The sequence below is a fragment of the Komagataeibacter oboediens genome, assembly GCF_018491655.1.
Taxonomy (GTDB): domain Bacteria; phylum Pseudomonadota; class Alphaproteobacteria; order Acetobacterales; family Acetobacteraceae; genus Komagataeibacter; species Komagataeibacter oboediens.
Genome location: NZ_JABLUU010000002.1, coordinates 114501 through 171331 on the forward strand (window position 1 = coordinate 114501; position 56831 = coordinate 171331).

Annotated in this window: 57 protein-coding genes (2 of these 57 cut by a window edge); 23 read left to right on the forward strand and 34 right to left on the reverse strand. The window is 63.0% G+C overall.

Translation table 11 applies throughout. The annotated features are described in order from the left end of the window. The 4 genes from HNO79_RS02440 to HNO79_RS02455 form a co-directional block, all read left to right on the forward strand. Positions 1-236: the 3' portion of a carboxymuconolactone decarboxylase family protein gene (locus tag HNO79_RS02440; protein ID WP_010514774.1), read on the forward strand. Its footprint begins 103 nt before the window's first position; only the last 236 of its 339 coding nucleotides appear in the window; the start codon falls outside the window, past its left edge; its stop codon occupies positions 234-236. Between the two features lie 78 nt (positions 237-314). Further along, a complete protein-coding gene (locus HNO79_RS02445) occupies positions 315-959 on the forward strand; it encodes a 2OG-Fe(II) oxygenase (protein ID WP_214164711.1) in 645 nt (214 codons plus the stop codon). An 87-nt stretch (positions 960-1046) separates the two neighbouring features. Next, entirely contained in the window at positions 1047-1391 is a 345-nt protein-coding gene (locus HNO79_RS02450; protein WP_048857290.1) for a hypothetical protein, read from the forward strand. A 60-nt stretch (positions 1392-1451) separates the two neighbouring features. Further along, the gene (locus HNO79_RS02455; RefSeq protein WP_200410246.1) at positions 1452-1985 is read left to right on the forward strand and encodes a Spy/CpxP family protein refolding chaperone; all 534 of its coding nucleotides are present in this window, start codon (positions 1452-1454) and stop codon (positions 1983-1985) included. A gap of 219 nt (positions 1986-2204) precedes the next feature. Here HNO79_RS02455 and zwf read toward each other — a convergent pair whose 3' ends face one another. Further along, positions 2205-3728, reverse strand: coding sequence for a glucose-6-phosphate dehydrogenase (gene zwf / locus HNO79_RS02460; RefSeq protein ID WP_214164630.1), 1524 nt, complete (start codon positions 3726-3728; stop codon positions 2205-2207). 281 nt (positions 3729-4009) lie between these two features. Between zwf and HNO79_RS02465 the strand changes: the two genes are divergently transcribed. The 6 genes from HNO79_RS02465 (at position 4010) to HNO79_RS02490 (ending at position 9586) form a co-directional block, all read left to right on the forward strand. Then, positions 4010-5029 (forward strand): aspartate-semialdehyde dehydrogenase, encoded by a 1020-nt coding sequence (locus tag HNO79_RS02465; RefSeq protein ID WP_010514768.1) that lies wholly within the window; start codon positions 4010-4012, stop codon positions 5027-5029. 253 nt (positions 5030-5282) lie between these two features. Further along, positions 5283-5675: a succinate dehydrogenase, cytochrome b556 subunit gene (gene sdhC / locus HNO79_RS02470; protein WP_010514767.1), complete on the forward strand. Its 393-nt coding sequence runs from the start codon at positions 5283-5285 to the stop codon at positions 5673-5675. A gap of 2 nt (positions 5676-5677) precedes the next feature. Beyond that, positions 5678-6109 carry a succinate dehydrogenase, hydrophobic membrane anchor protein gene (sdhD, locus tag HNO79_RS02475; RefSeq protein WP_010514766.1) on the forward strand — a complete coding sequence of 144 codons (432 nt, stop codon included), beginning with the start codon at positions 5678-5680 and terminating at the stop codon, positions 6107-6109. A 97-nt stretch (positions 6110-6206) separates the two neighbouring features. Then, a complete protein-coding gene (sdhA, locus tag HNO79_RS02480) occupies positions 6207-8018 on the forward strand; it encodes a succinate dehydrogenase flavoprotein subunit (protein ID WP_010514765.1) in 1812 nt (603 codons plus the stop codon). Positions 8019-8044: 26 nt separating this feature from the next. Then, positions 8045-8827 carry a succinate dehydrogenase iron-sulfur subunit gene (locus HNO79_RS02485; RefSeq protein ID WP_010509197.1) on the forward strand — a complete coding sequence of 261 codons (783 nt, stop codon included), beginning with the start codon at positions 8045-8047 and terminating at the stop codon, positions 8825-8827. A 96-nt stretch (positions 8828-8923) separates the two neighbouring features. After that, positions 8924-9586, forward strand: coding sequence for a tyrosine-protein phosphatase (locus HNO79_RS02490; protein WP_214164631.1), 663 nt, complete (start codon positions 8924-8926; stop codon positions 9584-9586). 8 nt (positions 9587-9594) lie between these two features. Here HNO79_RS02490 and HNO79_RS02495 read toward each other — a convergent pair whose 3' ends face one another. From HNO79_RS02495 to HNO79_RS02515, 5 genes are all read right to left on the reverse strand, one after another. Next, positions 9595-10047: a helix-turn-helix domain-containing protein gene (locus HNO79_RS02495; protein ID WP_214164632.1), complete on the reverse strand. Its 453-nt coding sequence runs from the start codon at positions 10045-10047 to the stop codon at positions 9595-9597. Between the two features lie 266 nt (positions 10048-10313). Then, positions 10314-11864, reverse strand: a complete 1551-nt coding sequence (gene lnt / locus HNO79_RS02500; RefSeq protein WP_214164633.1) for an apolipoprotein N-acyltransferase — start codon at positions 11862-11864, stop codon at positions 10314-10316. 36 nt (positions 11865-11900) lie between these two features. Then, the gene (locus HNO79_RS02505) at positions 11901-12746 is read right to left on the reverse strand and encodes a GNAT family N-acetyltransferase (protein WP_010514761.1); all 846 of its coding nucleotides are present in this window, start codon (positions 12744-12746) and stop codon (positions 11901-11903) included. Then, entirely contained in the window at positions 12743-13234 is a 492-nt protein-coding gene (locus HNO79_RS02510; protein ID WP_200410242.1) for a Fur family transcriptional regulator, read from the reverse strand. The genes HNO79_RS02505 and HNO79_RS02510 overlap by 4 nt, the downstream gene beginning before the upstream one ends. A 58-nt stretch (positions 13235-13292) precedes the next feature. Next, on the reverse strand, positions 13293-13697 hold the full coding sequence (locus HNO79_RS02515; RefSeq protein ID WP_010514757.1) for a MucR family transcriptional regulator: 405 nt from the start codon (positions 13695-13697) through the stop codon (positions 13293-13295). A 93-nt stretch (positions 13698-13790) separates the two neighbouring features. On the opposite strand from HNO79_RS02515, the gene HNO79_RS02520 reads away from it, so the two are divergent. Beyond that, positions 13791-14039 carry a sulfurtransferase TusA family protein gene (locus tag HNO79_RS02520; protein WP_214164634.1) on the forward strand — a complete coding sequence of 83 codons (249 nt, stop codon included), beginning with the start codon at positions 13791-13793 and terminating at the stop codon, positions 14037-14039. Here HNO79_RS02520 and rimI read toward each other — a convergent pair. The 13 genes from rimI to hrcA form a co-directional block, all read right to left on the reverse strand. Then, entirely contained in the window at positions 14020-14454 is a 435-nt protein-coding gene (rimI, locus tag HNO79_RS02525) for a ribosomal protein S18-alanine N-acetyltransferase (RefSeq protein WP_214164635.1), read from the reverse strand. The genes HNO79_RS02520 and rimI overlap by 20 nt on opposite strands. Continuing rightward, a complete protein-coding gene (tsaB, locus tag HNO79_RS02530; protein ID WP_214164636.1) occupies positions 14451-15164 on the reverse strand; it encodes a tRNA (adenosine(37)-N6)-threonylcarbamoyltransferase complex dimerization subunit type 1 TsaB in 714 nt (237 codons plus the stop codon). The genes rimI and tsaB overlap by 4 nt, the downstream gene beginning before the upstream one ends. 3 nt (positions 15165-15167) lie before the next feature. Continuing rightward, positions 15168-15752 (reverse strand): malonic semialdehyde reductase, encoded by a 585-nt coding sequence (locus HNO79_RS02535; protein ID WP_010514752.1) that lies wholly within the window; start codon positions 15750-15752, stop codon positions 15168-15170. Between the two features lie 33 nt (positions 15753-15785). Then, on the reverse strand, positions 15786-16349 hold the full coding sequence (locus HNO79_RS02540; protein ID WP_010514751.1) for a NifU family protein: 564 nt from the start codon (positions 16347-16349) through the stop codon (positions 15786-15788). 116 nt (positions 16350-16465) lie between these two features. Continuing rightward, on the reverse strand, positions 16466-17755 hold the full coding sequence (locus HNO79_RS02545) for an ATP-binding protein (protein ID WP_232275730.1): 1290 nt from the start codon (positions 17753-17755) through the stop codon (positions 16466-16468). Between the two features lie 105 nt (positions 17756-17860). Beyond that, complete coding sequence (locus tag HNO79_RS02550) at positions 17861-18634, reverse strand: response regulator transcription factor (RefSeq protein WP_048857283.1); 774 nt, start codon at positions 18632-18634, stop codon at positions 17861-17863. 200 nt (positions 18635-18834) lie between these two features. Next, complete coding sequence (locus tag HNO79_RS02555; RefSeq protein ID WP_244987409.1) at positions 18835-20142, reverse strand: tetratricopeptide repeat protein; 1308 nt, start codon at positions 20140-20142, stop codon at positions 18835-18837. A 120-nt stretch (positions 20143-20262) separates the two neighbouring features. Next, complete coding sequence (locus HNO79_RS02560) at positions 20263-21033, reverse strand: MotA/TolQ/ExbB proton channel family protein (protein ID WP_010514747.1); 771 nt, start codon at positions 21031-21033, stop codon at positions 20263-20265. 88 nt (positions 21034-21121) lie between these two features. Further along, positions 21122-21472, reverse strand: a complete 351-nt coding sequence (locus HNO79_RS02565; protein ID WP_010514746.1) for a hypothetical protein — start codon at positions 21470-21472, stop codon at positions 21122-21124. Between the two features lie 220 nt (positions 21473-21692). After that, positions 21693-22824, reverse strand: a protein-coding gene (gene prfB / locus HNO79_RS02570; protein ID WP_110507082.1) for a peptide chain release factor 2 whose coding sequence is annotated in 2 segments (ribosomal slippage) — positions 21693-22754 and positions 22756-22824 — 1131 coding nt in all. Because the reading frame shifts where the segments join, the coding sequence is not laid out codon by codon here. Between the two features lie 62 nt (positions 22825-22886). Further along, positions 22887-25451 (reverse strand): penicillin-binding protein 1A, encoded by a 2565-nt coding sequence (locus HNO79_RS02575; protein WP_200410238.1) that lies wholly within the window; start codon positions 25449-25451, stop codon positions 22887-22889. A gap of 111 nt (positions 25452-25562) precedes the next feature. Further along, on the reverse strand, positions 25563-26450 hold the full coding sequence (locus tag HNO79_RS02580; RefSeq protein ID WP_048856826.1) for an aldo/keto reductase: 888 nt from the start codon (positions 26448-26450) through the stop codon (positions 25563-25565). Between the two features lie 116 nt (positions 26451-26566). Continuing rightward, on the reverse strand, positions 26567-27646 hold the full coding sequence (gene hrcA, locus HNO79_RS02585; RefSeq protein WP_082071215.1) for a heat-inducible transcriptional repressor HrcA: 1080 nt from the start codon (positions 27644-27646) through the stop codon (positions 26567-26569). 147 nt (positions 27647-27793) lie between these two features. Between hrcA and rph the strand changes: the two genes are divergently transcribed. Together rph and rdgB are read left to right on the forward strand one after the other, a co-directional pair. Next, positions 27794-28522, forward strand: coding sequence for a ribonuclease PH (rph, locus tag HNO79_RS02590; RefSeq protein ID WP_010514740.1), 729 nt, complete (start codon positions 27794-27796; stop codon positions 28520-28522). After that, positions 28519-29136 carry an RdgB/HAM1 family non-canonical purine NTP pyrophosphatase gene (gene rdgB, locus HNO79_RS02595; protein WP_214164637.1) on the forward strand — a complete coding sequence of 206 codons (618 nt, stop codon included), beginning with the start codon at positions 28519-28521 and terminating at the stop codon, positions 29134-29136. The genes rph and rdgB overlap by 4 nt, the downstream gene beginning before the upstream one ends. A gap of 155 nt (positions 29137-29291) precedes the next feature. Here the strand turns inward: rdgB and HNO79_RS02600 are convergent, their stop codons facing one another. The 4 genes from HNO79_RS02600 to truB form a co-directional block, all read right to left on the reverse strand. Then, entirely contained in the window at positions 29292-30710 is a 1419-nt protein-coding gene (locus HNO79_RS02600) for an NAD(P)H-dependent flavin oxidoreductase (RefSeq protein WP_214164638.1), read from the reverse strand. A 94-nt stretch (positions 30711-30804) separates the two neighbouring features. Further along, a complete protein-coding gene (gene pnp / locus HNO79_RS02605) occupies positions 30805-32940 on the reverse strand; it encodes a polyribonucleotide nucleotidyltransferase (RefSeq protein WP_010514734.1) in 2136 nt (711 codons plus the stop codon). Between the two features lie 300 nt (positions 32941-33240). Further along, positions 33241-33510 carry a 30S ribosomal protein S15 gene (rpsO, locus tag HNO79_RS02610; protein ID WP_010514733.1) on the reverse strand — a complete coding sequence of 90 codons (270 nt, stop codon included), beginning with the start codon at positions 33508-33510 and terminating at the stop codon, positions 33241-33243. A 28-nt stretch (positions 33511-33538) separates the two neighbouring features. Next, positions 33539-34459 (reverse strand): tRNA pseudouridine(55) synthase TruB, encoded by a 921-nt coding sequence (gene truB / locus HNO79_RS02615; protein ID WP_214164639.1) that lies wholly within the window; start codon positions 34457-34459, stop codon positions 33539-33541. Positions 34460-34712: 253 nt separating this feature from the next. On the opposite strand from truB, the gene HNO79_RS02620 reads away from it, so the two are divergent. Then, positions 34713-35684, forward strand: a complete 972-nt coding sequence (locus tag HNO79_RS02620) for an MlaD family protein (protein WP_214164640.1) — start codon at positions 34713-34715, stop codon at positions 35682-35684. Positions 35685-35779: 95 nt separating this feature from the next. On the opposite strand, the gene rbfA is transcribed toward HNO79_RS02620, so the two are convergent. Genes rbfA through rimP form a run of 5 tightly spaced genes read right to left on the reverse strand, consistent with a single transcriptional unit; the run spans position 35780 to position 41756 of the window. Then, complete coding sequence (rbfA, locus tag HNO79_RS02625; protein WP_214164713.1) at positions 35780-36196, reverse strand: 30S ribosome-binding factor RbfA; 417 nt, start codon at positions 36194-36196, stop codon at positions 35780-35782. A 23-nt stretch (positions 36197-36219) separates the two neighbouring features. Further along, entirely contained in the window at positions 36220-38916 is a 2697-nt protein-coding gene (gene infB, locus HNO79_RS02630) for a translation initiation factor IF-2 (protein ID WP_214164641.1), read from the reverse strand. Then, positions 38913-39608, reverse strand: coding sequence for an RNA-binding protein (locus HNO79_RS02635; protein ID WP_408887040.1), 696 nt, complete (start codon positions 39606-39608; stop codon positions 38913-38915). The genes infB and HNO79_RS02635 overlap by 4 nt, the downstream gene beginning before the upstream one ends. After that, entirely contained in the window at positions 39580-41115 is a 1536-nt protein-coding gene (nusA, locus tag HNO79_RS02640) for a transcription termination factor NusA (RefSeq protein ID WP_214164643.1), read from the reverse strand. Before nusA ends, HNO79_RS02635 begins: the two co-directional genes overlap by 29 nt. Positions 41116-41135: 20 nt before the next feature. Next, on the reverse strand, positions 41136-41756 hold the full coding sequence (gene rimP / locus HNO79_RS02645; RefSeq protein ID WP_039736653.1) for a ribosome maturation factor RimP: 621 nt from the start codon (positions 41754-41756) through the stop codon (positions 41136-41138). A 183-nt stretch (positions 41757-41939) separates the two neighbouring features. Between rimP and HNO79_RS02650 the strand changes: the two genes are divergently transcribed. The 3 genes from HNO79_RS02650 to HNO79_RS02660 all read left to right on the forward strand — a co-directional run bounded on the left by HNO79_RS02650 (position 41940) and on the right by HNO79_RS02660 (position 44893). After that, positions 41940-42569 (forward strand): hypothetical protein, encoded by a 630-nt coding sequence (locus tag HNO79_RS02650; protein WP_048856822.1) that lies wholly within the window; start codon positions 41940-41942, stop codon positions 42567-42569. After that, positions 42566-43840 (forward strand): AAA family ATPase, encoded by a 1275-nt coding sequence (locus HNO79_RS02655; protein WP_010514722.1) that lies wholly within the window; start codon positions 42566-42568, stop codon positions 43838-43840. Before HNO79_RS02650 ends, HNO79_RS02655 begins: the two co-directional genes overlap by 4 nt. A 111-nt stretch (positions 43841-43951) precedes the next feature. Further along, positions 43952-44893, forward strand: coding sequence for a hypothetical protein (locus HNO79_RS02660; protein ID WP_010514719.1), 942 nt, complete (start codon positions 43952-43954; stop codon positions 44891-44893). A gap of 141 nt (positions 44894-45034) precedes the next feature. Here HNO79_RS02660 and HNO79_RS02665 read toward each other — a convergent pair whose 3' ends face one another. After that, on the reverse strand, positions 45035-45931 hold the full coding sequence (locus tag HNO79_RS02665; protein WP_214164644.1) for a LysR family transcriptional regulator: 897 nt from the start codon (positions 45929-45931) through the stop codon (positions 45035-45037). A gap of 232 nt (positions 45932-46163) precedes the next feature. Further along, the gene (gene acnA, locus HNO79_RS02670; protein ID WP_200410235.1) at positions 46164-48857 is read right to left on the reverse strand and encodes an aconitate hydratase AcnA; all 2694 of its coding nucleotides are present in this window, start codon (positions 48855-48857) and stop codon (positions 46164-46166) included. A 279-nt stretch (positions 48858-49136) separates the two neighbouring features. Here acnA and ccmA point away from each other — a divergent pair, with 279 nt between their 5' ends. Together ccmA and ccmB are read left to right on the forward strand one after the other, a co-directional pair. Then, the gene (gene ccmA, locus HNO79_RS02675; protein ID WP_010514714.1) at positions 49137-49781 is read left to right on the forward strand and encodes a heme ABC exporter ATP-binding protein CcmA; all 645 of its coding nucleotides are present in this window, start codon (positions 49137-49139) and stop codon (positions 49779-49781) included. 23 nt (positions 49782-49804) lie between these two features. Then, a complete protein-coding gene (gene ccmB, locus HNO79_RS02680) occupies positions 49805-50458 on the forward strand; it encodes a heme exporter protein CcmB (protein WP_039734178.1) in 654 nt (217 codons plus the stop codon). Positions 50459-50578: 120 nt separating this feature from the next. On the opposite strand, the gene HNO79_RS02685 is transcribed toward ccmB, so the two are convergent. Together HNO79_RS02685 and HNO79_RS02690 are read right to left on the reverse strand one after the other, a co-directional pair. Further along, positions 50579-50971, reverse strand: coding sequence for a copper resistance CopC family protein (locus HNO79_RS02685; protein ID WP_042658879.1), 393 nt, complete (start codon positions 50969-50971; stop codon positions 50579-50581). A 119-nt stretch (positions 50972-51090) separates the two neighbouring features. After that, a complete protein-coding gene (locus HNO79_RS02690) occupies positions 51091-52221 on the reverse strand; it encodes a type III PLP-dependent enzyme (RefSeq protein ID WP_048856820.1) in 1131 nt (376 codons plus the stop codon). 382 nt (positions 52222-52603) lie between these two features. Between HNO79_RS02690 and HNO79_RS02695 the strand changes: the two genes are divergently transcribed. Then, positions 52604-53545 (forward strand): YihY/virulence factor BrkB family protein, encoded by a 942-nt coding sequence (locus tag HNO79_RS02695; RefSeq protein WP_048856830.1) that lies wholly within the window; start codon positions 52604-52606, stop codon positions 53543-53545. A gap of 16 nt (positions 53546-53561) precedes the next feature. Here the strand turns inward: HNO79_RS02695 and HNO79_RS02700 are convergent, their stop codons facing one another. Continuing rightward, entirely contained in the window at positions 53562-54104 is a 543-nt protein-coding gene (locus HNO79_RS02700) for a septal ring lytic transglycosylase RlpA family protein (protein WP_029329509.1), read from the reverse strand. Positions 54105-54255: 151 nt separating this feature from the next. On the opposite strand from HNO79_RS02700, the gene aroQ reads away from it, so the two are divergent. Genes aroQ through accC form a run of 3 tightly spaced genes read left to right on the forward strand, consistent with a single transcriptional unit; the run spans position 54256 to position 56524 of the window. Beyond that, positions 54256-54711: a type II 3-dehydroquinate dehydratase gene (gene aroQ / locus HNO79_RS02705; RefSeq protein ID WP_010514708.1), complete on the forward strand. Its 456-nt coding sequence runs from the start codon at positions 54256-54258 to the stop codon at positions 54709-54711. Then, entirely contained in the window at positions 54708-55172 is a 465-nt protein-coding gene (gene accB / locus HNO79_RS02710; protein WP_010514707.1) for an acetyl-CoA carboxylase biotin carboxyl carrier protein, read from the forward strand. Before aroQ ends, accB begins: the two co-directional genes overlap by 4 nt. Continuing rightward, complete coding sequence (accC, locus tag HNO79_RS02715; protein WP_214164646.1) at positions 55172-56524, forward strand: acetyl-CoA carboxylase biotin carboxylase subunit; 1353 nt, start codon at positions 55172-55174, stop codon at positions 56522-56524. Before accB ends, accC begins: the two co-directional genes overlap by 1 nt. 142 nt (positions 56525-56666) lie before the next feature. Here accC and HNO79_RS02720 read toward each other — a convergent pair whose 3' ends face one another. Next, positions 56667-56831, reverse strand: partial view of an FUSC family protein gene (locus HNO79_RS02720; RefSeq protein WP_214164647.1) — the final stretch only. 2070 nt of this gene lie beyond the right edge of the window; the window shows 165 of its 2235 coding nt (coding positions 2071-2235); its start codon lies off the right edge, out of view; it ends in the stop codon at positions 56667-56669.

Sequence of the window (56831 nt, forward strand, 5' to 3'; positions counted from 1 at the left end):
CTGCCGCGCGCACCGGAAAGCTGGATGCCAAGACACGTGAACTGATCGCGCTGGCGGTTGCCGTGACCACACGGTGCGACGGCTGCATATCCGTCCATTCCACCGCCGCGGTGAAGGCCGGGGCCACGAAAGAGGAAATTGCCGAAGCACTGGGCGTTGCCGTGGCGCTGAATGCGGGGGCGGCCACGGTCTATTCCAGCCGGGTGCTGGACGCGGTGGACACGGTCACGGCCTGATCCCCGTACGCATGCTTGCGGGGGGGGCGTGTCCGGGCCTAATCTGGAAGCCGCTTAGTGACCAGCTTGCAGGATGGCATGATCCAACCCGTCACCCCCGACTATGCGGCGCTGGAGGCAGCGCCCGTGTCCACCGCACCATTTGCGCATGTGGTGGTCCCGCATTTCATCAGGTCCGATGACCTGCATGCCCTTGCCGCAAGCCTGCCTGACATCCGCTCCGGCGGGTCCTTCCCGCCAGGGGCGCTGACGCTTTCGCCGCTTATGGCGCGGCTGGTGACGGAACTGGAAGGACCACGGCTGCGAACCCTGATCGCGCGGAAATTCGCGCTGGATCTGGATACGGCCCCCACCATGCTGACCCTGCGTGGACGCACGCGGGCCAAGGACGGACGCATCCACCGCGATTCCGCCAGCAAGCGCGTGACCGTCCTGCTGTATCTGAACGCCGGGGACGACACGGCATGGGCACGGCATGAAGGCTGCCTGCGACTGCTGCGCAACGACCATGACCTGGAGGATTTCACGGTCGAGGTTCCGCCCGTCAACGGCACGCTGCTGGTCTTCCCCAACGGGCCGGAAACATGGCATGGCCACCGGCAGTACGTCGGTCCCCGCCACACCATACAGCTGAATTACATGACCAATGATGCCAGGGCGCGCAACGAATTGCGTCGCCACCGGTTATCCGCCCTGACAAAGCGATTGCCCTGGGTGGCCTGACACGGACCCGGCCATTGTTTCGACACGGACATTGGTCATAATGATCCTGTTATCCGCCTTCACGATATGTCGAGGTTCTCAAACTCCATGCATCTGCGCAAACTTACTGCTTCCCTCCTGTCAGCCAGCCTTGCGCTGGGCATACTGGCAACGGCCGTGCCGGCTGCGCAGGCCCAGCCGTGGCATGGCGGTCCCCGTGGTGGACGTGGCGGACCGCCCCCGCCGCCGCGTGGCGGTTATTATGGCGGCCACCGTGGTGGCGGCGGCGCGGGTCTGGCCGTGGGCAGTGGCCTGGCCGGTCTTGCAGTGGGCGCCATGCTGGGCAGCACGCTGGCCGAACGCGGCGCTGCGGCACCGCCACCGGCCTACTATCCCACCCCCGCGCCGGCCCCGCCGCCGCCGGCCTATTACCCCTATGGCGGCGGTTACTGATAACCGCAGCCTTGACACATCCCACGCATATCGACACCCCTGCGAAGGAAAATATACAACATGATGTTCCGCCGGTTCCTACCCGCCGCTGCCCTGCTGATGCTGCCCGCCATGGCCATGGCCGCCGACCCGCAGCCCACCACGGGTACCCAGACAGAAGCAGGCAAGCCCAACCCGACCGCGCCACTGGCCCACACCCCGCGCGATCCCGCGCCGGAACAGGTGGAAGCCCATATCAAGGCGCTGCATGACCAGCTGGGCATTACCAAGAAGCAGGAAGCCCTGTGGGCCCCCTTTGCACAGGACATGCGCGACAACGCGCAGCGCCTGCATGATGCGATCGAGGACCGCCGGTCCAAGCTGCCCACCCTGAACGCGGTGGAAAACATGCAGTCCTATGCCGATCTGGTGATCGAGCGCGCGCGTGACATGCAGACGCTGAACACGGCGTTCGCATCGCTGTATGACAGCCTGTCCAAGAAGCAGCGCAAGCATGCCGACACCCTGTTCCGTGAGGGCGACAGCGAACACACCGCCGCACAGCAGGCCAAGGCTGCCGATGCGCAGGGAACGACCGCCGCCCCCGCGCAGTAAACGCGTCCCGCCCCGCCCACAGCATGTTGCGAGCGGGGCCAGGCCATATCCGGCTTACCTGACAGTCCCGGGCGATCCGCAACAGCCAGACGGAGCCGGTCGCAAGAAAGTTTCTGGTGAAGCTTTTTTCAGAAAGCTTCTAAGGAACGCCGCCTTTCTGAAGAAAGGCGGCAGCCGGAAACTTTTATCCTTATGAACAGGTCGTTTTCAAAAAATCTTTCAGGCGCGATCAAGCGGGTACCACGACCGTCCGTCACGATGCAGCAGGTCGTCCGCCCCGCTGGGACCTGATGTCCCGGCTTCGTATAGTTCCGGCCCCGCCGTATCCTTTGCCCATGCCTGCAGGACAGGATCGACGGCCTTCCACGCGGCCTCGATATTATCGGCACGCTGGAACAGGGTCTCGTCCCCCATCAGGCAGTCATACAGCAGGGTTTCGTACCCGACATTGGGCGATTTGGCGAACACGTCCTCGTAACGGAAACGGGCCTGCACATCGGTCAGGTCCATTTCCGGCCCCGGCTTTTTCGCACCCAGTTCCACCGTCAGCCCCTGGGCTGGCTGGATGTTGAGGATAATGCGGTTGGGGGGCAGTTCCTCCGTTTCGGTTTCACGGAACATGAGCATTGGCGGCTTGCGGAACTGCACCACAACTTCGGTCCGCCGTCCCCCCAGCGCCTTGCCGGTGCGCAGGTAGAACGGCACCCCGGCCCAGCGCCAGTTATCCACATGCAGCTTCAGCGCCACATAGGTTTCGGTATTGCTGTGCGGGGCCACGCCGGGGCTTTCGCGGTAGCCGACCATGGGTCTGCCCTCCACCGTGCCGGTTGCATACTGGCCGCGCACGGCATCCGCCGGGTCGATGGGGGTCACGGCCTCGAACAGCTGTTCCTTGGCGTTGCGCACGCTTTCGGCGTCGAAGGTATTGGGGGGCTCCATCGCCACCATGGCGAAAAGCTGGAACAGGTGGTTGGGTACCATGTCCCGCAGCGCGCCCGTGGGCTCGTAAAACGCGCCGCGCTGTTCCACGCCAATGGTCTCGGCAGCAGTGATCTCGACATGATCGACATATTCATTGCGCCACAGCGGTTCGAATATCAGATTGCCGAATCGCATGGCGAGGATGTTCTGCACCGTTTCCTTGCCAAGGAAGTGGTCGATGCGGAAGACCTGCGACTCGTCCAGTACCGACAGCACCCGGCGGTTGAGTTCCTTTGCCGAAGCCAGGTCCGAACCAAACGGCTTTTCAATCACCACGCGGCGGAAAACGCCCTCCTTCTGCGCCACCACACCGGCCTTGCCCAGTGTTTCGACCACCGTGGCGAAAAACCGCGACGGGATGGCCAGGTAGAAGATGGCGTTGCCCGGCAGCTTCGTGCCCAGCTGGCGCAGGGCGTCCGCATCACTGAAATCGGCCTGTACATACTCCAGCCGCTGCGCCAGCCAGTCCCACTGCTGTGCATTGATGCTGGCAGGATGGAATTCGGCGTTCGGGTCATGGGTGAAGGACTGCATCATGGCGGCAAGGCCGTCGCGCCATTGCGCGGTGGTGCTGTCCACGCGGTCCACGCCAATGACGCGGAAGCCGTCATCCAGCAGCCCGTTACCCACCAGATTGTACAGCGCGGGCATGAGCAGCCGCTTGGTCAGGTCCCCATGCGCCCCGAAAATGACCAGGGTGCACGCGGGGGCCCGATGGGCGCCGGGGGGCATGGTTGCGGAAATATCAGATGATAGGGCCATGATCTCTCTAACCGTTCTTGCCTGCGCCCTGTACCGGGACGGATGGCGGCGTGCCTGCCCGGTATGGCGCGATGGGCCAAGCGTGCACCCGGCACGCCGATACGGACAAGGCCTATCACCGCATGGGACGTGTCACCTTGACCTTACCCCCGATTCGGTTAGCGGTTTTGCGCGGTCCGTCCTGCTTGCGCCTTTGCTGCGCAGGCTCTAGGTGTCGGTACAGTTACGGCAATGGGTCCGTCCGCCCGGATGGACCGGCATGACAGGACAGGAAGAAGATTATGGGTTACCGCGTTGCGGTGGTGGGCGCCACCGGCGCTGTGGGGCGCGAGATCCTCAAGACTCTGGCCGAGCGCCAGTTCCCTGTGGATGAGATCGTGGCCCTGGCGTCCGCCCGTTCGGCGGGCAAGGAAGTCTCCTTTGGCGATAAGAAGGTACTGAAGGTCCAGAACCTCGAGACCTTTGACTTTACCGGCTGGGATGTCGCCCTTTTCTCCCCCGGCGGGGCGGTTTCGGCCGTGCATGCGCCGCGGGCTGCGAAAGCGGGCTGCATCGTGATCGACAACACGTCCCACTTCCGCATGGAACCGGACGTGCCGCTGGTCGTGCCCGAGGTCAATCCCAACGATGTGAAGAAGGCCAGGCGCGGCATCATTGCCAATCCCAACTGCTCCACCATCCAGATGGTGGTTGCACTCAAACCGCTGCATGACCTGTTCACAATCAAGCGCGTTGTGGTCGCCACCTACCAGGCCGTGGCCGGTGCGGGCAAAAGCGGCATGGACGAACTGTTCAACCAGTCACGCGGCAGCCTGGTGGGCGACCCGCTGAAGGCCGAACAGTTCACAAAGCAGATCGCGTTCAACTGCATTCCCCACATCGACCGGTTCATGGATGACGGCGCGACCAAGGAAGAGTGGAAGATGACGGTCGAGACCCGCAAGATCCTTGACCCCGACATTGCCGTTTTCGCCACCTGCGTGCGTGTTCCCGTGTTCATTGGCCATGCCGAGGCCATTAGCGTAGAATTTGAGGAACCCGTTGATATCAAACGCGCCCGCGAAGCCCTGCGTGAAGCGCCGGGCGTGGTGCTGCATGACAAGCGCGAGGACGGCGGATATGCGACACCGCTTGAGATCGTGGGCGAGGACGCAACCTATGTCTCGCGCCTGCGCATTGACCCGACGGTGCCCAATGGACTCGGCTTCTGGTGCGTTGCCGACAACCTGCGCAAGGGGGCTGCGCTGAACGCGGTCCAGATCGCGGAGACGATGGTCGCCCTCGACCTGCTCGGACACTGACGGGCTGCCTGCGGGGTCCCCATGGATGGCGGTGCAGCGGGGCTGTACCGCCATGTAGCCGGGGGAAGGTCTCTCAACCTCGTGTTCCGGGCGTGCGTTGACCCGGCCTTCCGTGCGGCGTAGGACCGAATTCAGACAAGGCAACGGAACAAACCGAAGCCATAACAGGGAAATTGACGAGACGACCATGCAGGATGTCCGTGATGCGCTCTATGTAGGGCAGCGAAGCGACGGAACTCTGACCAGGCGGCCTATGTCCCCACACCTCCAGGTCTACCGCTTCCGTCTTTCCATGTTCCTTTCAATCGCGAACCGCGCCGCCGGTGTCGCCGCCGCAGGCGGTTCGGCACTTGGCCTGTGCTGGATCAGCGCGGCGGCAAAGGGACCCAAATCTTTCAGCAAGGTCCAGAAGGTGACCGGCAACCCGCTGGGGCAGATGCTGCTCGCGGGGTGGGCACTGGCGCTGGTCTATCACTTCGTGGCGGGGATACGCCACCTTGTGTGGGATAGCGGCTATCGCTTTTCCAAAAAGGAAATCAACGAGGATGGCCCCGTGGCCGTGGGCGTGACGGTGGGAACCACGCTGGCGCTGGTGGCCGGTATCCTTGGTGTCGCGATCTGTCGTTCCCGCAAGAAGGCGTCCTGATCATGAGCAATCCGAAGAAACCGCATATCACGGTCATGCGCTCCCAGCTTTCGCGCGCGCGCGGACTGGGCTCGGGTCAGGCCGGTGTCGGCCACTGGTGGGCGGAACGTGCATCGGCGGTGGCCCTTGTGCCGCTGTCGGGCTGGTTCGTGATCCAGGTCTTCCGCCTTGCTGGCGCATCACAGCCGGAAGTGGCGAAGTGGGGCGCACGCCCGCTCAACACCACCATGATGCTGTCGCTGGTGATCCTGACCTTCTACCACACCCAGCTTGGGCTGCAGGTCATCATTGATGACTACGTGCACGGCAAGGCGCACCTGCCTGCGGGCCTGCTGATGAAGGGGATCGTCTTCCTTCTGGGTCTGTTCGGCACGGTTTCCGTACTGAAGCTGGCGCTGGCCGGCAGCAGCCGGGGCAGGATTGCAGCGGGCTGAAGCCCGCGCGATCGCCTGAGCAGAACATGACATTCGCGGACCGGCGGGCCGCAATACTGGCCGGCCGTCCGAACGAGCATCGGGACACGTCCAAGAAATGAACGCGACCACTTCACCACTCACCGGCTCCTACAGGATCGTTGACCACGCATATGACGTGGTTGTCGTAGGCGCTGGTGGCTCCGGCCTCCGGGCCACGCTGGGCATGGGGGCCGCTGGCCTCAAGACTGCCTGCGTGACCAAGGTTTTCCCCACACGCAGCCATACCGTCGCAGCACAGGGCGGCATTGGCGCATCGCTTGGCAACATGGCCGAGGATAACTGGCGCTGGCACATGTACGATACCGTCAAGGGATCGGACTGGCTGGGTGACCAGGACGCCATCGAATACATGTGCCGCGAGGCGGTGCCCGCCGTGCAGGAACTGGAACACATGGGTGTGCCCTTTTCCCGCACGGAAGATGGCAAGATCTACCAGCGCCCCTTTGGCGGGCACATGCGCAACTATGGCGAGGCCCCGGTGCCCCGCGCCTGCGCCGCCGCCGACCGGACGGGCCATGCCATCCTGCACACGCTGTACCAGCAGTGCCTGAAGCATAACGTCGAATTCTTTGTCGAATACTTCGCCATCGACCTGATCATGGATGACGACGGTGCCTGCCGTGGTGTCATGGCATGGTGCCTGGAAGACGGCACACTGCACCGCTTCCGCGCGCAGAAAGTCGTGCTGGCGACCGGCGGCTATGGCCGTGCGTACCATTCATGCACCTCCGCCCATACCTGCACGGGTGATGGTGGCGGCATGGCGATCCGCGCCGGTATCCCGATGCAGGACATGGAATTCGTGCAGTTCCACCCCACCGGCATCTTCCCCGCGGGCTGCCTGCTGACGGAAGGCTGCCGTGGCGAAGGCGGCTACCTGACCAATTCCGAAGGCGAGCGCTTCATGGAACGCTACGCGCCGACCGCCAAGGATCTGGCTTCGCGTGACGTGGTCTCGCGCGCCATGACCATCGAAATCAACGAAGGTCGCGGCTGTGGTCCGGAAAAGAACTACATCATGCTGCACCTCGAGCATCTTGGTCCCGAGATCCTGCATGAACGCCTGCCCGGCATTTCGGAAACGGCGCGCATCTTTGCCGGGATCGACGTGACCAAGGAACCCGTGCCGGTGCTGCCGACAGTGCATTACAACATGGGCGGCATCCCCACCAACTACCATGGCGAGGTCATCCGCCCCACGGCTGATGATGTCGATGCGGTGGTGCCCGGCCTTATGGCGGTGGGTGAAGCGGCGTGCGTGTCCGTGCATGGCGCGAACCGCCTTGGCACCAACTCGCTGCTTGACCTTGTGGTGTTTGGCCGTGCCGCCGCCCAGCGCGCCGCCGCTACCATCAAGAGCGAGGAAGTCATCCCGCCACTGCCCGAAGGGGCCGGTGATGCCGCAATCGCGCGCTTCGACCGCCTGCGCTACGCCAAGGGCAAGACCCATGTGGCCGACATGCGCAGCAAGCTGCAGCGCACCATGCAGAAGCATGCCGCCGTGTTCCGTAACACCGAAAGCCTTGCGCAGGGTGTGGAGAAGATCAAGGAAATCTGGTCGGAAATTCCCGATATCTCGATCAACGACCGTTCGCTGATCTGGAACAGCGACCTTATGGAAGCGCTGGAGTTCGAGAACCTGCTGGCCAACGCCACCGTCACCATGGCGGGTGCCGACGCACGTCACGAAAGCCGTGGCGCGCAGGCGCATGACGACTATCCCGACCGTGACGACAAGAACTGGATGAAGCACACCGTCGCCCACATGACCGACAAGGGCGATGTCACGCTAAGCTACCGCCCCGTGCACATGAAAACGCTGACCAACGATGTGCAGGTCTTCCCCCCCAAGAAGCGCGTCTACTGACGTAACGGCGGAAAAGGAACGAGACGATGGTCGAATTCAGGCTGCCAAAGAACAGCACGGTGGGCAAGGGCCGCATTTTCACCGCCGCCCCCGGCGCCACCAATGTCAAGAACTTCCGGATCTATCGCTGGAGCCCGGACGATGACAAGAACCCCGTGGTCGATACCTACGAAATTGATCTGGACAAGATCGGGCCGATGGTGCTCGACGCGCTTATCCATATCAAGAACGATGTCGACTCCACCCTGACCTTCCGGCGTTCATGCCGTGAAGGGATCTGCGGGTCATGCGCGATGAACATCGCTGGCGAGAACACGCTGGCGTGCCTCAAGCCCATCCGGGATATCGAGGGTGACATCGCGATCTATCCGCTGCCGCACATGCCGGTCATCAAGGATCTGGTGCCCGACCTGGATGGTGCGTATGCCCAGCTGCGCTCGATTGATCCGTGGCTGAAATCCGACACGCTGCCGCCACCGGATTCCGAACGCCGCCAGAGCATCGAGGAACGTGCCGAGCTGGATGGCATGTGGGAGTGCATCCTGTGCTTCTGCTGCTCCACGTCGTGTCCGTCCTACTGGTGGAATGGCGACCGCTACCTTGGTCCGGCAACGCTGCTGGCGGCCTATCGCTGGATTGCCGACAGCCGGGACGAACATGCGGGCGACCGTCTGGATGCACTGGAAGATCCGCTGAAGCTGTATGCCTGCCGCACGATCATGAACTGCACCCAGACCTGCCCCAAGGGCCTGAACCCCGCCAAGGCGATTGGCCGGATCAAGGAACTGCAGCTGGAACGCAAGGCGTAACAGCCGGTCACTTTCATTCGTGATTGACGCAGAAGGCGCTGGATGTGAAAAATCCAGCGCCTTTTTCGTCTCCACCCGTTTGAAAGGACAAGGCTGGTGTTTGAGGGAAACCTGTCCACCCCCGCCGGCCGAAGCCGTGCCTGGATCGACAGCCTGTTCGTTGACCATGCAATCCTGCGGCAGACATGGACCAACTTCCGCGTGGTCATTCCCGGCCATGTCTATCGCTGCAACCATCCCACGCCGTGGCGGCTGCGGCTGGCCACCCGTCGCTACGGGCTGAAAACGCTGGTCAACCTGCGCGGGCACCGTCAGTGCGGGTCCGATGCCCTGTCACGCGAAGCCGCCCACAAGATCGGGCTGACCCATATCGACATGGCGTTCGAAAGCCGCAATGCCCCCCACAGGGACCGCATTGAACGGTTTGAGCGGATTTACCGCGACATCCGCTTTCCCATGCTCATGCACTGCAAGTCGGGTGCCGACCGCACGGGACTGGCCGCGGGGCTTGTCATCCTGTTCGAAGGGGGGACGGCGCAACAGGCGCTGCGCCAGCTTTCATGGAAGAACGGACATTTCAACAGTTCACGCACTGGCGTGCTTGATGCCTTCTTCCTGCGTTACGCGGCCGAGGCGGAAGGCCGCCTCCCCTTCATGGACTGGGTGCGCACGGAATATGACGAAGACCGCCTGCGCGCGGATTTCCGCGCCGGGAAAATCGCATCATTCATGACCGATCAGGTACTCAGGCGGGAATAGCCCGCCCGCTACGACGATGCCCCCATGGAGCGGACAAGGTCCAGCACGCGGCGACGGGTGCCACTGTCCTCGATCCCGTAATATGCGCGCACCAGTTCAATGGTTTCACGACGCGAAAGCAGGGCAAGGTCATCCTGCGCCACCGTGGGCAGCGCGGATGACAGTGTAGGGGCCTCGGGCTCGGCCATGCCATCGACAGTGTCTGTTACGGGCCGGTCCGTCGTATCGACATGCGCAGGCAGGCCCGCGAAAAAAAATCCGACCGGTACATCCAGCACGCACGACAGATCATACAGACGCGACGCACCCACGCGGTTACGCCCGCGTTCGTAGTTCTGCACCTGCTGGAATGTCAGACCCAAGGCATTCCCCAACCGTTCCTGTGACATACCCAGCAGTGTACGACGCAGGCGGATACGGTTCCCGACATGGACATCTACCGGATTGGACGTAGCGGACATTTTCCCCGTCACAATAATGGTCTTACCTTCCCTACCTGCTATCTCCAGACCGGCTGGAAATTAAAATACGCCAGCCATTCACGGTGGGCGTTAAGATTTTTTAAATCAACTACAGCTACAATAAATCCGTTATTGACCCGAATTTCCAGAGTACCGGACCAAAGCATTACATAAATAACCTGTCCCCGCACGGCGAGCAGGGAATTAGGAAAATATTCATGCATTTTAAATGCATTAAATAAGATCAAAAAAATGGCGGAAAACCGTTATGACAAAACGGCTTTACCCTGTCGACCTGCGTACCACACGCCGCACAGCCCCAGTAAAACAGCCAGCAGCAACGGCACCAGACGCCCGTACCGCCCGAAAACGGTCAGCGGCAGGGCATCGGGCACGGCATGCACCAGCACACCCTGACGGTCCCAGCCCAGCCGCGCCAGTTCATGTCCCCGCCCGTCAAACACGGCCGAGATGCCGGTATTGGCGGCACGGGTAACCGGCAGCCCTTCCTCCACCGCACGGATACGCACGGCGGCCAGATGCTGGCGGGGCCCGGCGCTGTTGCCATACCAGGCGTCGTTGGTGCTGTTCATAAGCCAGTCGGGCCGGTCATGCGGGGCTGTCACCTGACCTGAAAAAATCACTTCGTAACAGATCAGCGGTCCCACCGGCGCAATACCGGGCAGATGCCACGTCCGCACACCGGGGCCTGGGGTCATGCCCTCACCCGGCACAACATGGAAGGGCAGGAAGGCGGGTTGGTACTCTCCAAAGGGAACCAGATGCGCCTTGTCATACACCATGGACCCCGCGCCGTCGGGCGGCATCAGGGCCACCATGCTGTTGCGCCAGTGGTGATCATCCTCCAGCCAGCGCACGCTACCAATAATGCCGGCTGCAGCCCCCTGCCCTGCCCGCATGATCATGGGGCGCGCAATATCATCCTCCAGCAGCAGGCCCGGAAATGCCGATTCCGGCCATGCGAACACAACGGGGCGCGTACCCGCCGCCTGCTGCAGGCCCTGCACCACCCCCTGATGGGTCAGGGCAAGGTAACGACGGAAAATCGCCACGTCCGAATTGCCCGCGATCTTGTCCGTCTCGGGCACGTTACCCTGCACCAGCACGACTTCGGGATTATGGAGATAGGTGTCATGGATGCTGCTGAAGCGTGCCACGCCACAGCCAATCCACACCACCATCAGCGCGAGACAGGCCCGGCGGCCAGCACGACCATATAGCGGGGCCAGCGCCACGATACAGGTCAGCAGGGTCAGTCCGTCCACCCCGATCCATGCGGCAGGCTGGATCATGATATCGCCGGCAAGACCGGGGAATTCCCATACGCTGCCCGGCGGGTTCCATGGAAAACCGCTGAACACGTACACCCGTGCCATATCCGTCACCGTCCACAGGGCGGACAGGACCAGCAGACGGCCCGTGCCACGCGGCACAAGGCGGCTCAACCCGGCGGAGAGCGCACTGAGCGGGGCAAGGATCACCGCGCAGCCGGGCGATGCCAGCGGCACCAGCCACCAGAAATCATCCGCGCGCAGCAGGATGGCATACATGAGCCAGTACAGGCCGATGGTATGAAACCCCATCGCGAACATGAAGCCACGCCGCGCGGCCCCACGCCAGTCGGCCGCGTGATCGATCGCCAGCGCCAGCAGGCAGAAGGCGACCGGCAGGACCACCACCGCATGCAACGGCGGAAACGCAAGGGCATACACCCCACCCGCCAGCAGCATGGCCAGATCGGCCCGCCACCCGTGCAGGCGCGCAAGCTTCATATACAGCGTGTACAGGAACATCATGGAGCGTCGCGACCCGCCCCCCTGTGGATTGCGGGGTCAGTCCAGCGCGTCACGCAGGCGACGTTCGTAATGGCGGTAATACTTATCAGCCAGCAGTTCGCTCTTGACCAGTACCGCGACATCGGTGGTGTTGAACTGTTCATCAATCACGGCACCATCGCCCACATACCCACCCAGCCGCAGGTAGCCCTTTATCAGGGGCGGCAGGCGCGCCAGCGACCGCCGGTGGTCCAGCAACTGCGGGTCCGCACGCAGCATTTCCACCCTGCGTTCAGGCAGGGCGCGCACCCGCAGCGCGGGCGGGGCAAGGTGATTGTGGTACAGGTAGGTCAGTTCATCCGACAGCGCATCGGGATCGGTGCCCGGCAGGCTGGCGCAACCGAACAGCACATCAATCCGGTGCAGGAAAATGTAGGACGCAATGCCACGCCACAACAGCTGCATGGCCGCGCGACCGCGATAGTTCATATCCACGCACGACCGGCCCACTTCCAGAAGGCGACCGGGAAATTCGGTCAGGGGCGAAATGTCGTATTCGCTGGAGGTATAGAATTTGCCCAGCTTCCGGGCAGCATCCCCCTGCATCAGCCGGTAGGTACCGACCACGCCCCTGGCACCCGATGAAATGGCATGATCGATCACCAGAAGGTGATCGGCATATTCATCGAATTCATCAATATCCCGCTTCAGGCGCTCGGTACGGGAATCGGGTCTGGCCCCCATTTCCTCATAGAACACCCGGTACCGCAGCGCCTGGGCGGCGTCGCGTTCCTCGTCCGTCGTGGCGATCCGGACGCCAAGGTTTCCCCCCCGCAATTCAGGAAAACCGTTGCGTTCCAGGTCCAGGGTAGAAAGGGACTGTATGGTTTTCTCGATACTCAAGGCCGTGACCTGCCTTTCCGCTGCGTTTGCGCCATCTGGCCCGTCTGTTCTTCTGCCACGTCGGGCAGCTTGCGCGCAAACAGTTCCAGTCGGTGCGAGACCAGTTCGAACCCGAGTTCGGCCGTAATCCTGCGCAACAGCTCGGCATGGTCGGCATGGGTGAATTCCACCACCTGTCCGCTTTCCACATCGATGAGGTGGTAGTGGTCGCCTTCTTCCGTCGCTTCGTAACGGGCCCGGCCACCGCCAAAGTCACGACGTTCGAGAATGCCGTTTTCTTCCAGCAGGCGCACGGTGCGATACACCGTGGCAACCGAAATACGCCCGTCCAGCTGGGAGGCGCGACGATATAGCTCTTCCACATCCGGGTGGTCATGGGCTTCGGACAGGACACGCGCGATCACCCGTCGCTGGCCTGTCATTTTCAGGCCGCGTTCGGTGCACATGCGTTCAATGCGGGTCTGTAGTCCGTTACTGTCTGGTGCCATGTTTACGGGCGTAGCCGATCATGCAGATACCTGTCCACACTACCACACTCCGTGTGGCTCAGTCCTCACGTTTGGTGCCAAGGCCGATCTTGCGTGCAAGCGACGACCGATGGCTGGCATAGTTGGGCGCCACCATGGGGTAATCATGGGGCAGACCCCAGCGTTCACGGTATTCATCAGGCGTCATGTTATAAGCAGTCTTGAGGTGACGCTTGAGCATCTTGAGCTTCTTTCCGTCCTCAAGGCAGACGATGTAATCGGGGAAAACCGATTTCTTGAGGGGGACAGCGGGCACCGGCTTCTCAGGCACGGGTTCCGCACGCCCGAGGGAGGCCACGGCTTCATAAACCCGGTGAATCAGATCGGGAAGGGTATCCGCGTCAAGTTCATTGCGGGATACGTATGCCGAAACGATTTCGGCGGCCAGTTCCCGTACTTCCACTTCTGCCGCTGCATCGGCCATTAATCTGATCCTGTCGCTCTGGAATAATGATGTACCCTATATAAATAATTCCAGACGGATCGCAACAGGTAACAACAAAGGTTTCGTGGTAATATGTCTGATATTGATATGGCAGAAATAGATATCACCCATGAAGTATGCCCGATGACTTTCGTGCGTACCAGGTTGGCACTTGACAGACTTCCTGCCGGGGGAAAACTGCTTGTCCGACTGCGCGGCACCACCCCGCTGGACAATGTTTTACGCAGCCTGAAGCTGCTTGGTCATGTTGTAGAAGAAATACAGACAGAAACAGATGGCATGACACACCGGCTGACCGTCCTCAAATCTCCCGCTGCATGACGCAGGCATCCATCCCATCGGGGTAATAATTGCGCCGTACACCCGCCTGCACGAATCCACTCGTGCGGTACAGTGCCATGGCGGGAGCATTATCGCGCGCCACTTCCAGAAACAGGGTCCGCGCGCCTGCCTGGCCCGCCTGCCGCATACAGCGCGCCAGCAAATCGCGCCCGATACCGCGCCGCTGCCATGCCGGGTCCACGGCAAAGGTCAGGATCTCGGCTTCATCAAACACGGTGCGGACCATGATGAAGGCAGGAGTGTCCCCTTCCGCCATCACGACAGAAACACCCGGCATGTCCAGCAGGGCCTGCATGGCCTGCGCATCCCACCGGTGAGTAGGGGGGAACGCCCGCGCATGGATATGGGCCAGCAACGTGGCCCGCGCGCTGGCGGGCCGGGGGGACAGGGTCATGGCGTATCGGTGGGGGCGGGCCGCAGGCCAGCCGCAGGCAGTTTGGCCTCCGGCGCATCGACATAAAGCGGCTGGGCCGCACGGGGCGGCAGATGGCCACGGAAACGACGCAGGGCTACCGTAGCAATGCCCACGGGGTCAGGCTGCATCAGGTTGCATGTCCGCACATCCATGCGCCATGACAATGCCTGCGCCACATCTTCCGCCGCATTTCCCGCCAGCAGCAAGGGACCGGGCGGCAGTTCAAGCATATCGAGCATATGGGCGGACACGTTTCCCGCCCCATCCCCATCCGCCAGCATTTCGACAAAGACCCGTCCCCGTCGTGCAACGGTGCAGCACACCGGACGCGCCGCCTGTTGCCGGGCCAGATGACGCAGGGCGTCGGCCATGGCTTCCCCCCCGGTCATGCCCATGACGGCACAGCCACTGCCCGCAGCAAGCCCATGGGCAAAGGCCAGCGAGGCCCGCAGTCCCGTGAACGATCCCGGTCCGACGACCACGCCAACCAGTTCGGGCATGACATGGGTCCAGCCGCACTGCGCGAACAGTTCGGTCGCCAGCAGGGGAAACTGTTCCGCCGCGCCACGTCCGGTTGCCTCACGCGTCGCAAGGACAGACAGGACACCATCATCACCCAGCACAAGGCAGGCAATCACGGCACGCGCCTGCGTCCCGGTGGCGCTGCCGTCCATCACCAGAATCCGCATGACCTATACAATCACACAGGCATCATCGAAATCCGGGCGCGGGGCACGGGGCGTGGGTGGCGGTCCATCCGTATAACCCAGACAGACAAGGAAATTGGCCTGCCAGCCCTTCTGCGCCAGAAAGCTGTCTTCCACCATCGCGCCATCGAACCCCGACAGCGGCAGCACCGACAGGCCAAGCGCCCGCGCGGCCATGATCAGGTACGCGCCCTGCAACGTGCCATTGCGAAAGGCCGTTTCTTCCGCCAGTCCCACATCGGCTGCAAACCACTGCCGCACATCCGGGGCGGAATTAAGCGTATCCATGCGGTCAAAGAACAGTGGGTCATGCGCCACGATCACGGTGACCGGGGCGGTCATCACGCGCTGCACGTTTCCCGCCGACAGCGCGGGACGCAGGCGTTCGCGGCAGCTTTCGGTCGTAATGAACACGAAACGCCCGGGGCAGCAGTTACCCGATGTCGGGCCAAGGCGGACCAGATCGTACAGCTGCCGCAGCGTATCCTGCCCCACGGGTCGGTCATTCCACGCCACCGGCGTGCGTGCGGTACGAAACAGAAGATCAAGCCCAGCGTCATCAAGCGCCATGAAACATTCCCAGACTACGCGCAGGCCTGCCGATCAGGCCTCTACCTGCTCTACCGATACCACTTCCGGCACATAATGGCGCAGCATGTTCTCCACCCCGTGCTTGAGCGTCGCACGCGACGACGGGCACCCCGAACACGCACCCTGCATGGTCAGCCGCACCACCCCGTCACGATACCCCCGGAATACAATGTCACCGCCATCACCCGCAACGGCGGGGCGCACGCGGGTATCAAGCAGTTCCTTGATCTGCTGCACGATTTCCTCATCCCCCGGCGCGATCAGATCCTCGACCACCTGCGCGTCGCTTTCGACCACGGCCTGCCCTGTGGCCAGGTAATCAGCCAGCACGGACAGCACCTGCGGACGCAGGTCATCCCACTGTGTTGCATCGCTACGGGTCACGGCAACGAAGTCATTTCCGAAAAAGACGCGGGCCACGCCGTCAAGGTCGAACAGAATTTCCGCAAGGCGCGACCGCCCGGCCACGGAATCGGGGCTGATGAAGTCAGCCGTAGCCCCGTTGGCCATGATCTCGCGCCCCGGCAGGAACTTCAGCGTTGCGGGATTGGGGGTATCTTCTGTTTCGATGAACATTGCTCGGTCTTCCAGACATGACGGGAAAGCGGGACATGCAAACGTACTTCCCAAGTCCTGTTATATGATCGACGCGCGCGTAAATCCAACCCCACACGACAGGGCCCGGCCCGCTTTTAGCTGCCGGGACGTATCACAGCATTGCGTGGCAGGACAATTTCCGCGCACAGCCCCCCCTGCGGGCGGTTGTACAGGTGGAAGCGCCCCCCGTCGCGCGCCACTTCGCGACTGACGATCGCAAGCCCCAGGCCCAGCCCGCCGGTACTGCGAGAACGCGACCCTTCCACACGGTAGAAGGGTGTCGTCACGCGCCCGATTTCGGCATCGGGCAGGCCGGGGCCGTTATCCTCCACCCGGATGCACAGGGCGTCCGCCGTCACCGTCAGGCTGACATGGGCGTTGCCACCATAATTCACCGCATTGTCGATCAGGTTGCCCAGCACGCGCTTGAGCGCAAGCGGACGCACCACGGCCTGCGCCTGATCCGGCCCGTCATAGGTCACGTCGCGCCCCTGATCGGCATCATCATCCACCCGTGTCGCCAGGATCGAGGCCACGTTGGCCGACCGCGCGGGTTCGGGGTCCTTTTCCCCCGACAGATAGGCCAGAACGCCTGCAATCATGGCCTCCATTTCCGTAACGTCGGCCTCGATTTCCTTCTGGGCGTTCGCGTCTTCCAGAAAGCCCGCGCGCAGACGCAGGCGGGCCAGTGGCGTGCGCAGGTCGTGGGACACGGCGGCCAGTGCCTCGGTCCGGTCGGCAATCAGGCGGTTGATGCGTTCCTGCATGTCATTGATGGCCCGGGCCAGATAACGGACTTCACGCGGGCCCTTGTTTTCCAGCGGCACCCACTGGCCTGACCCGACCGTATCCGCCACATCCGCCAGCGCACGCAGCGGCATGCTGAGCGCACGCACGAGCATGCCCGCCGCCAGCAGCACCGCCCCCGCCAGAATCGCCGCCGAGACAATGCCGCGCTGCATATGGTGCGGCTGCAGGATGGCGGGGGCAAGGAACCCCATGTAACTGCCATCGGGCAGGCGTAACGTGCCGCGCACATCCGCCGTGGCCGCGATCGTGCCCGACAGGTTCAGCGCATCGCCCCGCAATGCCGCAAGCGACCCCGCCATCCGGTCATGCAGCATGCGCAGCGATGGGGGTTCCACCTTCATCACCCCCTGCTGCGCCGGGGTGCGCCAGTCAACCGTCAGGTCATTGGTGGACAGCATGGCGGCCAGCACCATGCGCTGCGATGTGGGGGTGGCGGCCAGCACGCGGGCATCAATCACCAGCCGCTCCCCCACCTGTTCCAGCTGGGCGTCGTCTATGGTGTAGGTCTCGGCTTCTTCATAAAAGACGGAACTGCCGACAAAGACCAGCGCCACGGCGGCCAGCAGCACGAACATGACGCGCCCCACCAAGCCACGCGGCCATAGCGTAATGCGCCTGGCCACGGGTTCCGGTGCGCGGGGGGGCTGTGGAGGGCGGGTCGCGGTCACGGCCTGATCCCGTCAGATCCGCTCCACCTCCGACGTGAAGATATAGCCCATGCCGCGCACGGTACGGATCAGCCCATCCGAATCCGGCCCCAGCTTGCGCCGCAGGCGGCTGACCAGCACATCCACGCTGCGATCCGACACGTCCCCCAGCCTGGTACGCGACAGTTCCAGCAGCCGGTCACGGCCGATGACACGCTGCGGATTGTCAAGGAAGCTGGTCAGCAGGTCATGCTCCGCCCCCGAAATCTCGACCGCCGTACCGGACGGGTCCGTCAGTTCACGACGGCGCAGGTCCAGCGTCCAGCCGGCGAAGCGGACGGTTTCCCTGCGCTGGCGGCCCGCACTTGGGGTCGTGACCCCGCCGCCCCTGCGGCGCAGTACCGCGCGCACGCGGGCAAGCAGTTCCTTCTGGCCAAATGGCTTGGGCACGTAGTCATCCGCGCCCAGTTCCAGCCCCTGCACGCGGTCAAGCTCCTCACCGCGCGCCGAAACGATAATGACCGGCACTTCCGTCAGCGGCGCCTCCCCCGGCACCACCGGTTCGGACTGGGCACGCAGCCCGCGACACAGGTCCAGCCCGTTGGTGCCCGGCAGCATGACATCAAGGATGATCAGGTCAGCAGCCTGCGCACGCAGCGCGTCCCACATTTCGGGACCGTCCTGCACACCACGCACGCGGTAGCCATCACCCTGCAGGGCGCGGACGATCAGGGTGCGCATGCCAGGGTCATCTTCCACCACAAGGATACGGGCGGGCAGATCATCAGTGGCAGGTATCTGTGTCATTCTCTCGGCCATGTTTCGGTTCAGGGACAGTCATGATGCCATTCATGCGACGGCCTCCAGCATATCCAACGCACCGGGTCGGGATAAGACCATCGTTCATATCATAAAATGTCAGTCATGCCGGGATGCGAAACGCAGGCGGGGCGCCGGATCGAAACCCGGCGCCCCGCTGGTCATCAGTCCCGCTATTTCGAAGGAGCTCAGTGCGCGGCGGCAGCCGAGTTGAGCTTCAGCACCCAGAACTGGGCGATGTCACGCGCGCCATTGGTGCCTTCCACGCTGTTGAACGTGGCAATGGCCGCATCCTTCTGCCCTGCCGCGGCCTGCGCCAGGCCAAGGTGCAGGCGGGCGATGTTCACATCCGACGGGCCCTTTGCAATGCCCTGCTTCATCAGCGCGATACCCTTGTCGCCCTGACCGGACAGCACATAGTTGTAGCCCGCCGTCAGCATGGCGTTGCCGGTGGTCGCCTGTGTGGCGGTGGCGTCAAGATGCGCCTTGGTGTCGGCAACGCCCTGCGTTACCAGCGCCTTAAGCTTTTCCTCACGCGGGGCGCTGGCGTCATGCCCCAGCACGCCGGAGCTGTAGCCCTGGTTGATGATATCCAGCGCAAGCTGCGGCAGCCCTGCCTGCATGGCCAGTTCGGTAATGTCCATGTATTCGGCCGGGGTCTTGACCAGACCGGCCTCCAGACGCACGCGGTCGATATCCAGACGCAGCCCCGGGGCCATGTTCGGGGTGCTCAGGACAGAATGCACGACCTGCGCCCAGTAATCGGGCTTGGGGTAATAGGTGGCCAGCAGCACGTAGGTCTTGGTCAGTGCCACATTATCCTTCAGCTGCGCCTGACAGGCGGCCAGAAGCTGAAGCTGGTTTTCCGTGGGTTTGCCACCCGCCTTGATGGCGGCATCGACCTGCGCCTGCTGCACGCGGGCGGCGTTGGCGTAATCATGCTGCAGGTAATAGGACTGAATCAGGATCGTCAGCATCTGCGGGTTCTTGCCACCCGCCTTGATGTATTTTTCCGTGACCGTAATGGCCGTAGGATAATCCTTGGCGGTGAAGGCCATGCTGCCTTCGGCCAGCGCCATCTGTTCCTTGGTCGCGGCAGGGGTGCGGGGCGATGCGATCAGCTTGTCATACGCTGAAATCGCGGCCGGAACATTGCCCGACTGGGCCGCGACGGCGGCACGCATCTGCGCAATGGTATAGGTCTCGAAATCGGACTTGCCGGTCACGGCATCCGCCGCGTCCACATCGGCCATGGCCTGCGGGTATTTCTTGGCGGCAAGTTCAGTCTGCGCCTTCTGCAGCGCCGTGCCGACCTTTTCCCCCAGCTGGTCCGCCGCATGCGCGCCGTGCAGGGGCAGTACTCCCGCCACCGGCAGCGCCATCATGACCCCGGCCAGCAGACGCCCGCGCAACTGGAACAGAGATTTGGATGTGATGTTTTTCAACTGGATATCCTTCCATGAACGGGTCATGGCCCGATTGATCGGCCAGGGCATAACGATGGACCCACGCAGCCCATCATTCAATCCGCCCCCCGCCGATGGCAGCACGGCAGCCCACACGACATTCCTGCCGTATGACCTGCCGTGAAATCAGATCATGCGTGGATTGCAGGTTTATTCAGCAGGCTCGTGCGTTTCATGGCGATAGCCGCCCATCAGGATCGACTGAACGTCAGCGGCGAAGTTGCGGACTTCATCCAGCGCGCCCTTGTTGCGACGGACCAGCATGTTGTAGCCCAGAACCGCAGGCACGGCGGTGCCCAGACCGATGGCGGTCATGATCAGCGATTCACCAACCGGACCGGCAACCTTGTCGATCGAGGCCTGACCCGCGATGCCAATGGCCGTCAGCGCGTGATAGATGCCCCACACGGTCCCGAACAGACCCACGAACGGGGAAGTCGACCCCACGGTGCCAAGGAAGGCCAGGCCACCCTGCAGGCGGTTCTGGATGAAATCCACCGAACGCTGGATGGACATGGTGGTCCAGGAATGCAGATCGATGGATTCCTGCATCGTGCCTTCGTGGTGTTCGGCGGCCTTGATGCCGGTATCAGCGATGTAGCGGAAGGGCGATGCGGTATCGAGCAGGGCCGCGCCTTCCTTGATGTCATGGGCAGGCCAGAACTTCGCCTTCACTTCCTTGGCGTCCTTGAACATGCGTGCCTGTTCAAGGAATTTCGTGATCATGATGTACCAGGTCCCGACAGACATCACGACCATGATGATCAGCACGGTACGGGCAATGAAGTCACCGTTCGACCACAGCGCACCCAGGCCATAGGGATTGGAGTCGGCAGCAGCCGCGGGCGTGGCGTAGGCAAGGGCCGGCAATGCGGTCAGCAGCGCGGCCGCGATGACTTGATTACGATGCTGTCGGGTCATTTACCTGAAATCCTCTGACAAATAGGGCCATGGGTCTGGCCTGCAACACATTTCATGACTGTTATCTGACCAGTCCGGAAACTGAAAATCAATCCGCCTGTATCGTTTTCGGAACAATTTCCGGCATATGGACCCTTCTGTCGCGACCAATGACAGGCGCGGGGACAGGGAAAACCTCCGGCTGGAGCATGACCGGGCGGACAGGGGGTGGTGCCGGGGGAACGGGTGGCATCGGTTCGGGAATGATCCGCAGCGTCACCGGCGGCAATGGGCGGTAGGGTTCGGGAAACATGGGCTTGGCCTTTGGCCGCAACCCATAGGCCAGCACCGACAGGACAATGACATGGACCGCGATGATCACGCCCACCACGCGCAGGTACGGCGTCCGCCGTCGCTGCCGGGCGGCATAATCCAATCCCATGACTTCGTCAGACCACATGCCATTCCTGTCCAGACGCCGCCAGCAGGGATCCCTGCCCGGCCTGCGCGCCATTAAGTGCCAGGGTCTGATTGGGCGTGGTCGGGGCGTATGTGTCAAGCATGATATGCAACAGGTACGGAACAATTTTTCCGTTTCGGAACAAGGCGTCCCGTCCCGACATGAAAAAACCCCGCGGCCGGAAACCGCGGGGTATCACATACGGACGGGCCGTAGCGGATTACTGCGCCTGCGCGCTGGCTTCCGACCGGGTCGCCCCCACGCGGGCCGCAAGGGCTGCAGCCATGAAATCATCCAGGTCACCATCAAGGATGGCGTCCGGATTGGTCTTTTCCACGTTGGTGCGCAGATCCTTGACCAGCTGGTAAGGGGCCAGCACGTAGGACCGGATCTGGTGGCCCCAGCCGATGTCGGTCTTGTTCGCCTCGGTCTGGGCGGCGGCGGCTTCGCGCTTCTGCAGTTCCTGCTCGTACATGCGCGCCTTCAGCATGGTCATGGCCGTGGCGCGGTTACGGTGCTGGGAACGGTCGGTCTGGCACGCCACCACGATCCCGGTGGGGATGTGCGTGATGCGGATGGCCGATTCCGTCTTGTTGACGTGCTGACCGCCAGCACCCGACGCCCGGAACGTATCCACCCGCAGGTCGGCTTCGTTGATCTCGATCTCGATCGAATCATCAACGACGGGATAGACCCACACGGATGCAAACGATGTCTGCCGCCGTGCCGCCGCGTCAAAGGGCGAAATCCGGACGAGGCGATGCACCCCGGCCTCGGTCTTGAGCCAGCCATAGGCATTCGGGCCGCTGACCTGAATGGTGGCGGACTTGATCCCGGCCTGCTCCCCTTCCGAACTTTCCAGCATGGTCACCTTGTAACCATGCTGTTCGGCCCAGCGGGTGTACATGCGCAGCAGCATTTCGGCCCAGTCCTGCGCCTCCGTCCCGCCTGCGCCGGCGTTGACTTCCAGGTAGCAGTCATTGCTGTCCGCCTCGCCCGACAGCAGGCTTTCCGTCTCGCGCCGCTTGGCTTCCTCCGCCAGGGCGCGCAGGCTGGCCAGCGCTTCGGCCACGACAGCCGAATCGCCTTCCATTTCCGCCAGTTCCACCAGTTCGAGCGTATCATTCACATCGGCTTCAAGCCGCTGCACGCCCTCGATCTGGCTGGCCAGCAGCGTACGCTCGCGCATGAGCTTCTGGGCGGCTTCGGAATCATTCCACAAATCGGGATCTTCGGCCCGGTTGTTCAGCTCCGCAAGGCGGTCGATTGCGACATCCCAGTCAAAGATGCCTCCTCAGCAGTGCCACCGACTGCTTGATCTGGTCGTTCAGGGCCTCTGTCTCGGCAGACATGGGCTTGCTCCTCGCTCAACGGTAAACAATGCGGGCACGCGCGCGGCCCGGCATACGGGGCGTCAATACAGGCCGCCCATGCCAATGTCACCCCCGGAAGGCTGGGACGGGGCCGCGCCGGACGGCGCTGCGGGGTGACCTGCGGATGTCGTGCCATCACTGGCCGCTGCCGGACTGCCCGGCATGGTGCCCATGTCATTTTCAGAATCAGGCATGTTTTCAGCACCCGTATCCGCCGCCGTCAGCGCCATGCCCGACCCCGCGCCAAGGTCCACGCTCACGCCGGGCACCTGCCCGGGCTTGAAGGCGTCAATCGCCATGCCCATCCCGGTATCATACCGGGCCAGCTGCACCCCGTCGGGTATGCGGAAGTCAAGACGCGGACGGGTGGCGAACGCCGCCTTCATCACCTGATTCCAGATCGGACCCGCGATCACGCCGCCGGTCTCGTTCTTGCCCAGTGACTGCGGGGTATCGAACCCGATCCATACCACCGTCACCAGATCGGGAGAAAAGCCCGCGAACCATGCGTCATTGAAATCCTGGCTGGTGCCGGTCTTGCCCGCAACGGGACGGTCAATGCCCGCCCCCGCGCGCACGCCGGTGCCCCGCCGCACCACGTCCTGCATCATCGCCACGATCTGGCTGGCCGATGTGGCCGACACCACCTGCGGGCGGGTATCGACCATCTGCGGGCCATCGGCGGGCGTGCCACCGGGCTGCCACGCAATGCCGTCGGGATGCCATATGACGTTGCCGTTGCGATCCTTGATGTCATCAATCAGGGTGGGCGTGACCAGCCGGCCGCCATTGGCAATGGTGGCGTAGGCGGCGGCTTCACGCATGACGGTGGTTTCCACCGCGCCAAGGGCGGCGGGCAGCACCAGCGGCATGGAATGGACAAGGCCCAGTTTCTGGGCAAGGTCCGCCACCGGCTTCATGCCGATCTGGGCGGCAAGGCGTATGGTGACGAGGTTGCGCGATTCACGCAGGGCGTCATGCAGCGTGGTTGGTCCCCAGAAATCCTTTTCATAGTTATTGGGATGCCATTCGCCATAGCTGACGGGGGAGTCATCGAATTTCTGCGATGGCGAGATCCCCTGCTCCATCGCGGCCAGATAGACGAAGGGCTTGAACGACGATCCCGGCTGGCGCGCCGCCTGTGTCGCGCGGTTGAACTGCGATTCCCTGAACGACCAGCCACCCACCATGGCCATGACGCGCCCGGTATGCACATCCACCGTGGCCAGCGCACCCTCCACGCGCGGCACCTGTCGCACGGCCACGCCGCCGCCATCGGCCTGCGGTTCAACCAGCACCACGTCACCTGCCTGCAGCCCCTTGCCGGTGCGCATCCATGCGCGGTCCCGCGCCAGCAATTCGCCCGTATGGGGAATGACGGGGTCACGCCCCTCCAGCCAGCCCACGCGCCCGGTTGCGGGCGACAGCACGACCGCCACCCGCCACTGTTCCAGCATGGCGGCGGGCGGCGTGACACGGGCCAGCGCATTGGCCCAGTCCCCTGCCGCGTCGGCAGCATCGATATGGGTGAACGCGCCACGCCAGCCGCCATGCGCACGGTCATAGCGCAGCAACCCGTCACGCAGGGCGGTGGTGGCCACCTGCTGCAGGTGGGAATCGAGCGAGGTATGAACCGACAGCCCCCCTTCCATGGTGGTGCCGATGCCGTAGCGTTCGATCAGTTCACGGCGCACTTCCTCAGCAAACCATTCGGAACCGGGAACCGGCCCGGGACGGGTGAAGTTGGCGGGAACCAGGGGTTCCTGCTGGGCCTCACGCGCCTCTTCGGGCGTAATGACCTTCAGGTCCGCCATGCGGTCCAGCACCCAGTTGCGCCGGTTGGTCGCCGCCTGCACGAAGCGGTGGGGGTTGTAGTTGGTGGGCGACTTGGGCAGCGCGCCAAGGAAGGCGGCCTCGGCATTATCCAGCTGGTCCAGTGGCTTGTTGAAATAGGTCTGGGCCGCTGCCCCGATGCCGTAGGCCCCTTCGCCCAGGTAGATTTCGTTCAGGTAGATCTCAAGGATCTGTTCCTTGCTCAGCGTCTGCTCCAGCCGCATGGCCAGCAGCGCTTCCTTGATCTTGCGGTCGATGGACACCGCATTGGACCCCAGCAGCATGATCCGCGCGACCTGCTGCGTAATGGTCGATGCCCCGATGGGACGGTGCTTCGTCCCGTGCATCATCATGTCGGTCAGCCCCGCACGCATGATGGCCAGCGGATCAACACCACCATGGGTGAAGAATTTCTGGTCCTCGGCCGCAAGGAAGGCGCTGCGCACGCGCTCGGGTATCGCGCTGTAGGGCACGAATATGCGCCGTTCCGCCGCCAGTTCGGCCATGACCTGATCTTCGCCGGAATACAGGCGGCTCATCACCGGCGGCTGGTAGGTGCGCAGGCCGTCAACCGTGGGCAGGCCTTCGCTCAGGCGTTCATATTCCCCCCATGCCACAAGGCCCGCAGCCCCACCGCCAAGCAGCAGGACAGCAAGCGTGCTGCCCGCAAGCCAGCGCACCATGCGGTAGCGTGGCCGGCGCGGGCCACCGGCATCGGGGCGTGAGGGTCCATCAATCCGGCCATCGCGGCCTGATCCGTCAGCAAGCGTCATCCGGTATCCAATAGGGAAAGAAAGGGGCCGTTCTGTGTCGAGGTCCCCTGTCTAGCATTGTCCCGCGCCGCCGTCGCCCCCGATCCGCCGCCCCGTGGCCGTGCTGGTGCCTTATGCGCCGTTCTGGCGGGCCCATTCCGCGCGGCCGTCGTTATCAAGCTGCCGGAATTCCTCATCGCTCAGCTCAATCGCGGCGGCGGCGGCGTTATCGGCCACATGCGCGGGGTTGCTGGTGCCGGGAATGGGCAGCATGACCGGCGCACGGCGCAGCAGCCACGCCAGCGCGATCTGGCCGGGCTGCACGCCCTTCTCGCCCGCCAGCCGGGTCAGCAGCGTGTCCCCCTTCGTCAGGCTGCCTGCCGCCAGCGGTGCCCACGGAATGAAGCCGATGTTTTCCTTCGTGCAGTAATCCAGCACATCCTCGGAATAACGATTGACGAGGTTGAAGCGGTTCTGGACGGTCGCCACCGGAAAATACAGCCGCGCACGCTCGATCATCTCGACCGTCACTTCGGACAGGCCGACATGACGGATCAGCCCCTGCGCGCGCATGGCGGCGATGGCCTCGAACTGCTGTTCGGGCGTGCAGTCGGCTCCCACACGGTGCAGCTGCCACAGGTCGATGCGCTCGACGCCCAGCCTGCGCATGCTCATCAGAACGCACTGCCGCAGGTAATCGGGATTGCCCACCGGCTTCCAGATATTGGGGCCATGGCGCGTATGGCCGCCCTTGGTGGCGATGATGGTGTCCGGGTAGGGATGCAGCGCCTCGCGGATCAGATCCTCGCTGACAAACGGGCCATAGGCATCCGCCGTATCGACAAAGTTGATACCCAGTTCGGGCAGGCGGCGAAGGGTGGCGAGTGCCGCATCGCGGTCGGCGGGTTCGCCCCATATGCCCGGTCCCGTAATGCGCATGGCCCCGAAGCCCAGCCGCGTGACCTCCAGGTCGCCTCCAATCATGAACGATCCGGACTGCCTTGCATCGGGTGTAAACATGCCATTCTCCTTGCATGGTGCGGGCACGCCGGGATCATCGTGATCAGGACGTGCGGTTGCTGTCTGCCCAGCATAAGGCCACCCCCGCGAGTCCGGTTGCATGAAACCGCCGCAGTTCAGCCCAGCATGCGGCCGATCACCCGCGCGGTGTAGTCCACCACGGGAATGATGCGGGCGTAATTGATGCGCGTCGGCCCGATCACGCCAATCGCCCCCACGATGCGGTTGGAATCCGTACGCGCCGGGGCAACAACCACCGACATGCCCGCCATGCCGAACAGCCCGCTTTCGGCCCCAATGAAAATCCGCACTCCTTCGGATTCACGCGCAAGATCCAGCAGACGCAGCATGGTTTCTTGTGTCTCCAGCCGCTCGAACAGCATCTGGATGGTGGTCAGGCGCTCGATTTCGGTCACATCGGCCAGCAGGCGGCCCTGCCCGCGTATGAACAGGGTACCGCCGCGTTCATCGGCGTCGCTCCATGTGGCCAGCCCGCTGGCCACCACTTCCGCCGTCAGGTGGTCGAGTTCGTTGCGGTTGGCGGTCATGTCGGTGCTGACCGTCTCGCGCAGGCGGTCCAGCGTCTGGCCCGACAGGTGGGCATTGAGGTAATTCCCCGCCTCGACCAGAGCCGAAGGCGGCAGGCCGGGCGGTGTCTCGATCACGCGGTTTTCCACCTGCCCGTCCGCACTGACCAGAATGACCAGCGCGCGCCCCGGGCCAAGGGCCACGAATTCGATATGCTTGATCGTGGTGCCATCGCTTTTTGGGGCCATGACCAGCCCCGCCGCGGATGACAGGCCCGACAGCATGGACGACGCCTTGGCCAGCATGTCCTCCAGCGAACGGCCCTTTACATCCAGCATGCCCGCGATGCTCTTGCGTTCGTCCTCGCTCAGGCTGCCAAACTGCAGCAGGCCATCCACGAACAGCCGCACGCCCTTTTCCGTGGGCAGGCGTCCCGCCGATGTATGCGGCGAAAACAGCAGCCCCGCATCGGTCAGGTCCGCCATCACATTGCGAATCGTGGCCGGTGACAGTGACAGCGGCAGGCGCTGCGACAGGGTGCGTGAGCCCATCGGCTCACCCGTTTCGACATACTGCTCCACGATCTCACGCAGAATCGCGGCAGAACGCGCATCAAGACCGGACAGCAGCGCTGGCTGTGATACCAGTGGTCGTGTTTCCATCGCCATGCCTCCCGTATTGCACGTATCCATTCACCATGCGGACCATCCGCGTCCTTATCCTAGCAGATCCTGTCCCGTCATGCCCACGCGGGACTGGAAACAGGGGCGGATTGCAGGCTATGCCGCACCATCACCTTGCGGAGTTTTACGCCCATGCGCCCATCCGGCCGTGCCATTGACGCCCTGCGTCCCGTTTTCATCCAGCCCGGTTTCGCCCGCCATGCCGAAGGGTCCGCCCTGATCCGCATGGGCGGGACCGAGGTCCTGTGCGCCGCCACGGTCGAAACCCGCGTGCCCTCCTTCCTGCGTGGCAAGGGTCAGGGCTGGGTCACGGCGGAATACGGCATGCTGCCACGCGCCACCCACAGCCGGGGCCAGCGCGAGGCGGCAAAGGGAAAGCAGACCGGCCGCACGCAGGAGATCCAGCGCCTGATCGCCCGCGCGCTGCGCGCGGTGGTGGACCTGAAGGCACTGGGGGAAATCTCGGTCACGGTGGACTGCGACGTGCTGAACGCCGATGGCGGCACGCGCTGCGCCGCCATTACCGGGGCATGGGTGGCGCTGCGCCTGGCGCTGGAAAAACTGGTACGCGCGGGCACCCTGCCCGCCCTGCCGATCAAGGGGCAGGTCGCGGCCATCTCATGCGGGCTGACGGATGACGGCCCGGTTCTTGACCTTGATTACCGGGAGGACAGCGCCGCCAGCGCCGATGCCAATTTTGTCCTGACCGCCGATGGCGGCATTGTGGAAATACAGGGCACGGCGGAAAAGGATCCCTTTACCGAAGCCCAGTTCAACACCCTCATGCGGCTTGCCCGCACCGGCACGGCTGAACTGTTCCGTATCCAGACCGCCATTGTGGAAGAGGCACTGAAGGCATGAACGCGCTCCCTACCCGTCTGAACCGTGGCGACACGCTGGTGCTGGCGACCCATAACCGGGGCAAGATCGCAGAATTCGCGGCTCTTCTGGCGGGATATGGCATCCGTGTCGTATCGGCAGGCGACCTGTCCCTGCCCGAACCGGAGGAAACGGCCACAAGCTTTGCCGGCAATGCCGCCATCAAGGCCCTTGCGGCAGCAAAGGCAGCCAACCTGCCCGCGCTGGCCGATGATTCGGGGTTCTGCGTCGCGGCACTCAATGGCGGTCCCGGCATTTTCTCGGCCCGCTGGGCTGGTCCGAAAAAGGATTATCCCGACGCCATGCGCCGCATCCATGACCAGATTGGCGACAACCCCGACCGCAGCGCGTGGTTCATTTCCGTCCTGTGCATCGCATGGCCCGATGGCCGGACCGAGACTTTCGAAAGGCGGATTGACGGGCATGTCATCTGGCCGCCACATGGCGAAAATGGCCACGGCTATGACCCCATCTTCGCCCCCGGCAGCGGCACCCGCAGTTTTGCCGACATGAGTGATGTTGAAAAGAACACCATAAGCCACCGCGCGCTGGCTTTCGCGTTGTTTCGCGATACCTGTCTGCCCACAACAGAATAAAGGGCAGGTTTCTGACGAAGCTTTTTTTCAGAAAGCTTCGAAGAACGCCGCCTTTTAAAAAAAAGGCGGCACCCAAAAACTTTTATTCCCTTTCGTCATGCAAAAGGCCGCCTCCCTTACGGGAGGCGGCCTTTTGCACGGGTTTCATGACCGGCTTACCGCCCGGTCATGATCCGCTCCAGCAGTTGCGCCACGGTAGGCACGAAACCATTGGCATAGAACGGATCGGTCGCGAAACGCCAGGCGTTCGTACCACCGAACATGAGGTTGTGGTCAATCACCGCATCCTGATCCGGCCCGTGTGCATGGGCCGCTGCCTGCAGCGTTTTCTGGATGCAGTAGGACCGCGGGTCCGCCTTGTGCCCGTTGGAATAGGCGGGCGGCTTCTGGGACCAGTTGGAAAAGCGGCATTCCGACAGGCAGCCCATGCAGGCCCCCTGATCGGCCAGGATCTCACGCGCCTTCTCAGGGGACACGAACACCAGCGTGTTATCCGGCGTACGCATGGCCTCGGTATGGCCTTCTTCCATCCACAACCGCGCGCGCTGCTCGTCCGCAGGGGTGACAAAAACCTGCCGCCCACGCGCACCGATGGCCAGCGCCGCCGTGTGTTCGCCCAGTACTTCGGGGGAGAAGGGCACCTGCCGCTCCGCACGGCCACGCAGTTCACGCAGAAACGAATTGTTCACCGCGGACGAATAGAAGCCGGTGGGGGAGAAACGATTGAGGAACACATCCCCTTTCTTCAGCGTCAGCAGGCGCCGCTTCCACGCATCGGGGATCGGGCTTTCACGCGTCAGCAGCGGACGGGTACCGAACTGGAATGCGATCGGCCCGAGTTCGGGGTTGTCGATCCAGTCCTGCCATTCCTCCAGCCACCATACGCCGCCAGCCATGATGATCGGCGTGTCATCAAGGCCGAAGGCACGCATCTGCTTGCGCAGCGCCAGCACGCGGGGGAACGGGTCCTCCGGCGCCAGCGGGTTTTCAGTGTTGGACAGGCCGTTATGGCCACCCGCACGCCACGGGTCTTCGTACACCACAGCGCCCAGCAGTTCGGCCGTCTTGTGGTAAGAACGCCGCCACAGGGCGTTGAACGCCCGGGCGGACGATACGATAGGATAATAATGGATGCCGAAACGCGCCGCAATTTCCGACAGGCGGTACGGCATGCCCGCGCCGCAGGTCAGGCCCTGGATCATGTCCGGAGCGCCTTCCAGCACGCCCTGTATGACACGTTCCGCCCCACCCATTTCCCACAGGATGTTGGCGTGGATCCGGCCTTTGCCGCCCGCGATCTCATGCGCGATGCGGGCCTGCGCGATTCCGCCACGAATGGCGTAGTCGATCAGTTCCTCGTGCCGCTCACGTCGTGTTTTACCATGATAGATCTGCGGGACGACATTGCCATCCTTGTCATAGGAATCGGCATTCACGATCGAGACCGTGCCAGCCCCCCCGGCTGCCGCCCAGTGCCCGGCGGATACGCCGGTTGAGATCGAGACGCCCTTCCCCCCTTCGACCAGGGGCAGAATATCCGTCCCGCCCATACGGATCGCATTGATCGGCTTCATCACCATTCCATCGTCATGTGTCTGCCCGCGCGGCAGGATGCGCCCATACCGGACGCAGCCCGCCACCGGGTGTCATACAGGCCGGAGCCGCGTCTTAGCGCGCGGGCGCCCGGCCGGGCTTGGCGCCCACTGTCTCGGTGATATCGGCACCGGTTTCCTGATCGACCACGCGCATGGACAGCTTGACCTTGCCGCGATCGTCAAAGCCCAGCACCTTCACCTTCACTTCGTCTCCCTGCTTGACGACATCGGTCGTCTTGGAGACACGGCCCTGCGCCAGTTCAGAAATGTGAACCAGCCCGTCACGGGGGCCGAGGAAGTTGACGAACGCACCGAAATCGGCGGTCTTGACGACCTTGCCGTTATAGATGTGGCCCACTTCGGGTTCCGCCGTGATGCCACGGATCCGCTCGATGGCCTTTTCGGCCTGATCGTCGGACGACGCCGCGATCATGATCGTGCCGTCATCGTTGATGTCGATCTTCGCACCCGAATATTCAACAATCTCACGAATGACTTTACCGCCCTGACCGATCACATCACGGATCTTTTCCTTCGGCACGGAGATCGTGGTGATCTTCGGCGCGGAAGACGACACATCCGAACGGCCTTCGGTCAGCGCCTTGGCCATTTCACCCAAAATGTGCAGGCGACCCTGACGGGCCTGACCCAGCGCGATCTTCATGATTTCAGGCGTGATGGACGTGATCTTGATGTCCATCTGCAGCGCGGTCACACCCTGCTCGGTGCCCGCCACCTTGAAGTCCATGTCGCCAAGGTGATCTTCATCGCCAAGAATGTCGGACAGGACGGCGAAGTCCTCGTCTTCCTTGATCAGGCCCATGGCGATGCCCGCCACCGGACGCTTCAGCGGCACACCGGCATCCATCAGCGCAAGCGAGGTGCCACATACGGTCGCCATGGAAGACGAACCATTGCTTTCCGTGATCTCGGACACGACACGCATGGTGTACGGGAAGGTGTCCTTGCCCGGCAGCAGCGGGTGGATCGCACGCCATGCCAGCTTGCCATGGCCGATTTCACGACGGCCAGGGGATCCCATGCGCCCGCATTCCCCGACCGAGAACGGCGGGAAGTTGTAGTGCAGCATGAAGTTGTTGCGGTATTCGCCTTCCAGCGCATCCACGATCTGCTCGTCCTGACCGGTGCCAAGCGTCGCGACCACAAGGGCCTGCGTCTCGCCACGGGTGAACAGGGCGGACCCATGCGCGCGGGGCAGGATACCGACTTCGGACACGATCGGGCGGATCGTTTCCAGATCACGGCCATCGATGCGGAAACCGGTGTCCAGCACCTCGGTGCGGACCACATCGGCTTCCAGATCCTTGATCATGGGCTTGGCGGCATCGGCATCGTCCTCGCCAATCTTGGCAAGGATGGCGTCACGCGCGGCTGCGACCTTCTTATAACGCACCTGCTTTGTGCGTTCCTTGTACGCATCGGCGATCAGGGCGCGACCGACCTTGTCCACCTTCTTGCGCAGCTTGATTTCCTCAGCCGTCGGCTCGGCCAGGTCCCAAGGGGCCTTGGCGGCGCTTTCGGCCAGGTCAATGATCGCATCGATCACCGGCTGGAAGGCTTCGTGACCGAACGTCACCGCACCCAGCATCACCTCTTCGGACAGTTCCACGGCCTCGGACTCGACCATCAGCACGCCTTCGGACGTGCCGGCCACAACCAGATCCAGTTCGCTTTCCTTGAGCTGGGAAATGGTCGGGTTCAGCACGTACTTGCCGTTGGAATAACCGACACGGGCCGCACCCACCGGACCAAAGAACGGAATGCCCGACAGCGTCAGCGCCGCCGAACAGCCGATCAGCGCCACAACGGCGGGGTCGTTTTCCATGTCGTGGCTCAGCACGGTGGCGACGACCTGCACTTCATTACGGAAGTTTTCGGGGAACAGCGGGCGGATCGGGCGGTCAATCAGGCGCGAGTTCAGGACTTCAGCCTCGCTCGGGCGGCCTTCACGCTTGAAGAAGCCACCGGGGATCTTGCCCGCGGCATAGGCCTTTTCCTGATAGTTGACCGTCAGCGGGAAGAAATCCTGTCCCGGCTTCACGCTCTTGGCGCCAACGGCCGTGCACAGCACCACCGTGTCGCCATAGGTTACGACAACCGCGCCGTCGGCCTGACGGGCGATCTTGCCCGTTTCCAGCACCAGCGGGCGGCCGCCCCATTCGATTTCCTTGCGAAAATAATTGAACATCCAGACAAACCCTGTCCGTTGACTGCCGCAATGCAGGCGGGCCGGACATGGGAACGTTGATGGCAGCGCCTCGGACGGCATGGAGCGATGACGGCACATACCGCCAGAACACCATGTGGCCTGAAACGCTGCGATCCGGTCCGGATATCTCCGCCGTGGCGTCGGCAGCGTGTTGATGGCGCCCGTCAGGGGCACCAGAAAAGTAGCGGCCCGACGGGGCGCGGGCAGGCAGAAGCATGCGCCGCGCCCGTACGGGCCATGCGGAAAGGCATTATGCCTGCCTTCCCGCGTGGTCGCAAATCAGCGACGCAGGCCGAGGCGCTTGATCAGCGTTTCGTAACGGGCCTGGTCCTTGCGCTTGACATAATCCAGCAGGCGGCGGCGGCGGCCAACCAGCATCAGCAGGCCACGGCGGGAATGGAAATCCTTCGCGTGGGTCTTGAGGTGGTCGGTCAGGTTCACGATCCGCTCGGTCAGCAGGGCGACCTGCACTTCCGGCGAGCCCGTGTCCGTCGCGGCATTGCGGTATTCACTAATCAGCGCCGTACGGCGTTCAGCGGTAATCGACATCGTCTTTCTCCATTACAGACAATTCAGTTCACAGCATGCGTACTGATCGCAGCCAGCCGTCCACGGGACGGCACAGTCCGACCACACGCGCCCCGTCCATCGCACGCACGACACCCGAACGGGGGTCGGTGTGCTCAGGCATCCGGTCCGCCAGCTGGTTCAGGTCTATTGCCTGGCCATATGACAGGGCATCCGCTTCCTCACGGGTCAGGGCCAGCGCCGGGATGTCGGCCAGCGCGGTCGCGACCGGAAGCAGCAGATCCGGTGGAGCAGGCGCGTTGTCGGCGCTTGCGACAATTTTGTCCAGTGGAATCGCATGGGATTCATCAAAAGGCCCGACGTTCAGCCGCCGCAACGCGGCCACATGCCCCACCGTGCCACAGGCCAGCGCGATATCGCGGGCCAGCGCGCGCATGTACACGCCCTTGCCCGATTCCACCTCGAACACCGCCGTATCGGCATCGGGGCGCGCGATCAGTTCAAACCGGTCAATCCGCGCGGGACGGGGGGAAAGTTCCGGCGCATTGCCCGCGCGCGCCATGTCATAGGACCGCTTTCCCCCCACCTTCAGCGCGGAAAAGACCGGTGGCACCTGCATGATATCGCCCCGAAAGGCAGCCAGGGCGGTCTCGAACGCGGCATTGTCGGGGCGCACGTCGGATACGGCGGTCACGCTGCCTTCCGCGTCGTCACTGTCCCGTGCTTCCCCGATGCGCAGGGTGAAGTGATAGCGCTTGGTGCCATCCATTATATAAGGCACGGTCTTCGTCGCCCTGCCAAAGGCGATGGGCAGCAGTCCCGTCGCCAGCGGGTCCAGCGTGCCGCCATGGCCCGCCTTGGCCGCATCAAACAGGTAACGCGCACGGCCCACGACCTGTGTCGAGGTCATTCCTGATGGCTTGTCAACTATCAGCCAGCCGTCCAGCGGGCGTCCACGTTTGCGTCCCATTGCAGGCACCTTGCGTCATGAGGGGGGAATGCCGTGCGTTTAGACGAGGCACGCATGCACGGCAATGCCCCATTCCGTCTGGGGGGCTGGCCGCCTGCGCCACACATGGTAAAAGGCGAAGCGGGCACATGCCTGCCATCCCCGCAGCCCGCTTTGCCTGCTGTGGATGTAGTGTCATCTTGCAGCAAACGGACACATGGACAAATGTGTCCGCAACCGTTTTTTATTCTGCGTCTAGGGAGACCTGAACACCATGGCTGAACGGCAGACCACGGTCGGTGCATTTGTGTTGGGTGGAGCCCTGCTTGGTGTGACGGCCATAGCGCTGTTCGGACAGTTTCATCCCTTTTCCCCATCCAGCCGGGCCGTGGTGGTGTTTGACAGCCCGATCAACGGACTGGGCGTGGGTGCGCCCGTGACCTTCGACGGGGTGCAGGTGGGGCATGTGGACCACATTGCCGTTCAGTTCGATCCCCAGACCCATCAGGCCTATATTCCCGTGACGCTGGAACTGCAGGCAAATGGCGCGCACATGGCGGGAAGCCATGGCAAGGTACTGGACAGCAGCGAACTGCCGAAGCTGGTTGAAAACGGCCTGCGCGCCGAACTGCACATGCAGAGCTTCGTGACCGGTCAGGAAGAAATCGACCTGACGTTCGACCCCAGCGTGCCGGCCCACCTGCATCCGGGAATCAGCCCGCTGCCGGAAATCCCGGCACGTGAATCGGAAATGCAGAAGCTGACCGATGCCCTGACCGCCCTGCCGCTGAAAAACATCGCCAACAATGCTGACGCCATGCTGGTCAGCATCCGCACGCTGGCGGACAAGCTGGACAAGGACCTGCCCCCGCTGGTGGACAGCGTGCGGGCCACGTCCGACCACACCCGGATAACGGTTGATACCGCGACCGACACGATCCGCGACCTGGACCACCATATGGATACGACGCTGGCATCCATTGACCGTCTGGCCGATACCGGCACGGCGCAGCTGGATGCGCGTGGCGGCGAACTGCACACCCTGCTGGTCAATTCCAATGAAACGGTCACGGAAGCCAGGGGCGCGCTGGCCGGGCTGCATGACATTACCGCGCCAAGTTCTGCCGATCGGTCCAATATCGACTCGTCGCTGCGTGATCTTGCCGCCGCCGCCGCCGCCCTGCGCGGGTTCGCAACCGATGTGGAACGCAATCCGCAGCTACTGCTGATGGGACGGCGTAACTGATCCGACTGTAGAAACGTTTTTTCGCAAAAAGGCCGGTCAGGGCATAACCCGACCGGCCTTTTTGTTATTCAGAACACATACGCTAAGCAGATGGATCAGTCTTCCTTCAGATCCCGCCTGACTTCCGGCTGTCGCAGCATGTTATCGACCTCCATGGCGTAATCCAGCGCCGTATCAGGCTGGAAATGCAGGTCGGGCACACCGCGCAGCCGCAGCGCATGGGACAGCCGCGTCCGCAGGAAAGGCGTTACCCGCTTGAGTGCGGGCAGCAGTTCCGCCACGTCGCTACGCCCCAGACGCGCCACGAATACGGTCGCGTGCTTAAGATCGGGCGAGATACGCACCTCGGTCACCGTAATGCGCACATCCGCCAGATCCGGGTCACGGAATTCAGTGCGGGAAAAGATTTCCGCCAGCACACGGCGGACTTCTTCCGCCACACGCAACTGGCGCTGCGAGGGACCAGATGCGGAATGGCCGGCAAGTTTCCCTGCCGGCCCGCTCTCGCTCATCCCTTTTCTGGATGAATTACGGCTCATGCCGGGACGAGTTCCATTTCATAACATTCAACCACGTCACCCTCGCGCAGGTCATTATACCCGGCAAAGGACAGGCCGCACTCGTAACCGCGCGCCACTTCCTTGACGTCATCCTTGAAGCGCTTGAGCTGGCTCAGTTCGCCTTCATGGATCACGACGTTATCACGCAGCAGACGCACGCCACAGCCACGCTTGACCACGCCTTCGGTCACATAACAACCGGCGACCTTGCCAACCTTGGTGATTTCGAAAACCTTGCGGATTTCGGCATAGCCAAGGAACTTCTCGCGGTGCTTCGGCGCGATCTTGCCGCGGACCAGTTGCTCCACATCATCAGCAACCTGATAGATGATGGAGTAGTAGCGGATATCCACACCCTCACGCTGTGCCAGTTCACGTGCCTGCGCCGTGGCGCGGACGTTGAAGGCGATGATGACAGCGCCGGACGCCTTGGCCAGCTGCACGTCACTTTCGGTAATCTGCCCGACGGTGGCGTTCAGCACGCGGATCTTGACTTCCTCATGCTCCAGCTTCTGCACGGTGGCTTCAAGCGCTTCCGCCGAACCCTGCACGTCCGCCTTGATCAGGACGGCAACTTCCTTCTGCGCGCCAGCCTGAATACGGGCCAGCATCTGGTCCAGCGTGCCGCGTGCGGCGGTCTGGCCAGCAGCCATGCGTTCCTTGATCACGCGCTGACGGAATTCCGAGATTTCGCGTGCGCGGTTCTCGTTTTCCACCACCACGAACGGCTCACCCGCGCCCGGCACCCCGGTAATACCCAGGATTTCAACCGGCATGGACGGACCTGCCTCGCTCAGCTGACGGTTGCGGTCGTCGATCATAGCACGGACGCGGCCCCATTCGGCACCGGCCACAACGATATCGGTGCGGCGCAGCGTGCCCTTCTGGACCAGCACGGTCGCAACTGGACCACGCCCACGGTCAAGACGGCTTTCGATCACCGAACCTTCGGCCACACGATCCGGATTCGCCTTCAGGTCAAGGATTTCGGCCTGCAGCAGGATCGCTTCCTCAAGCTTGTCCAGCCCGGTGCGCTTGAGCGCCGAGACTTCGACATCCTGCGTGTCGCCACCCATGCTTTCCACCACGATTTCGTGGTTCAGCAGTTCCTGGCGCACGCGGTCGGGATTCGCACCCGGCTTGTCGCACTTGTTGATCGCCACGATGATCGGGGCATCAGCCGCCTTGGCATGCTTGATGGCTTCGATCGTCTGCGGCATCACGCCGTCATCCGCTGCGACAACCAGCACGACAACGTCAGTTACCGATGCACCGCGGGCGCGCATGGCCGTAAAGGCTTCATGGCCCGGCGTGTCGATGAAGGTGATTTTCGCACCCGATGCCAGCGTGACCTGATACGCGCCGATATGCTGGGTGATGCCACCTGCTTCGCCATTGGCCACATCGGTGGTACGCAGCGCGTCAAGCAGCGAGGTCTTGCCGTGATCGACATGACCCATGACGGTCACGACCGGCGGACGGGGCTTGAGATCCTCTGGCCTGTCCTCGATTCCCTCGATCCCGATTTCAACATCACTGTCGGACACACGGCGCACGCGGTGGCCGAATTCCTGCACGATCAGTTCAGCCGTATCCGCATCCAGCGACTGTGTGACGGTCGCCATGACGCCCATTTTCATCAGCGCCTTGATGACCTCACCCTGACGGGCGGCCATACGGTTGGCGAGTTCCTGCACCGTAATGGTTTCAGGCAGGACCACGTCACGCACCACGCGGACCTGATCGGACCGCAGGCGTTCGAGTTCGGCCTGGCGACGCTCACGCTCACGCTGGCGACGGACCGAGGCGAGCGAACGAGTCTTGTCGTCGTCTCCCTCAATCGCGGCCTGCACGTCAATGCGACCGGCGCGGCGGCTGTCATTGTTCTTCTTTGCGCCGCCCGAAGGACGACGACCCGGCGCCGCATTGCCGGGACGGCGGCTGGGGCGACGTTCTTCCTCGCCCCCATCCGCACGGCCGGTACGCAGGCGCAGCGTTTCACCCGCACCGGCGGCAGTACGGCCGGTAGCAGCATTACCACCACCTGCCGGACGCGACGGACGCAGCGGCTGTGCCGGCATGATCGCGCGTTCGGCCAGCGGGCGCAGGCGCTGCATCGGCGGCGCGAGCGTCACTTCACCCGGAATCGGCACGGACGACACGACTGGGCCTTCCGGCTCGACCGGTTCGGACTTCGCCTGCGTTGTAGCAGCCGCGCTGCGGGCTTCCTGCTTGCGTGCCTCGGCCTCGGCTGCGGCATCTGCCTTTGCCTGTGCCTCTTCTTCGGCACGGCGGGCATTTTCCTCTTCCTGGCGACGGGCTTCTTCCGCGGCAGAGAGGATCGTGATCTTCTCCTGCTCGCGCGCTTCCTTTTCGCGCTGGATCGCGGCGCGACGCTGTTCATCCAGCACGCGCTGGCGGGTTGCCAGCTCGGCTGCCGTCAGCGCGCGACCGCCCCGTCCTCCGGCGCGACCGCCAGCCGGCCCCGATCCGTTACCTGCGGCCCCGGCCCCGCGCTTCTTGCGCACCTCGACCTGAACCACCTTTGAACGACCATGGCTGAAGCTCTGTCGCACGGAACCGGCATCCACCGTCCGTCCGACTTCCCTACGGCCCGCCGGCCGCAGGGACAAGCGTCCCTTACCCTGATCCTGATCGTTGCCTTCGCTCATGTACCCGCCTGTTCACACCGTCCGGCGGACCGCTCCGCCGAATTCGGGCTAGCCCTGCCGGACAAACCCGCAAAACGTTCACTCTCGATACGGAATCGGCGCGCCAGTTCACCATGCAGCATCGCCGCATGAACAACATGGTCGCGGCCAAATGCCGCACCCAGACCCGATGCCGTAGGAACAACCGCAACCGGAAGGTCCCGTGCACCGGACAAAACTCTCTTCCTCTCGTCGGGGCTGCCATCAGCGGCCTGAATAACCAGACCGGCCCGACCGCCCACAACCCACTCACGCACCTTGGCGAAACCACAGACAATCTGTCCTGCCCGCCGTGCCAGCCCTGCGACATCCATCATGCGCCGCAGCAACCCGTCTTCTACAAGATGGGTCAGGTCAGGGTGAATAACAACCCTTCCCCGTGCCGCGCGGGCGAATGCGCCGCGTGTGCGTGCTGTTTCTAACACATCCGCACGCGCGCTCAACCAAATTCCCCGTCCGGGCAGACGTGCGGAAAGATCAGGGATCACGACTCCATCGGGGGAAATGACAAATCTGATCATTTCCTCCTTTGGCAGCCGCACGCGGGTCACGGCACAGCGGCGCAGCGGACCGCGCTCTTCATGCTCCATGTCACCCGTGCCTTCCGCGTTGGGATCTTCCTGCTCAGACGTCGGACGTCTCCTGCTCACCAGCCTTGTCGTCTTCATCAAACCAGTGCGCACGCGCCGCCATGATGATTTCATTGGCCGCATCCTCGTCAATAGCATCGCTGCCAAGGATCTCGACCAGTTCATCACCCGCCAGGTCGGCCAGGTCATCCAGCGTCTTCACGCCTTTTTCACCCAGCGTCACCAGCATCTGGTTGGTGAACACGCCCAGGCCCGCGATGTCATCGGTGACACCCAGCGCCCTGCGCTTGTTATCCAGTTCCTCTTCCTGCCCCGCGAGGTAGCCTTCGGCGCGGCGGACCAGTTCGCTGGCCACGTCCTCGTCAAAGCCTTCGATGCTGGCCAGTTCCTCGGGATCGGCGAATGCCAGTTCCTCGATGGAATGGAACCCTTCGGTCACCAGCAGGCCCGCGATGACGTCATCAACGTCCAGCGCCTCGACAAACAGGTTGCTGCGGCGACGGAATTCTTCCTGCCGGCGTTCCGATTCCTCGGCTTCGGTCAGGATGTCGATGTCCCAGCGCGTCAGCTGGCTGGCGAGGCGGACATTCTGCCCGCGCCGCCCGATGGCGAGGCTGAGCTGGTCATCAGGCACGACGACCTCCACCCGGCCTGCTTCCTCGTCCATCACCACCTTGCTGACTTCCGCCGGGGCAAGGGCGTTGACAACGAAGGTCGCTGCCTGCGGGCTCCACGGAATGATATCGATCTTTTCGCCCTGGAGTTCCTTCACGACTTCCTGAACGCGGCGGCCACGCACGCCCACGCAGGCGCCGACCGGATCGATCGACGCATCGCGGGAGATCACGGCCATTTTCGCGCGCGAACCGGGGTCACGGGCCACGGCCTTGATCTCGATGATGCCATCATAGATCTCGGGCACTTCCTGCGCGAACAGCTTGGCGAGGAACGCCGGATGCGTACGGGACAGGAAGATCTGCGGGCCACGCGGCTCATCACGTACGTCATAGATATAGGCGCGCACGCGGTCGGAATTGCGGAAGCTTTCGCGCGGGATCAGTTCATCGCGGCGCAGCAGGGCTTCGGCATCCCCGATTTCGACCAGCAGGTTGCCATATTCCGTGCGCTTGACGGTGCCGTTGATGATCTCGCCCACGCGGTCCTTGAAGTCATTGAACTGGCGGCGACGTTCATATTCGCGCACGCGCTGGACAATGACCTGCTTTGCCGTCTGCGCCGCGATACGGCCGAAGTCGATGGGCGGCAGCGGGTCGATCAGGTATTCGCCCAGCTGGATCTCGGGCTTGAACTTGCGCGCGATGTACAGCGGGATCTGGGTTTCCTCGTTTTCCACCGTCTCGACCGCTTCGGTCCAGCGTGACAGGCGAACATCGCCGGTCTTGCGGTCGATGGTGGCGCGGATATCCTTTTCATGACCGTATTTCGCGCGGCCGGCCTTCTGGATGGCCTGCTCCATCGCTTCCAGCACTTCCTCGCGGTCGATCGACTTTTCCCGCGCTACGGCATCGGCCACCAGCAGCAGTTCGGGACGGGCAACGGACGTATCCATCAGTGTCTCCACAACATCGTTCAGTTGGCCTTGCGCGCCGGCTTGCGGTCGGGCTTGCCAGGGGCCTTCTGCGTTCCGGCCGGGGAGGCATCCTCCTCCGGCCCGTTTTCGTCGCTGGCGGCGTCCGGCTTCATCATCCGGGCGCTCGCCTCGATCAGTTCATCGGTCAGGACAAGACGCGCCTTGCGCATGTCAGCGAAAGGCAGCGCGACCTCGGTCCCGTCATCCAGCCGCATCAGGCCGTGGCCGTCACGCGCACCCAGCACGATCCCGGAAAAACGCTTGCGGCCGTCGACGGGCATGTTCATCTCGGCCCGGGCGAGGTGCCCCGCGAACCGTTCCCAGTCCTTGGCGCGGGTCAGGGGCCGGTCGATCCCGGCGGAGGACACTTCCAGTGTCCAGGCACCCGGCAGCGGATCCTCGACATCCAGTATCGCGCCCACCGCATGACTGATCTGTTCACAGTCCTCGATGGCGATCAGCGTGCCATCCGCACGGTCCGCCATGATCTGCACGGTGGGGGATTCGCGCCCCAGCACCGCCACGCGCACAAGGTCAAAGCCCATGTCGGCCAGCGCAGGCGCGATCATTTCGGCAATACGGGCATCAAGGCCCGTCAGGAAAGGCAGATCAGCGTCCAATGCAAAAAAGGCAGCCTTGCGGCCACCCCCCAAAGAAAAACCAGAGATGAAGGAATTGCCCGTAACATAGGTCACGCCCACGCTGACCGCAAGAACTATATATCGGACCGGGCGTTACAATTCCTGCATCTTAACGTCTTGCCAGATCACACCCGTGACCCACATTATGCACGCATGACGCCCTTGAACTCACCGCCGGAGCCCGCTCGGGAACGCAGTGAACGCTCATCCAGCCGCCGGCTGGTTGTAGTGGGACTGATCGCTGCCGTCGTCGCGGGCGGCGGCCTGGGCACGGGCGGTTTCATGGCCGCGCGCGAAGGGGGCAGCAGCAGCCAGACACCCCCCGTCGCGGCCGAGGCGGGCGGTGGTGGCACCAGCGATGGCACGCACCTCATGCTGAACGCCCCGGTGCAGAACCGCCCCGACATGATGGGCCAGATGCCCATGATCTCCCCCGACCGTGCGGCGGACATGCTGCGCCAGACGTCCTATTCCATACAGCAGCAGGCCGAGATCCTGGCCGCGCTGAAACGGCGGGACATTATCCTGGCCGACATGCCCATGTATGACATGACCGGCAGCAACGCGGTGGTGAACGTGCAGTCGCTGGGGCTGGTGCAGACCGTGCATCTGGGTCCGCAGCCCAAAAGCGTGATCCTGCCCATCCGCGTGGCGGGCAACGTGTCCATTACCGCGGCGGGCGATCCGGGTCCTGCGGGTATCCACGCGGGCGCGGTCTTCGTGCCGGGCCCCACCGCGCTGCCGGTGCTGACGCGTGACACGGAAATCGTGATCGGGGTAGTTGTGCAATGAAACCGCTCTATCCGGCCCTGATGGAACGGCTGGTACCCCTCATCATGGTCATTTTCCTGGTGCTGGGCAGCTTTCAGGCCGCAATGGCGTTGCATCTTTCGCTCGCCAGCCTGCGGCATTTCATGGAATGGTGTGCCCCGGCCTATCCGGTCGTGGCAGCGGCCAGCGCCCTGCTGGCGCTGACCGGGCTGTGGTTTGAGAACCGGGCCGAAAAACTGGCCCGCAAGGGGATCCGACGCAGACGGGGATGGATAATGGACGTACTCGCCAGGCTGACCAATCGCAGCGCGCTGGAGGAAATGCTGGCGCGCGAACAGAAAGAAACCGTGATCGACGCGGAGGAACTGGCCGCAAGCCTGCGTGCCCGCGTGATCGGGCAGGACCAGGTATGCGAGGACGTGGCGACACAGTTGCGCCGCCGTCTGGCGCTGCAGGTGCGCGGCAAGCCAGTGGGCATCTTCCTGCTGGCAGGCCCGCCGGGCACGGGCAAGACCTATCTTGCCAAGCAGCTGGCCCGCCAGCTTGACCGTCCGCTGCTGAATTTCGACATGACGCAGATGAGTTCCCCCCATGCCGCGACCCAGCTGTTCGGCTCGCCCAAGGGGTATGTGGGGTCGGATACGTACGGCAAGCTGACCGGCGGGCTGAAGGAAAAGCCCGACGCGGTGGTCCTGCTGGATGAAATCGAGAAGGCGCATCCCGACGTCTTCAAGAAATTCCTGACCGCATGGAACGACGGACACGTGACCGAGGCCTCCACCGGGCAGCAGATTTCCACCGTACGCAGCATCTTCATCCTGACATCCAACATCGCCACCGAAGCCCTGACCGAAATTGCGGACAGGCTGGCGGATGAACCCGACAAGATGCGCGCCGAATCGGTCGAGGCCCTGCGCCAGGCCGGTTTCGCGCCGGAAGTGCTGAACCGTCTGGACCGCATTTTCATTTTCCGTCCGCTGGAAGGACTCGACATCGCGCGTGTCTCCGCCCTTGAGATCGAGGCCATGATCGACAGCTATGGCCTGAAGGTCGAAACCGGCGGCATTGATCCCGCGCTGCTGTTTGAAGTCATGCGCAGGCAGGACCGCATGGGGCCCGCCGCCAGTGCGCGTGACCTGGCCCGATCCATTGAGGACATGATCAGCGACTCGCTCATCACCGCCCGCCAGCAGGGGGCGAAACTGGTGCGCGTTGTCTCCAGTGAAGACGGCATAGTGGCCGAAATCGCAGACGAAGAACGCGATGCCCAGCGCGCGCGGATCAGTTCCTGATCCATGCGGGTGGTATCACGTTTCCAGTCCCGGCCAGCCCTGACGGACCACGGTGCCCTGCCTGTTTCCCAGGTGGGGAAAGGCATGACCGCCTGCGGCATGGACTGCTGAATGTCTGCTTTCTCGCGTTTGTGGCATCGTGCGCCGTTATGGCGGTTCTGCCTGTACCTGATCGTGCCGTTTACGGTGCTGACGCTGATTTTCCCGCCAGCCTACCTGCTCCGGCTGGTGCCCCGTCTGGCTGCGCTGTCTGCGAATATCCATAATCGGCTGGGCATGCATGATGCCCCTGCAAAAGGTGAAGGCAGCGGGGATAGCAATGGGGAAGACGGTGTCATTACAATGATGCCGATTACCGACCGGCTGACCAAGGCAATCCCGTTCGCAGGCCGTATCCTGCCGCTACCTGCGGGCACATGGCACCCGGTCATGAACATCATCAATGGTCCGCACGGGGAAGTGCTGGAAAACGTCCTGATCCGCGTGGAAGGCCATGTGGTGACCGGCATGATCGGGGCGGAAGGCAGCACCCAGCCCGTGCCGGAAACGGCCATTTCCTCCATTGATTCCAGTTGCCATGACGACCGGAACTACATGTCCCGCGTGCTGACCGCACATCCGCCCGCCATGGAATGCTGGTTCACCACGGCGGTCTATCCCGCTTCCATCAACCGTACGGCCATCATCGCCAACCGGCTGCGTGAAGAAGGTTTCGTCCTGCCGCCCGTGCTGCTGAAGGCCGGGTGGAGCTACAGCACGCCCGCAGGTGATCACAACGTCAATGTCGAAACGGTAACCATCTTCCTCAATCCCGTGAATACCGACAGCACCAAGATGCTGCGCACACCGGATTACTGGGTCAAGGACACGCTGGGCCAGCAGCCTGCCGCCAGCGACTTCGTCAAACGCACGAATACGTGGATGGCTGGCTGGGCGCAGGTCCTGCATGACGGGTTCAACAGCGACATGCTGGCCTCAAGCGAGGAACAGCGTGAACGGCTTGCGCGTGATCCCGCAGCCCCGCAGCCCGGCCGGGGCAGCCCACTGGACTGAGAACAGACAGTTCTGTGATGAAAAACAGAAGTTTCTGGTAAAGCTTTTTTCAGAACGCTTCAGAAAATGCCACCTTTCTGAAAAAAGGGGTACCCGGCAATTGTCATGACCCAGCCGGGGCAGACGCAATGCGTGCGTGGCCTAGCTCTGCCGCAATACGTCTGAAATCTCGATCAGGAAGTCCAGCACGGTACGGGTGCGCAGCGGCAACGTACGCGGCCCGGTGTGCACGGCATAAAACGGCAGTTCCGGAATTGTCCATTCCGGCAGCAGGTGCTTGAGACGACCGGCAGCGATGTCCTCTTCCACCTGGAATGTCGGCAGCATGCCAATCCCCAGTCCTGCGCGTACCGCCTGCAGCACGGCCTCGCTGCTATTGGCACGGAACGGGCCACTGGCCGCGACAGTGGTTTCAGCTTCACCCTTCCGGCCGAACTGCCAGTCATGACGGGTGCCGCCATAGCTGTAGGCAATGCAGGGGTGGTTCAGCAGGTCGCGTGGATGTTCCGGCGTGCCACGGCGGGCAAGGTAATCGGTCGACGCCACCACGCAACGATGGACCGAACCCAGCCTGCGGGCAATCAGCGATCCTTCGGCAATGGACCCGATGCGGATGGCAAGATCCAGCCCTTCTTCCACCAGGTCGCCAAAACCGTCACGCATGACCAGTTCAACCGACAGATCGGGATGTTCCTCCAGCAGGCTGCCCAGCCGGCTGGTCAGATACAGGCCAAACGCCGTGGTCACGCCAAGGCGCACAAGGCCGGACACCGACGCACGACGGCGACCAAGGGCCGTTTCCGCCGTTTCAAGGATTTCCAGCACTTCATAGGCGTGCGGCAGCAGGCTGCGCCCGTCTTCGGTCATCATGAGGCTGCGGGTGGTCCGGGCGAACAACGTCGCGCCGTAATGGGCTTCAAGCAACGCAATATGGCGGGAAATGGTGGGCTGGCTTGCCCCCGTCTCCCTTGATACCGCCGAGAATGAACCCGTGGCGGCCACACGGACGAAGCTATGCAAGGCAGAAAGCAGATCCATGAAGCCTCAGCACCCTTAACTATGTTATTACATAGTCATTGTTCTAAACGGCATCTCATTTATGCACAATATAGAGAAAAGGCACCACGGATATGTGTAAAATGCAAAGGTAATCCCGATTACCTATGCCGATCATGCATATATGCCCTGCCCATAAAAAACGGCGGCCCACGAGATACGGGCCGCCGTCCTTTTCATTCCATCCCGGTCAGGGCCGGGACAGGCACCATGATTACGCGGCTTTGGTCATGCCACGCAGCACGGTCTGGAGAATGCCGCCATTGCGGAAATACTCCACCTCATCCAGCGTATCGACGCGGCACAGCAGAGGCACGTCCTGCTTGGAGCCATCGGCGCGGGTGATGGTCATGGTCATCGTCATCCGTGGCGTGATCTTGTCCAGACCACGGATTTCGAAGGTCTCGTCACCCTTCAGGCCCAGCGTCTTGCGCGTCGTACCTTCCTCGAACAGCAGGGGCAGCACGCCCATGCCCACCAGGTTGGAGCGGTGGATACGTTCGAAGCTTTCAGCGATCACCGCACGCACGCCCAGCAGCAGGGTGCCCTTGGCCGCCCAGTCGCGTGAGGAGCCCATGCCGTATTCCTTGCCGCCGATCACGACCAGGGGCACGCCCTCCTTCTTGTATTCCATCGCGACATCGTAGATGGAGCCTTCCTTGCCGTCCGGGAAGTGCTTGGACACGCCCCCTTCGGTGCCGGGCAGCATCTCGTTCTTGATGCGGATGTTGGCAAACGTGCCACGCACCATCACACGGTCATTGCCGCGACGCGAACCGTAGGAATTGAAGTCCTTTTTCGCGACGCCATGTGCCTCAAGGTACTGCCCGGCAGGCGAGCTTTCCTTGATCGCGCCAGCAGGCGAGATGTGGTCGGTCGTGATGTTGTCACCCAGCAGCGCGAGCAGGCGGGCACCGATGATGTCGCCACGCGGCTTGGGTTCGGGCGTGATGTCCTGGAAGTACGGCGGGTCCTGCACATAGGTGGAGGACGGGTCCCACTTGTAGGTCTCGGAACCGGTGGCGACCTTCAGCGCCTGCCATTCCTTCGTACCCTGGCTGACGTGCTTGTAGCGGTTGATGAACTCCTCACGCGTGATCGCGGTGCCCATCAGGGCGGCGACTTCGTGGTTGGTGGGCCAGATGTCCTTCAGGTACACCGGCTTGCCGTCCTTGGAGGTGCCCAGCGGGGTGGTGGTGATGTCCTCACGCATGGTGCCCAGCAGGGAATACGCCACGACCAGCGGCGGGCTGGCCAGGTAGTTGGCGCGCACGTTGGGCGAAATACGGCCTTCGAAGTTACGGTTGCCCGAAAGCACCGAAACCGCGACCAGCTTGTTGCCTTCAATCGCATCGACGATGTGATCTTCCAGCGGGCCGGAGTTGCCGATACACGTCGTGCAGCCATAACCCACGGTGTTGAAGCCCATCGCGTCCAGTTCGGCCTGCAGGCCGGCGCGGTTGAGGTAGTCGGTCACCACCTGCGATCCCGGCGCGAGCGAGGTCTTGACCCACGGCTTGGGCTTCAGCCCCAGCGCACGTGCCTTTTTCGCCACCAGACCAGCCGCGATCAGCACGGCAGGGTTGGAGGTGTTGGTGCACGACGTGATGGCCGCGATCACGACATCGCCATGGCCGATCTCGTAATTGGTGCCAGCAACCTTGGCCTTCTTGTCCTTGTCGGCTTCGGGCACGCCCAGGCTGCCGGTCAGTTCCTTCTCGAACGCCTTGTCCGCACCCTTCAGCACGACGCGGTCCTGCGGGCGCTTGGGGCCTGCGATGGACGGCACGATGGTCTCAAGGTTGAGTTCCAGCGTATCGGTAAACACGGGATGCGCCGATTCGGCATGGCGGAACATGCCCTGCGCCTTCAGGTATTCTTCCGTCAGCTTGATGCGGTGTTCTTCACGGCCGGTCTGGCGCAGGTAATCCAGCGTCAGGTTGTCTACGGGGAAGAAGCCGCAGGTCGCACCATATTCCGGTGCCATGTTGGCGATGGTCGCACGGTCGGCAACCGGAAGATGATCAAGGGCGGGGCCGAAGAATTCGACGAACTTGCCGACAACGCCCTTCTTGCGCAGCATCTGGGTGACGGTCAGCACCAGGTCAGTGGCGGTCGCACCTTCAGGCAGCTTGCCAACCAGCTTGAAGCCGATCACGTCGGGGATGAGCATGGCGATCGGCTGGCCCAGCATCGCGGCTTCCGCCTCGATCCCGCCAACGCCCCAGCCCAGCACGCCCATGCCATTGACCATGGTGGTGTGGCTGTCTGTGCCGAACAGGGTATCGGGATAGGCATAGTCCTTGCCATCCACATTTGCCGTCCACACCGCCTGCGCGATGTATTCCAGGTTCACCTGGTGGCAGATCCCCGTGCCCGGCGGAACGACGGAGAAGTTTTCGAACGCTTCCTGGCCCCAGCGCAGGAAGGCGTAGCGTTCGCCGTTGCGCTCGAACTCGATGGTCACGTTGTCCTGCAGCGCTTCGGGAGAACCCGCCACGTCCACCATGACCGAATGATCGATCACCAGGTTGACGGGAACCAGCGGGTTCACCTTCTGCGGGTCGCCCTTCAGCTTCAGGATACCGTCGCGCATCGCGGCCAGATCGACCACGGCGGGAACGCCGGTGAAATCCTGCATGAGGATACGTGCGGGCTTGAAGGGAACTTCCTTCGTGCTGCGCCCTTCCTTCAGCCATCCGGCGATGGCCTTGGCGTCCTCGACCGAGTAGGAATGTCCGTCCTCGAATCGCAGCACGTTTTCCAGCAGCACCTTCAGGCTGACCGGCAGGCGGCTGACGGAGCCGATCGTCTTTTCAGCTTCCGGGATCGAGAAATAATGGTAGGTCTTGCCGTCCACATTCAGTGTGCGGCCCGTTTTCATTGAGTCGTGCCCAACCGTCTTCATTGGCTTTGTTTCCTCCGAGGCATCAGCAACGGATCGTCCCGTATGACCGTTTTTCCCTGCCCCACTTCCATGGCGCGGGATTTGCGGCCTTGTCGGGGACAACCTGCTTGATCTCCCAACGGGGGTAGAACATACCCGGACGCGGTTGCGACACAAGCTGGAGCCGGTAACAAGAAAGCGGGAGCAGGCGTTTTTTTCCGCCCGCCTGTCCCATCACCCACCGATCGGAGGATTTCTGTCATTCCTGCCTTTACTCCCCCCGGCCGCCCCCTGCTGGAAGTGGAAAATATATCGGTTTTCCGCGGTGAACGGCTGGTTCTGGACCGTGTCGGCTTTACACTGGATGCGGGTGATGCGCTGCTCCTGACCGGGCCAAATGGCGCGGGCAAGTCCACTTTGCTACGTGTGCTTGCGGGTTTGCGCAAACCTGAAGGCGGCCATGTCCTGTGGTCCGGCGTCGATGCGCTGGCCGATCGCAGCCAGCATGCCGGACGGGTGGCCTATCTGGGTCATCAGGACGCGCTGAAGCTGGGGCTGACACTGCGCGAAAACCTGACGCTAGCGGCCCGCGCAAGTGGCGGGAATCCCGATTTGTGCATGAAATCGCTTAATATTTCCGGACTGGCCGACCTGCCCGCGCGCATGCTGTCGGCGGGACAGAAACGACGCGCGGCACTGGCGCGCGTCCTGCTGGCGCAGGCGCCGCTGTGGCTGCTGGATGAACCCAGCCTGGGGCTGGACATCAACACGATGGACCTGCTGGGCGGCCTGTTCGCGGCACATCGGCAGGCTGGCGGAATTGTGATTGCAACCACCCACGTTCCCCTGCCCCTTCCCAATGCCCGCACGCTGGCGCTGCCGGGCCTGAACGAATCCGACATCCCGCAACCGATGGAGGATTTCCCCGAGGACGACCTGCTGTGAAATTCCAGATTCCCTCCCTCATCATGGCCATTCTGGAACGTGACCTGCGGCTTGCGCTGCGCCATGGGGCAGATACGCTGGGCGCCGTGCTGTTCTTCATCCTTGCGGGCGCGCTGTTCCCGCTGGCGCTTGGCCCCTCGCCCGAACTGCTGCGCCGCATGGCGCCGGGCATTGTCTGGGTCTGCGCGCTGCTGGCCGCCCTTCTACCTCTGGACCGCCTGTTCGGGGCGGAGCTGGAGGACGGGTCACTGGACCAGCTGCTCATGACCGGCCTGCCCGCCTCCCTCATCGCGCTGGCGAAAATGATGGCCCACTGGCTGACCACCGGCCTGCCGCTGCTGCTGGCGGCGGGGCCGCTGGCCATCATGCTGGGCATGCCTTCGGGCAGCATGGTGGTGCTGCTGACCGGGCTGTTCCTTGGCACGCTGATCCTGTCGCTGATCGGGGGGATGGCGGCGTCGGTGGTGCTGGGCGCGCGGCGGGGCGGCGTGCTGCTGCCGCTTCTGGTGCTGCCGCTGACCACGCCCGCGCTGATTTTTGGCGCGGCGGCGCTGGATGCGGCCCAGACCGGCCTGTCATGGGGGCCGGACCTTGAACTGCTGGGCGCCTTTCTGGCGGCGGCGATTCCCCTATGCCCGCTGGCGGCAGGGGCCGGGCTGCGGGCCGCTGTGGAATAAAAAAAGAGAAGTTTTTGGGTGAAGCTTTTTTCAAAAAGCTTCGAAGAACGCCGCCTTTTTGAAAAAATGCGGCGCCCAAAAACTTTTATTCCTGTTTATCAATCTTTCATGCTGGCTTGCCTATCTGGCCGTAACGGGTGCTGCGGGGGCGCCCACATCAAACGGCAGCGTCCCCTGCACCGGGTCGCCGGTCCTGGCCCGCATGCGCCAGTGCAAAACATAATGCCCCGGCGTCAGCGCCACGTTCGTGGCAATGGACTGCTGTTCATCATCAATGGGCGATGCGGGCAATAGTTGTGGCACGCCGCTGGGACCAAGCAGCAGCAGGCGCGCGCGGAACGGGTCGATCACGGTGTCGAACGACAGTTTCAGGGCAACGTTGCCCGCCGCGACCCGCTGCCCGGCCGCAGGTTCGGAATGCACCAGCGCAGGCGCAGCACAGGCCTGCGCCACAGCCACACCGGACAGGATGGCGGACAGGCCAAGCATGCGCAGCATTGGGAAAAAGGACACGGGAACGACACCTCCGGCATGATTGAACCTGCCGTGTGTATTCCCCCGATATGCGAAGGGCGGCAAGACCTTCATCCTGCCGCCCTGCATTGCCAGCCCCCGGTCAGGGAAATGGCGTATCAGATATAATGTTCCTGGATCGGCTTCAGGCCATTGAACCCGGTCGAGCAGTAGGTCGAGACATACGCCCCGGTGGACAGCAGTTCGATCCGGTCCCCCGACTCCAGCCCCAGCGGCAGGTCATAGGGGGTCTTTTCATACATGATGTCCGCGCCATCGCAGGTCGGACCGGCAATGGCGACAGGTCCGGTCGCCATACCGTCATGCGGGGTGCGGATGCCGTAGCGGATCGCTTCACCCTCGGTTTCTGCCAGGCCGCCAAAACGCCCGATATCAAGATAGACCCAGCGCACACCGTCATCGATGCCGCGACGGCTGACCAGCACCACCTCGGACGACACCACACCGGCGTCACCCACGATGAAGCGGCCCGGCTCGACAATCATTTCCGGCAGGTCGTTGCCAAAATGCTCCGTCATGGCGTGGCTGATCGCCAGCGCAAAGCTGTCGATGCCCGGCACGTCGTCGCGGTACCGGATGGGGAACCCACCGCCCAGGTTAACCATGCGCAGGTCAAGCCCCGCCGCCTTCAGATCGGTGAACAGCATGCCCACCCGTGCGATGGCGGCTTCGTACGCGCCGGTTTCCGTCTGCTGGCTGCCCACATGGAAGGACAGGCCATACGGGTCCAGACCAAGGTCACGGGCGCGCAGCATGAGGTCACGCGCATTGTCCAGCGTCGTGCCGAACTTGCGCGACAGCGGCCAGTCGGCACCTTCGTTTTCCACGATCAGGCGGCAGTAGACACGCGAACCCGGCGCATGGCGGGCCAGCTTTTCCAGTTCTTCCACACAGTCGAAGGCGAACATATCCACGCCAGCAGAAAAGGCGCGGGCGATGTTGGATGCCTTCTTGACCGTGTTGCCAAAGGAAATGTCCGCCGCACGCGCACCCGCGTCAAGGCACATGGAGATTTCTTCCCACGACGCGGCGTCGAACGCCGAACCCAGCCCCACGAGGCGGGTCAGGATTTCCCGGGCGGGATTGGCCTTGACCGCATAATAGATCCGGGCAAGCGGCAGCGCCTCGCGCAGTGCGCGATAGCGTTCCTCCACCCGGTCAACGTCAACGACAAGGCATGGCGTAGCAGGAGACTGCTCAGCCAGATAACGAGCGATTTTGGGAGTCATCGCACCCAAATCCCTTCTGTACTGCCGCCCGGATGAACACAATTCTGGAATTGCACAAACGGACAGATGTTGCGAAACGGTCTAACGGACCAGCGACCAATTAAGGACCCCCACCCTGTGGTGGCCCGATTGCCAGAACGCTTGACGTCGTTGCGTAACCTCAGAGGGCCAGTGGCACGTGCGTTGTTGCGTAGGGAGCGCATATGCGGACAATACGCGCGTGACGCAATAGAAAAATCATCCCCTGGGGAAGTTTTTCATCTAAGGTCACATGATCGTGGCACAATATACACATGCCGCCCCAATGGCCGGCCTGCCCATTCATGACCGTAAACAGGACACGAAGCGCCCCTTGATTGGTTCCTCTTCTCCCGAAATCGATATGACGGACATTCCACCGCCTGCGCACTGCCTGCCGCAGTTTTCCATGCAGCAGGTCAAGAAGGTGGCGCAACAGGTCGCCCGCAACATCGTATCCGATCAGATCACGCTGGCTGCGGCGGGGTGCGCGTTCTATGCCACCCTGTCGCTGTTTCCGGCCATGAGTACGCTTATCTCCCTGTACGGCCTGTTGTTCGATCCGCAGACGGTGGAACCCCAGCTGGTGGTCCTGCGCAACCTGCTGCCGCCATCCGCCTATGACATGATCGGGGACCGCATCCACCTGCTGGTGGCCGAATCGCATTCATCGCTTACGCTCAACCTGATCATATCGACCACCATCGCCACATGGTCGGCTTCGGCCGCCACGCGGTCGCTGATCATGGCCATGAACGTCGCCTACAACACACCGGAAACACGCAGCTTCCTGCGGTTCCAGGCCATGGGCATGGGGCTTACGTTCTGTTCGATCTGCGGCGGGATCCTGACACTGGCCCTAATGGTGGCGCTGCCGTTCCTGCTGGACTACCTGCCGCAGCGGCTGTCGCTTGCTCCCCCGCCGGGGTCGGTCGAGCTGCTGGTGCGCATGGGCGGGCCGCTGCTCATGCTGCTGTTCGTGCTGTCGTTGTGTTCCCTGCTGTACCGCTTCGGCCCCAACCGGCCCCATACATACTGGCGCTGCATCCTGCCCGGATCGGTGGGGGCGACGCTGCTGTGGCTGCTGTCGTCGGCGGGATTTTCCTATTATGTCAGCCATATCGCGGGCTACAGCGCCACGTACGGGCCGCTGGGCGCGTTCATCGCCATCATGATGTGGTTCTATGTCTCGGCATATGTCGTGCTGCTCGGCGCCGAACTGAATGCCGGGCTGGAAATCGAGATGAAGCTGCGCTGCGCGCCCGAAAAGACCATGGAAGGCTGGACCAAGCACCAGAGCCTGTAATCAGGCCGGGACAGCTTCAGCGCGGCGCGCTGGCCACTTCTTCCTCATCACCCGGCAGGGGCCGGACATCGACCTGCGTGGTCCCCCTACCCATCATGCCCAGCTGGCGCGCCGCCTCGGGCGACAGATCGAGAATACGGTGGCCGTGATAGGGCCCCCGGTCATTCACCCTGACCACGACCGAACGCCCCGTCTGGCGCGAGGACACCAGCACCCGCGTGCCAAGTGGCAGCTGGGGATGGGCTGCGGTCAGCGCGCCGGGATCAAACATTTCGCCCGATGCCGTGGTGTGGCCCAGCTGCCGGCCGGTGCCGTACCAGCTGGCCAGCCCGTGCTGGCTCCAGTGTGCGGGGACGTGTGTCATGGCAGGAGGCCGACGCACGACGCCACGCCCACCGTGCCGCCCCATGACCGCGCCATGCCTGACCGCGGCACAGGCCACCTGGACGGCGCCGGATGCCGCCAGCATGAGACACGCCACAACCACCGGCCACGCAAACCGCGCCGCGCCGCGACCCATCCCCACGCCAGCATGCGGCTGATCGGGATATCCTGTCATGCCCCCCCATAACATGTGGGACGCCGATATCATACCAATAGCGTCATATCTCCCGATACCACCCCGGCACGGGTGCTGAGGGGGGCATGTACGCCACACCTGCCATGATCGGACTTGGAACCGGGCGGCGGGCGTGCTAGGCGCGTGCATCATGGAGCGCCCTCTCATTGCCGTGCTGAACGGCCCCAACCTGAACATGCTCGGACTGCGACAGCCCGAGGTTTATGGTCACGCCACCCTGGATGACGTGGAACAGGTCTGTGTCCAGGCTGCCGAACGCCTGGATGTGGCCATCGACTTCCGCCAGACCAATGGGGAGGGGGAACTCGTTTCATGGATACAGGAATGCCGGGGCCGCGCACGCGGCATCATCATCAACCCGGCGGCCTATTCCCACACTTCGGTTGCAATCCTTGACGCGCTTCTTGCCGTTGATCTGCCTGTGATCGAGGTGCACATTTCCAACATTCACCGCCGTGAAGCCTTCCGTCATCACTCCTACGTCTCCCGTGCCGCCATTGGCGTCATATGCGGGCTGGGCGTACGGGGGTATGCTCTTGCGCTTCAGGCCATGACAGACATGATTCTGGACGAGGACGATCAATGAGCCGACTGCTCGTGGATGCGGATGCCATTCGGGCATTGGCTGAAATTCTGACCGATACCGGCCTGACCGAAATCGAGATCGCGGAAAAGGACAACCGCATCCGTGTTGTCCGCGCGGCAGCACCGGTCGCCCACGCCGTGCCGGCCCCGGCCCCCGTGGCCGCCGCGCCCATCCCCGTGGCACCTGCGACGCCCGTGACCCCAACGGTCACCGATCCGGCCAAGCACCCCGGCGCCGTAACCAGCCCGATGGTGGGTGTCGCCTATCTGGCGCCCGACCCGTCTTCCCCGCCATTCATCACCGAAGGCCAGCAGGTCAGCGCGGGCCAGACGCTGCTGCTGATCGAGGCGATGAAGACCTTCAACCAGATCAAGGCCCCGCGCGCCGGCACCGTGAGCAAAATTCTGGTGCAGTCGGGCGACCCGGTCGAATTTGGCGAAGCGCTGGTCATCATAGAGTAATGTTTTCCAAGATCCTCATTGCCAATCGTGGCGAGATCGCCCTGCGCATCCTGCGGGCCTGTCGCGAACTGGGTATCCGGACCGTTGCCGTGCATTCCACGGCCGACACGGACGCCATGTATGTCCGCCTGGCGGATGAAGCCGTGTGTATCGGGCCGCCAGCCAGCCGCGACTCGTATCTTAATGTCGCGGCCATCCTGTCGGCCGCCACCATTACCGGTGCGGATGCGATCCATCCCGGTTACGGCTTCCTGTCGGAAAACGCCGATTTCGCGGAAACGGTCGAAGCCCACGGCATCACCTTCATCGGGCCGACGGCGGAACATATCCGCATGATGGGTGACAAGATCACCGCCAAGACCACCATGAAGGCGCTGGGCGTGCCGCTGGTCCCCGGATCGGATGGCGCGCTGGAAAACCTTGAACAGGCACGCGAAGTGGCGGCAAGGGTCGGCTATCCCGTGCTGATCAAGGCGGCTGCCGGCGGCGGCGGTCGCGGCATGAAGGTCGCCCCCACCGAGGCCGACCTTGAGGAAGCATGGAGCGTCGCCCGCACCGAAGCCCGCGCCGCCTTTGGCAATGACGAGGTGTATCTGGAAAAATACCTCGACAAGCCGCGCCACATCGAACTGCAGATCATGGCCGACACGCATGGCAACGTCGTGCATTATGGCGAACGTGACTGCTCGCTCCAGCGCCGTCACCAGAAGCTGCTGGAAGAGGCGGGCTCGCCCGCGCTGACGGCAAAGCAGCGTGACGAAATCGGCATGATCGCCACCTCCGCCCTGACCAAGCTCGGCTACCGCAACGCCGGCACGCTGGAGTTCCTGTACCAGGACGGACAGTTCTGCTTCATCGAGATGAACACCCGCCTGCAGGTGGAACATCCGGTGACGGAAATGGTGTGCGACGTGGACCTGGTGCGCGAACAGATCCGCATCGCGGCGGGTGAGCCGCTTGGCTACAGCCAGCCGGATATCACGTTTTCAGGTCATGCGATCGAATGCCGCATCAATGCGGAAGACCCGCAGACCTTCATGCCCACGCCGGGCACGATCACTGTCTATCACCCGCCGGGTGGGCTGGGCGTGCGAATCGACAGTGCGCTGTATGCGGGCTACCGTGTGCCACCCTATTACGACAGCATGATCGCCAAGCTGATCGTGCGTGCGCCCACGCGGCTTGAAGCCATCGAGCGCATGCGCCGCGCGCTGGATGAATTCGTGATCGAAGGCGTCAAGACGGTCATTCCGCTGCACCGCAGGATTCTGGAAGATCCCCAGTTCCGCAAGGGTGACTACACCATTCACTGGCTGGAAAACTTCGTGGCCCGGCAGCAGGAAACGAACTGAACCGGTCCAAACCTGCAAGCAGACACGACAGAAAAGGGCGGCACCATTCCGGTGCCGCCCCTTTTTTATTCTCCCGTCACCCGGCGAACCCCCGCGCCAGTCATGCCCACGTCCCGCACGCGTACATCACGGCAGGCCAGCGTCAGGCCATGACCGGATCAAGATAGGGGCTGGATGCATCGAAGAACTTCTGATTGTGATCCAGTTCATAGGAAATCACGTACAGGCACGTCAGCGCACTGTCGATTTCCAGCCGCACGCCCAGATTATCCGCCTGTCCCGCCATCTGCTGCAGGTGGAAAATGGC

Coding starts and splice junctions, on each gene's coding strand:
- HNO79_RS02445 (WP_214164711.1), top strand. CDS start 315: ATGATCCAACCCGTCACCCCCGACTATGCGGCGCTGGAGGCAGCGCCC.
- HNO79_RS02450 (WP_048857290.1), top strand. CDS start 1,047: ATGCATCTGCGCAAACTTACTGCTTCCCTCCTGTCAGCCAGCCTTGCG.
- HNO79_RS02455 (WP_200410246.1), top strand. CDS start 1,452: ATGATGTTCCGCCGGTTCCTACCCGCCGCTGCCCTGCTGATGCTGCCC.
- zwf (WP_214164630.1), bottom strand. CDS start 3,728: ATGGCCCTATCATCTGATATTTCCGCAACCATGCCCCCCGGCGCCCAT.
- HNO79_RS02465 (WP_010514768.1), top strand. CDS start 4,010: ATGGGTTACCGCGTTGCGGTGGTGGGCGCCACCGGCGCTGTGGGGCGC.
- sdhC (WP_010514767.1), top strand. CDS start 5,283: ATGTCCCCACACCTCCAGGTCTACCGCTTCCGTCTTTCCATGTTCCTT.
- sdhD (WP_010514766.1), top strand. CDS start 5,678: ATGAGCAATCCGAAGAAACCGCATATCACGGTCATGCGCTCCCAGCTT.
- sdhA (WP_010514765.1), top strand. CDS start 6,207: ATGAACGCGACCACTTCACCACTCACCGGCTCCTACAGGATCGTTGAC.
- HNO79_RS02485 (WP_010509197.1), top strand. CDS start 8,045: ATGGTCGAATTCAGGCTGCCAAAGAACAGCACGGTGGGCAAGGGCCGC.
- HNO79_RS02495 (WP_214164632.1), bottom strand. CDS start 10,047: ATGTCCGCTACGTCCAATCCGGTAGATGTCCATGTCGGGAACCGTATC.
- lnt (WP_214164633.1), bottom strand. CDS start 11,864: ATGATGTTCCTGTACACGCTGTATATGAAGCTTGCGCGCCTGCACGGG.
- HNO79_RS02510 (WP_200410242.1), bottom strand. CDS start 13,234: ATGGCACCAGACAGTAACGGACTACAGACCCGCATTGAACGCATGTGC.
- HNO79_RS02515 (WP_010514757.1), bottom strand. CDS start 13,697: ATGGCCGATGCAGCGGCAGAAGTGGAAGTACGGGAACTGGCCGCCGAA.
- HNO79_RS02520 (WP_214164634.1), top strand. CDS start 13,791: ATGTCTGATATTGATATGGCAGAAATAGATATCACCCATGAAGTATGC.
- rimI (WP_214164635.1), bottom strand. CDS start 14,454: ATGACCCTGTCCCCCCGGCCCGCCAGCGCGCGGGCCACGTTGCTGGCC.
- tsaB (WP_214164636.1), bottom strand. CDS start 15,164: ATGCGGATTCTGGTGATGGACGGCAGCGCCACCGGGACGCAGGCGCGT.
- HNO79_RS02535 (WP_010514752.1), bottom strand. CDS start 15,752: ATGGCGCTTGATGACGCTGGGCTTGATCTTCTGTTTCGTACCGCACGC.
- HNO79_RS02540 (WP_010514751.1), bottom strand. CDS start 16,349: ATGTTCATCGAAACAGAAGATACCCCCAATCCCGCAACGCTGAAGTTC.
- HNO79_RS02545 (WP_232275730.1), bottom strand. CDS start 17,755: ATGTTCGTGCTGCTGGCCGCCGTGGCGCTGGTCTTTGTCGGCAGTTCC.
- HNO79_RS02550 (WP_048857283.1), bottom strand. CDS start 18,634: ATGACACAGATACCTGCCACTGATGATCTGCCCGCCCGTATCCTTGTG.
- HNO79_RS02555 (WP_244987409.1), bottom strand. CDS start 20,142: ATGCCCTGGCCGATCAATCGGGCCATGACCCGTTCATGGAAGGATATC.
- HNO79_RS02560 (WP_010514747.1), bottom strand. CDS start 21,033: ATGACCCGACAGCATCGTAATCAAGTCATCGCGGCCGCGCTGCTGACC.
- HNO79_RS02565 (WP_010514746.1), bottom strand. CDS start 21,472: ATGTGGTCTGACGAAGTCATGGGATTGGATTATGCCGCCCGGCAGCGA.
- HNO79_RS02575 (WP_200410238.1), bottom strand. CDS start 25,451: ATGACGCTTGCTGACGGATCAGGCCGCGATGGCCGGATTGATGGACCC.
- HNO79_RS02580 (WP_048856826.1), bottom strand. CDS start 26,450: ATGTTTACACCCGATGCAAGGCAGTCCGGATCGTTCATGATTGGAGGC.
- hrcA (WP_082071215.1), bottom strand. CDS start 27,646: ATGGCGATGGAAACACGACCACTGGTATCACAGCCAGCGCTGCTGTCC.
- rph (WP_010514740.1), top strand. CDS start 27,794: ATGCGCCCATCCGGCCGTGCCATTGACGCCCTGCGTCCCGTTTTCATC.
- rdgB (WP_214164637.1), top strand. CDS start 28,519: ATGAACGCGCTCCCTACCCGTCTGAACCGTGGCGACACGCTGGTGCTG.
- HNO79_RS02600 (WP_214164638.1), bottom strand. CDS start 30,710: ATGAAGCCGATCAATGCGATCCGTATGGGCGGGACGGATATTCTGCCC.
- pnp (WP_010514734.1), bottom strand. CDS start 32,940: ATGTTCAATTATTTTCGCAAGGAAATCGAATGGGGCGGCCGCCCGCTG.
- rpsO (WP_010514733.1), bottom strand. CDS start 33,510: ATGTCGATTACCGCTGAACGCCGTACGGCGCTGATTAGTGAATACCGC.
- truB (WP_214164639.1), bottom strand. CDS start 34,459: ATGGGACGCAAACGTGGACGCCCGCTGGACGGCTGGCTGATAGTTGAC.
- HNO79_RS02620 (WP_214164640.1), top strand. CDS start 34,713: ATGGCTGAACGGCAGACCACGGTCGGTGCATTTGTGTTGGGTGGAGCC.
- rbfA (WP_214164713.1), bottom strand. CDS start 36,196: ATGAGCGAGAGCGGGCCGGCAGGGAAACTTGCCGGCCATTCCGCATCT.
- infB (WP_214164641.1), bottom strand. CDS start 38,916: ATGAGCGAAGGCAACGATCAGGATCAGGGTAAGGGACGCTTGTCCCTG.
- nusA (WP_214164643.1), bottom strand. CDS start 41,115: ATGGATACGTCCGTTGCCCGTCCCGAACTGCTGCTGGTGGCCGATGCC.
- HNO79_RS02655 (WP_010514722.1), top strand. CDS start 42,566: ATGAAACCGCTCTATCCGGCCCTGATGGAACGGCTGGTACCCCTCATC.
- HNO79_RS02660 (WP_010514719.1), top strand. CDS start 43,952: ATGTCTGCTTTCTCGCGTTTGTGGCATCGTGCGCCGTTATGGCGGTTC.
- HNO79_RS02665 (WP_214164644.1), bottom strand. CDS start 45,931: ATGGATCTGCTTTCTGCCTTGCATAGCTTCGTCCGTGTGGCCGCCACG.
- acnA (WP_200410235.1), bottom strand. CDS start 48,857: ATGAAGACGGTTGGGCACGACTCAATGAAAACGGGCCGCACACTGAAT.
- ccmB (WP_039734178.1), top strand. CDS start 49,805: ATGGCCATTCTGGAACGTGACCTGCGGCTTGCGCTGCGCCATGGGGCA.
- HNO79_RS02690 (WP_048856820.1), bottom strand. CDS start 52,221: ATGACTCCCAAAATCGCTCGTTATCTGGCTGAGCAGTCTCCTGCTACG.
- HNO79_RS02695 (WP_048856830.1), top strand. CDS start 52,604: ATGACGGACATTCCACCGCCTGCGCACTGCCTGCCGCAGTTTTCCATG.
- HNO79_RS02700 (WP_029329509.1), bottom strand. CDS start 54,104: ATGACAGGATATCCCGATCAGCCGCATGCTGGCGTGGGGATGGGTCGC.
- aroQ (WP_010514708.1), top strand. CDS start 54,256: ATGGAGCGCCCTCTCATTGCCGTGCTGAACGGCCCCAACCTGAACATG.
- accB (WP_010514707.1), top strand. CDS start 54,708: ATGAGCCGACTGCTCGTGGATGCGGATGCCATTCGGGCATTGGCTGAA.
- accC (WP_214164646.1), top strand. CDS start 55,172: ATGTTTTCCAAGATCCTCATTGCCAATCGTGGCGAGATCGCCCTGCGC.